Here is a 56,502-nt window from a genome sequence, read left to right on the forward strand (position 1 = left end):
CAGCACGTCGTCGAAGAGCAGCCGGTCCTTGTTGCCGGGGGTGAGCCGCTTCAGCTCGAGGCCGGGGCGGTGCAGGATCACCTGGCGGAGCCGTCCGACCTCGGAGTCGACGCGGAAGGGATCGGGGCGGGGCATGCGTGTCATCGTGGCACCCGGGGACGCCGACCGGCCCGACGAGCGGACCGCCCTCGTCGCCGACGGCCCGGCCCGCCGGGGGCGCGTACGGTCCTCAGCCCAGCGTGATCTCGAGGTTCGGCACGTTCGGGCTCTCCGCCGACTTGAGCCGCTTCCAGCCCAGGGGCGAGGTCTCGTCGGCGGCCCGCAGCATCATGGTCCCGGTCGGGGCGCCGGCCGCGGACCAGGCCCGGACCAGCTCGGTGACGTCGACCTGCGTCCAGCCCGCCGCGCAGGCCGGGGCGTTGCCGCGGGTCTCGGTGCTGGTCGACCACAGCCGCTCGGCGACGGGCTGGTTCGCGAAGCGCGTCGCCGGCCCGACGGCCGGGGTCGACCAGACCTCCCACGCGGCCGGGGTGCACGAGGACGACCAGTCCTGGTGCACGCGCAGCACGGCCGAGCCGATCGGGCGGCCGGTCACCTCGGCGAGGTCCCAGGACAGGAAGCTGCGGGCCACGGCCACGCCGTCGTAGCTGCCCAGGCGAAGGTCCGGGTCGCCGGAGGCGTCGCTGCGCAGGATCGTCGACTGCACGGTCGTGTCGAACGGGGCCGGGGTCGCGCCGTCGACCGGGGCGGAGGCGACGACGCGGCTGACGGCCGACTCGGTGGCGGTCCCCTCGACCACCCGCTCGGCCCCGGCGGTGGTCGAGGTCAGGGCCAGCACCGGGGCCGGGCCGACCGGGGTGCCGGCCTTCCGGATCGACGCGGCGAAGCCGGTGCGGGTGGCCTCGACGACGAGGTCGTAGCCCGGCGCCACCTGCGGGTAGGTGGCGCGGTGGCCGGCGAGCGCCGGCGCGGGGAGCGGGCCGGGGCCGACCGGGGCGAGGGCGGCGGAGCCGCCGCCGACCCAGCGCACGACCGGTCCGGTGGGGGTGAGCGTGAGGTCGTGGAGGGCGGCGGCGGGGCGGATGAGTCCGTCCGGACCTGATCCGAGGGTGAGGTCGACGGGGACCCACTCGGCCCCGCGGCGCAGCTGCACCGGTCCGGCGAAGAGCGTCACGGCGCGCGACCCGTCGACGCGGGCGACGCTCGTGCTGGTCTCGGTGCGGGTCTCGGGGGTGTCCGGTTCGTCCGCACCCGCCGTCCCCGGGACGGCCAGCGCGAGTGCGACACCCAGGATCACCGCGGTGCGTGCCGCGTACGTGTTCATGATCGTGATCAGACGGGGTGTGACGCAGAGCCGACAAGATCCACGGGCGCGTCGCACCCACACCGGTGACGGAGACCACCCCTTCGGGGACTCGTGTGACCGGCGGATCGCCGAGCGGTACCGCCGTCCGGCTCAGGAGCGACGGCGGAACGGGCGATCGTCGTAGGGGCCGTTCAGCAGCAGCTCGGGTCGCAGCGCGCCGAACAGCACGGTGAGCAACAGCTCGGCCCGGGCCTCGGCCGGCTCGTCGGGCCGGTTCATCGTGCGCGTGAGGAGCGTGTTGACGAGCATCGCGCTGATGTCGGCCGCGACCGGGTAGGCCCGCAGCTCCCCGGTGCGCTGACCGTGCTCGATCAGCACCCGGATCGAGTCGGGGACCGGGGCCAACAGGCGCGGGTCGATCTCGTCGGCCGGGTCGGCGGGACCCTCGACGCGGATCGTGTAGTCCTGCACCGCGGAGAAGAACGACGCGGTGAGCTCCCGGTGCCGCGAGGTGATCCGGGCCAGGGCCCTGACCTGGTCCTCCAGGGCGGCGACCGCCGCCCGGCCCGTGGACACGTCGCGCTCGGCCTGCACGAACAGCGGCCGCACCAGCGGCGCGTAGACGTGCCCGATCAGCGAGTGCTTGGACGGGAAGTGGTTGTACGCGGTGGCGGCGGACACCCCGGCCGCGGCCGCGATGTCCTCGATCCGGGTGCGCGCCCATCCCCGGGAGCCGAACGTGGCGTCGGCAGCGTCGAGCAGCGCGCGCCGCGTTCGGTCACGCTTCGTCTGGGCGGCCCGGGCCCGTGGATCGGCCGCTCGGGGTTCGTCGGCGGAGGACATCGAACGCAGAGTAACCAATCATCGGCCGAAGTGCTCTTGACTCCAACTTGGAGTGTCACCCAAAATGCGTACTTGAAGGGTGAACGAGTTCGTACCGCCGGGCACAGCGGGGCGGGTTCGGGAGGGTCGCGTACCGGGAGCGCTCGCGTATCTCACGGACGACGGATCCCTCCATCTGCAGGGCAGCACGAGACCCGCCCCCCGGGACCCCGGGGGCGGAGCGGTCCGCACGACGTCGGCGCCTCCGCGCGCCGATCCGGGAGGGGAACCCCATGAGCGAGAGCGTCCGATGAGCACCGCGACGGTGCTGCCGCCGTTCACCGCAGAGCCCACCGAGTCCACCGCGCCCACCGCGCCCACCGAGGTCGTCGAGGTCGTCGAGGTCGTCGAGGACCAGGCGCCCGGCCTGGAGTCGATGGTCGCCGCGGCCGTCGCCGGGGAGTACCGCGCACGGGAGCGACTCCTCGCCGAGATCCACCCGTTCGTGCTCCGCTACTGCCGCGGCCGGCTCGGCCGGCAGGAGACCGTCACGGGCTCGGCCGACGACGTCGCGCAGGAGGTCTGCCTCGCCGTCGTCAGCGCGCTGCCCGCGTACAAGATGCGGGGCCTGTCGTTCCGCGCGTTCGTCTACGGGATCGCGGCGCACAAGGTCACCGACGCGTTCCGCGTCATCGGTCGCAACCGCACCGAGCCCGTCCCGGAGCTGCCCGACGCCCCCGTGTCCGACGACGGCCCGGAGCACCACCTGCTCGCCTGCGAGCTCAGCGAGCGGCTCGGCGAGCTGCTGCACATCCTCACCCCGCGCCAGCGCGAGGTCCTGGTGCTGCGCATCGCGGTCGGGCTCAGCGCGGAGGAGACCGCCGCGGCGGTCCGCTCCACGCCGGGCGCGGTGCGGGTCACCCAGCACCGGGCGCTGAACCGCCTCCGGGCCGCGCTGGGCGAGGGCGCCGTCGAGCTGATGATCCCCGTGCCGCGCACGCCCGCCGACGACGACTGACGCCCGGTCCGCCGTCCGGCCCGGTGGATCATCGGCGGGCCGGGGCGGAGAGCGTGACCCCAGGTGGCGGGCCACCTCCCGCGCGGTAGCCTGACCGCCGATCACACTCTGTCGTCGGACGGTTCGAGGAGGCTTCGTGTCGGCTGGTCAGATCGCCGCGCTCATCGCCGCGGGGGCGTTCGTCGTCCTCGTGCTGCTGCTGGCGGTCCCGCTGCTCAAGCTGGGTCGCACCCTCGACGAGGCGACCGTCGCGATCCGCAAGGCGCACGAGGGCAGCGCCCCGCTGCTCGACAACGCCCAGACCACGCTGCACCAGGTCAACACGCAGCTGGAGCGCGTCGACGGCATCACCTCCAGCGCCCGCACCGTCACCAGCAACGTCTCGGTGCTCACGTCGCTGTTCACCGCCACCCTGGGCGGACCGCTGGTCCGGGCCGCCGCGTTCTCCTACGGGCTGAACAAGGCCGTGAAGGCCCGTCGCGCGGGCCGGGACGCCGGCGCCCATTCGCTGCGGACCCGTCCGGGCCGTCTCCGTCGCCGGGGGAAGAAGTGAAGCGCCTGTTCTGGATCGGGGTCGGGGCGGTGGCCGGCTCCTACGTCACCCGCCGCGCCACCCGGGCCGCGCACAACGTCACCCCCTCCGGCATCGGCGAGAACATCGCCGACGGCCTGCGCGAGCTGGGGGCCGGGCTGGGCGCGTTCGGCGCCGAGGTCCGCGCCGGGATGGACGCGCGCGAGCGCGAGCTGACCGAGCTGGTCGAGCGCCGCACCGGCGGGCACGTCCCGACCTGGTCCGAGGCCGTCGCCGAGCCCGCTCCTGTACGAGCGCCGCGGGCAGGGGACTAGCCCTTCCCTGCCGTCCCGCGTCCCGTCACCCCTCCTTTGCAGAGAGCCCTGCCGTGCAGACCCACGAGATCGTCCGCCGCTTCACCGACCACTTCGTCGCCGCCGGTCACACCCGCGTGCCCAGCGCGTCGCTCATCCTCGACGACCCCAACCTGCTGTTCGTCAACGCCGGGATGGTGCAGTTCAAGCCGTACTTCCTCGGGGAGGTGCCCGCGCCGTACCCGACCGCCACGTCGATCCAGAAGTGCGTGCGCACCGGGGACATCGACGAGGTCGGCCGCACCACCCGGCACAACACGTTCTTCCAGATGGCGGGCAACTTCTCCTTCGGCGACTACTTCAAGGCCGGGGCGATCGCGCACGCCTGGAAGCTGATCACCGGCTCGCAGGACGAGGGCGGCTACGGCTTCGACCCGGAGCGGCTGTGGGTCACCGTCTACCTCGACGACGACGAGGCCATCGAGCTGTGGCGCGACATCGCGGGGCTCCCGCCCGAGCGCATCCAGCGCCGCGACGGCAAGGACAACTACTGGGACATGGGCGTGCCCGGTCCCGGCGGGCCGTGCTCGGAGATCTACTACGACCGCGGGCCGGAGTTCGGCGCCGAGGGCGGTCCGGTCGCGGACGAGAACCGCTACCTGGAGATCTGGAACCTCGTCTTCATGCAGGACGTGCGCGGTGACCTGAGCCCGAAGGCCGGTCACCCGCCGATCGGCAAGCTGCCGCGGCCCAACATCGACACGGGCATGGGCGTCGAGCGCGTCGCGACCCTGCTGCAGGGCGTCGACAACGTCTACGAGACCGACCTGGTGCGCCCGGTGATCGCGCGGGCCGAGGAGTTCTCCGGCCGCCGCTACGGGGCCGACGCCGAGGACGACGTGCGGTTCCGCGTCATCGCCGACCACGCCCGCTCCGGCGTCATGATCATCGGTGACGGGGTGACGCCGTCGAACGAGGGCCGCGGCTACGTCCTGCGCCGCCTGCTCCGCCGGATCGTCCGCTCGGCGCGGCTGCTCGGGGTCACCGAGCCGGTGCTCGGGGCGTTCGCCGAGGTCGTCCGCGACGCGATGGCGCCGTCCTACCCGGAGCTCGTCACCGACTTCGAGCGGATCTCCGCCGTCGTGCGCGCCGAGGAGGAGGCCTTCCTCCAGACGCTCACCGCGGGCGAGCGGATCTTCGACACCGCGGTGGCCGAGACTCGGCGCAGCGGCGCCGCGGTGCTGCCCGGCGACCGCGCGTTCCAGCTGCACGACACTTACGGCTTCCCGATCGACCTGACCCTGGAGATGGCGGCCGAGGCCGGGCTCGAGGTCGACCGCGACCGCTTCACCGCGCTCATGCAGGAGCAGCGCACCCGGGCCAAGGCCGACGCGGCCAAGCACAAGGTCGGCCACGGCGGCGACGGCTCGATCTACCGCGCCCTGCTCGACACCCACGGGGCCGTCGACTTCCTCGGCTACACCGAGCTCGCCGCCGAGGGCACCGTCATCGGGCTGCTCGTCGACGGCGTGCCGGTGCCGGCCGCCCGCGAGGGCGACGCGGTGGAGATCGTGCTCGACCGCACCCCGTTCTACGCCGAGGCGGGCGGCCAGCAGGCCGACACCGGCACGCTGCAGGGCGGTTCCTTCACCGTCCGGGTCGACGACGTGCAGTCGCCCGTCGCCGGGCTGCGCGTGCACCGCGGCACGGTCACGGCGGGAGAGGTCACGCTCGACGCGGCCGTCGTCGCCACGGTGGACGTCGCGCGGCGCACGTCGATCTCGCGCGCCCACACCGCCACGCACCTCGTGCACGCCGGCGTCCGCGGCGCGCTGGGCCCGTCGGCCGCCCAGGCCGGCTCGCTCAACGCCCCGGGCCGGATGCGGTTCGACTTCACCTCCCCGTCGGGGGGCGTGGCCCCGGCCGCGCTCGCCGAGATCGAGGACGAGGTGAACACGGTCCTGCAGGAGGACCGCGCCGTCGCGGCCTACGAGACCACGATGGACGAGGCCCGCGCGCTCGGCGCGATGATGCTGTTCGGCGAGAAGTACGGCGACCGCGTCCGCGTGGTCGACATGGGCGACTACTCCCGCGAGCTGTGCGGCGGCACGCACGTGGCCCGCACCGGCGAGATCGGCATGATCAAGGTGCTGTCCGAGGGGTCGATCGGCTCCGGTGTGCGTCGGGTCGACGCCCTCGTCGGCCTCGACGCCTTCCGGTTCCTCTCCCGCGAGCACCTGCTGCTGTCCAACCTCGCCGAGCAGCTCAAGGCGCGGCCCGAGGACGTCCCGGAGCGGGTCAACTCCCTGGTCGAGCGGCTGCGCACCGCCGAGCGCGACCTGGAGAAGGTCCGCGCCGACGCCGTGCTGTCCTCGGCGGGCGCACTGGCCGACGGGGCGGAGGACGTCGGCGGGATCGCCCTCGTCGCCGTCGCCGCGCCGGACGGGGTGGGCGGCAACGACCTGCGCGCGCTGGCCTCCGACGTCCGCGGCCGGCTGGGCTCGCGCCCGGGCGTCGTCGCGCTGTTCTCCGGCGACGGGGACAAGGTCGCGTTCGTCGTGGCCACCACCTCGGCGGCCCGCGACGCCGGGCTCGCCGCGGGGAAGCTGATCCCGGCGTTCGCGGCGGCGGTCGGCGGGCGCGGCGGCGGCAAGCCGGACCTCGCGCAGGGCGGCGGCACCGACCCGTCCGGGATCCCGGCCGCGGTCGACGCGCTGCGGGCGCACCTGCGTGCGCGCTAGCGGTGCAGCCCGGTAGGCGCGGTCGCCGGATCGGCATCGACGTCGGGTCCGTCCGGGTCGGGGTGGCGCTCTCCGACCCGGACGGGCTGATCGCGACGCCGCTGGTCACCGTGGCGCGCGACGTCGACGGCGGCACCGACGTGGCCGCCATCGCGGCGCTCGTCGCCGAGCACGAGGCGGTCGGTCTCGTGGTGGGGCTGCCGCGCACGCTCGCCGGGCGGGAAGGCCCGGCGGCCGAGGCGGCGCGCGCGTTCGTGGCGTCGCTGGAGCCGGCGGTGGACGTCCCGATCGAGCTGACCGACGAGCGGCTCACCACCGTCGTGGCCACCCGTCAGATGCGGGAGAGCGGGCGCAAGGGGCGCCGGCAACGCGCCGTCGTCGACCAGGTGGCCGCGGTCGGCATCCTGCAGGGCTGGCTCGACCGTCATCGCTGATCACCGCGGGTCCGCCGACGAACCGGATGAATCGGACAGGGTGAGTGTTCAACCCCCGTCGGGTCCGGGGGAGACCCGATCGTTACCCTCCGGCGTTGTGGACATCGACGGCCCGACGACCCGCTTGCGTGCCGTCGGCGGTTCGGCCGCCGATCCCACGAGCGAGGCCGCGACCGCCCCGATCCCGGTGGTCCGCGACGGCCGTCCCGCGGCCTCCCCGGCCGACCGGGCCGACCGGGCCGACCGGGACGAGCGGGACGAGCGGGACGACCGGCCGGACGACGACGCCCGCTCCGGCTCCGCCGCCCCCTCGCGCGGCCGCCGCGGCCCGGGCCGGGCGCGCCGCAGCGGGGTCCTGCTGCTCGCCGTCGCGGTGCTGCTGGTCGCCGTCGTCGGCGGCGCCTACTACCTGTTCCGCTCGCTGACCTCCGCGGCCGACTTCGACGGCCCGGGGGAGGGCGACGTGATCATCCAGGTCGCCGACGGCGACTCCACCGCGGCGATCGGCCGCACCCTGGAGAGCACCGGGGTGGTCGCCAGCGTCGGGGCCTTCCTCGACGCCGCCGAGCAGGACGACCGGATCCTCGGCGTGCAGCCCGGCTCGTACCAGATGCGGTCGCGGATGTCGGGGGCCGCCGCGGTCGGGCGGCTGCTCGACCCCGCGGCCCGCGTGGGCCAGCTGGAGATCCGCGGCGGCGTCCAGCTCGACGACACCAGCGCCCCGGACGGCACGGTCGCGCCCGGCGTCCTCACCCTGATCTCGCGGGCCACCTGCGCCACCATCGACGGGGCCGACGCCTGCGTGAGCGTCGACGACCTGCGCGCGGCGATGGCGCAGACCGACCCGGCCGAGCTCGGGGTGCCGTCGTGGGCCCGGGAGGCCGTCTCGGCGGCCGACCCGGTGCGCCGCCTGGAGGGCCTGCTGGTGCCCGGCCTCTACGAGGTGGAGCCGGGGCAGGACGCGGTGCAGGTGCTGCAGGGCCTGCTGGCCACCTCGACCGCGCGGCTGGAGGCCGGGGGCATCGTCGCCGGGGCCGAGGCGATCGGCTCCTCCCCGTACGAGGTGCTGATCATCTCCTCGCTGGTGGAGAAGGAGGGCATCACGCCCGACATGCCCAAGGTGGCGCGCGTGGTCTACAACCGGCTCGCCGCCGGCCAGCGCCTGGAGCTCGACTCCACCGTCAACTACCCGCTCGACCTCCAAGCGCTGCGCACCACCGCCGAGGACCGCGGCACCCCGGGCCCGTACAACAGCTACGCCACCGCGGGCCTGCCGCCGACCCCGATCGCGGCCCCCGGCCGTGACGCGGTCGCCGCCGCGCTGGCCCCCGAGCCCGGCCCGTGGTTCTTCTTCGTGCGCTGCCAGACCGACGGCACCTCGTGCTTCGCGGAGACCTTCGCCGAGCACACCGCGAACGTGCAGCTGGCCCGCGACAACGGGGCGTTCTGACCGGGCCCGTCGCGGACGGGGTCAGGGACGGCCGAAGAAGCCGGAGGGCGGCATCGGCGACGGGACCGCCCCGCGGTCGCCGACCGCCGTCGTGGCCAGCTCGCGGACGTGCGCGTCGTCGAGGACGCGGGCGGGGAACGGGTCTCCCGCCGCGCGCCGGACCAGCCCCGCGACCGGGAGCCCGCCGTCGGAGGCCACCAGCACGAGGTTGCCGAACCGGCGTCCCTGCAGCACCGCCGGGGCGACGACGACGGCCAGCTCGGCGAACCGGGCCCCGGCCGCGGCGAACTGGGTGCGGGCGAACGGCAGCGCCCCGCCGTCGGCGACGTTGGCCGCGTAGACCCCGCCGGGGGCCAGCACGCGCGCGGCGTCGGCGACGAACTCGGCGGAGGTGAGGTGGGCGGGGGTGCGCGCGCCCGCGAAGACGTCGAGGACGAGCAGGTCGACCGAGCCCGTCGCGACCCCGGACAGCACCGCCCGCGCATCGCCGACGGTCACCTCGATCCCGTGCCCGTCGACGGGCAGCCGCGACCCGACCAGGTCGACGAGCCCACCGTCGATCTCGGCCACCTGCTGGGTCGAGCCGGGACGGGTGGCGGCGACGTAGCGCGGCAGCGTCCAGGCCCCGCCGCCGAGGTGCAGCACCCGCAGCGGGGCCGTGGGTGCGGCGATCAGGTCGACGACGTGCGCGAGGCGCCGCACGTACTCGAACTCGAGGTGGGTGGGATCGTCGAGGTCGACGTGGGACTGCGCCGTGCCGTCGACCAGCAGCGTCCAGCCCTGTGGCCGGTCCGGGTCGCCGACCAGCTCGGCGCTGCCGTGGTCGACCTCGGCCCGCACGACCGCCCGGGCGTCGCTCATCCGCCCATCCTGCCCCGGATCACGACGACGGGGGCACCCAGCCGTAGACGTGGTCGAGGACGACGGAGAGCAGGACGCGGCCCTCGGCGACCATCGCCGCCCGGTAGTCGTCCCAGTCGGGGTGCTCGCCGCGGACGTCGCGGTAGTAGGCGACCAGAGCCTCCACGGTGTCGTCGTGCGGGTCGGCCGCCGTGGCCGTGAGCCGGGCGGTGCCCTCGCCGACCGCGTAGGCGGAGAGGTCGGGCCGGGTGACCTGGTAGCTCACCCGCGGGTCGCGGCGCAGGTTCCGGGTCTTCGCGCGGCCCTCGGTGACGGAGATCCGCACCGTGCGCGTGGCCGGGTCGAACGCGTGGCTCACGACCGAGGACTGCGGGCGCCCGTCGCGCTTGAGCGTGATGAGGACACCACCGCCGATCTCGGTGAACAGGTCGAGCTGAGCGGGGTCGGGCGCCATGGGGACTCCTGTCGGTCGGGTCTCCCGGGCTTACCACATCGGGCCGACACCGGGCCGTCCCCGGCGGGGAGTCGTCCACCTCGCGGGTCGCCCGTCCACAGCGGGCGGAGGGGGTCTGGTGCGGAGGTGGCGGGGGTTCGACGCTGGGGGCCGGATCGGGACGGCGGTACGGGCGGGACGGGGGACGGACGTGGACCGGACGGTGGTGGTGCTGCGGGCGGGTCGGGGGCCGGCGTGCCGGGCGCGGGAGTAGCGGGGGCCGGGGCGGTGGCGGCCGTGCTGCTGGGCGCCGCGCTGCCGGGGGCGGCGGCCGGCGCGGCCGCCCGGGTGCTGCTGGGGCGGATGGCGCGGGGGACGCGGGTGCGCGCGCCGGTGTGCGAGGTCGCGGTGGCCGCGCTGTGGACCGCGGTCGCCGGGGCCTGGGCCGCGGGGGTGCTCCCCGGCCGATGGGTGCCGGTGCTGCTCGGGCTGGCCTGGTTCGGGACCGCGGCCGGGCTCGTCGACGTGCGGCACCGCCGGTTGCCCGACGCCCTCACCCTGCCCGCCGTCCCGGCCGCGGTGGGGCTGGTCACGCCCCTGGGGGCCGACGCCGTCGGGCGGGCGGTGCTCGGGGTGCTGGTCGCGGCCGCGGTGCACGCCGCGGTCCACCTCGCCGTGCCCGGGGCCCTCGGGGCGGGCGACGTGAAGCTCGCGGCGTCCCTGGGCGCGCCGCTGGCGGTGGTGTCCTGGCCCGCGCTCGTCCTCGCGGCGGTGCTCGCGTCGGCCCTGACGACGGCGGCCGCGCTGGCCCGCCGGCGCGACGCGGTGCCGCACGGCCCGTCGATGCTGCTGGGATCGGCGGTCGTGCTGGTGGCGGCCGCGGCCGGGGCGGGCGGTCCGTGGTGAGAGGATGGCGGCGTGCTGCGTTGGATCACCGCCGGGGAGTCCCACGGTCCCGCGCTGGTCGCCGTGCTGGAGGGCATGGTCGCCGGTGTCGAGATCACGACCAAGGAGCTGGGCGCCGAGCTGGCGCGCCGGAAGCTCGGCCACGGCCGCAGCCCCCGGATGGCGTTCGAGGCCGACGAGCTCGAGGTGATCGGCGGCCTGCGGCACGGCCGCACGCAGGGCGGTCCGGTCGCCGTGCGCATCGCCAACACCGAGTGGCCCAAGTGGGAGACCGTGATGGCGGCCGACCCGGTGGACCCCGAGCTGATCGCCGGTCGCGCGCGCAACGCCCCGCTCACCCGCCCGCGGCCCGGCCACGCCGATCTCGCCGGGATGACGAAGTTCGGCTTCGACGACGCCCGCCCGGTCCTGGAGCGGGCCAGTGCGCGCGAGACGGCGGCCAAGGTCGTCATGGGCACCGTGGCGAAGGCGTTCCTCGCGCAGGCGCTCGGGGTCTCCGTCGTGTCGCACGTCGTGGCCATCGGTGCCGTCGACGCCCCGGAGGACGACCCCGTCCCCGGCCCCGGCGACCTGGAGCGCGTCGACGCCAGCCCGGTCCGCGCGTTCTCCCCGGAGACGACCGAGCGCATGATCGCCGAGATCGACGCGGCCCACGAGGACGCCGACACGCTCGGCGGCGTCATCGAGGTGATCGCGTACGGGATGCCGGTGGGCGTGGGCTCCTACGTCCAGTCCGACCGCAGGCTCGACGGCCGGCTCGCCGGTGCGTTGATGAGCATCCAGGCGATGAAGGGCGTCGAGATCGGCGACGGCTTCCGCACCGCGCACCGCCGCGGCAGCGCGGCGCACGACGAGATGATCCCGGGCGACCCGGTGAAGCGGCTGTCCAACCGGGCGGGCGGCATCGAGGGCGGCATGACCAACGGCGAGCCGGTGCGCGTGCGCGTCGCGATGAAGCCCATCTCGACCGTGCCCCGTGCCCTGCGCACCATCGACACCGCCACCGGCGAGGAGGCCACCGCGATCCACCAGCGCTCCGACGCGTGCGCCGTCCCGCGGGCCGGTGTCGTCGCCGAGTCGATGGTGGCGCTCGTGCTGGCCGAGGCGGTCCTGGAGAAGTTCGGTGGCGACTCCCTCGCCGAGACCCGCCGCAACGTCGAGTCCTACCGGGCCGCGCACGCCTGATCCCGCGGCGCGTGCACCGGCGGGCGGCCGGGGGGCCCCTCGTGGCGGTAGCGGACCCGGCCGGTCGCCGGACGGGGCACCGCGAGAGGGGTGCTCGCCATCGCTGCGGTCGCAGCCGGTCCGACCGGCCCGCGCGCCCCGGCCGTACGGACGAGACCGACGTGGGAGGGGTTCGCCGGGCCGCAGACCACTCCCACGTCGATCTCGTGCGGGATCGCGGCCGGATGAGAGCAGGCGAGCCCGCGCGGTCCGGGCCCTCGTGCTGACCCGCCTCCGCGCGGCGCCGCGGCGGGTGCGTCAGCCGGTGCGGCGCGGCGGGCGGGCGGTGGCCCGGCGCACGGCGGCCCGGAAGGTCGCCGCGCGGCTCTGCGGCGTGGCCGGCGGGGCCTCTGCGGGATCGGTGCCGGTGGTCCCGGTGCTGGTGGTCTCGGCGCTGGTGGTCTCGGCGCTGATGGTCCCGGCCCGGGTGGACCCGGTGTCCGCCGACCCGGCGCCTGCCGACGTGGCGCCCGCCGCCGCGGTGCCCGCCGACCCGGCGGCATCCGGTTCGGGTCCGGCGGTCCCGGTGCCCGTGGACCCGGTGCCCGCGGGTTCGGCGGTGACGGAGCCGGTCGGCGAGTCCTGGGCCGATCCGTCGCCCGCGGCCGGGACGTCCGACGACCCGATCGACGGGCCGGGGGAGGCGTCGGACCCCGGCTCCGCGCCGAACGCCGCGAAGGGGGTGCCGGAGCCGGCGCCGCCCGGCTCGCGCAGCTGGGGCTCGAGGTGGGTCTGGCCGTCGCGGCGGGGGAGGGGGAGCTGCTCGCGCCGCGGGGGGAGCCGGAGGTCCGGTTCGCCGTCGTTCACGCCGGATCTCCGATCGCGATCACCCCGGGTGCGCCGGGGCGGGAGTCGTCACCGTGCGCCGCATCGACGCCCCGGGAGGCTATCGCGCCACCGGGTGGGGTGAGGGGAGGGGGCACGGCCCGTCACCGGGCGGTGCGGCGGCCCACCCGGCACGGCCCGGTCACTACGCTCGGACCGATGACCGCCCCACTCCGCCCGACGCTCGTGCTCGTCGGACCGCCCGGCGCCGGCAAGACCACCGTCGGCAAGGTGCTGGCCCGCCGCCTCGGCGTCGGCTTCACCGACGTCGACGCGCTGATCGTCGAGCGGGCCGGGAAGCCGATCGCCGACGTGTTCCTGCACGACGGCGAGGACGCGTTCCGTGCGCTGGAGCGCGAGGTCGTCGCCCACGCGCTCGGCACCGTCGACGGGGTGCTCGCGCTCGGCGGCGGGTCGGTGCTGGCGGCCGAGACGCGCGCGGCGCTGCGCGGCCACCGGGTCGTGCTGCTGACGGTCGGTCTCGCCGACGGCCTGCGCCGCACCGGCATGTCCAGCGCCCGCCCGCTGCTGGCCGGGGTCAACCCGCGGGCCACGTTCAAGGCCCTCCTCGACGCCCGGGCCCCGCTCTACCGCGAGGTCGCGACGGTGGAGGTCGACACGGGCCGCCGCAGCGCCAACCAGGTGGCCCGCGCGGTGCTGCTGGCGCTGGGCGAGATCCCGCCGGACACCCCCGAGGCCCCGGTCGACCCGTCGGACCCCCTCGACGTGCCCACCCCGCACGAGAGCACGCTGCTGCCGAACCCGGGCCTGCCCGACGCCTCGCGCCACTGACGGGCCCCGTCAGGGCGCCGCACTAGGCTGGCGCCGTGATCCGGATCGACGTCGCCACCGCAGCCCCGTACCCCGTGCTGATCGGACGGGGGGCGCGGGCCGAGGTGGCCGGCACCGTCACCGGGCTCGGGGCGTCGAAGGCGGTGGTCGTGCACCAGCCCCCGCTCGCGGCGCAGGCCGAGGAGCTGCGGGCGTCGCTGGTCGCGGCCGGGGTCGACGCGCACCGCGTGGAGGTGCCCGACGCCGAGGACGGCAAGACGCTCACCGTCGCCGGGTTCTGCTGGGAGGTCTGCGGCACGGTCGGCCTCACCCGCGGCGACGTCGTCGTGTCACTGGGCGGGGGCGCCGTCACCGACCTCGCCGGGTTCGTCGCGTCGGCGTGGATGCGCGGGGTGCGGGTCGTGCACGTCCCGACGACGCTGCTCGCGATGGTCGACGCCGCGGTCGGAGGCAAGACCGGCATCAACACCGCCGCGGGCAAGAACCTCGTCGGCGCCTTCCACGAGCCGTCCGCGGTGCTCGTCGACCTGGCGACGCTGGAGACCCTGCCCGCCGACGAGCTGGTCGCCGGCAGCGCGGAGATCCTCAAGACCGGCTTCATCGCCGACCCGGTGATCCTGGAGCTCGTCGAGCGCGACCCGGAGGCGGCCCTCGACCCCACCGGCGACGTCCTGCCCGAGCTGGTCCGCCGCTCGATCCAGGTCAAGGCCGACGTCGTCGCGGCCGACCTGCGCGAGTCGCACCTGCGCGAGATCCTCAACTACGGCCACACGCTGGGGCACGCCGTCGAGCGCCGCGAGGACTACCGCTGGCGCCACGGCAACGCGGTCAGCGTCGGGCTGGTGTTCGCCGCCGAGCTGGCCCGGGCGGCCGGCCGGCTCGACGACGCCACCGCCGACCGGCACCGCACGGTGCTCGAGTCCGTCGGCCTCCCCGTCCGCTACGAGCCGGGGGTGCTCCCGGAGCTGGTCGAGACGATGCGCGGGGACAAGAAGTCGCGCTCGGGGATGCTGCGGTTCGTCGTGCTCGACGGCCTCGCCCGCCCCGGACGGCTGGAGGGACCGGACCCGGAGCTCCTGGAGACGGCGTACGGGAGGATCTCGGCATGAACGTCCTCGTCCTCAACGGCCCCAACCTCGGCCGCCTCGGCACCCGCGAACCGGCCGTCTACGGGTCCACCACCCACGCCGACCTCGCCGACCTGTGCGTGCGCACGGGGGAGGAGCTGGGGCTCGCCGTCGAGGTCCGCCAGACCGACCACGAGGGCGAGCTGCTCGGCTGGCTGCACGCCGCCGCCGACGCCGGCACGCCGGTGGTGCTCAACGCCGGGGCGTGGACCCACACCTCGGTCGCGGTGCGCGACGCCTGCTCCCAGCTCACGGCCGCGCTGGTCGAGGTGCACATCTCCAACGTGCACAAGCGCGAGGAGTTCCGGCACCACTCCTACCTCTCCGCCGTGGCCGACGGCGTGATCGTCGGGCTCGGCGTCACCGGCTACGCCCTCGCGCTGCGGTGGATCGCCGAGAACCGCGCCTGATGCCCGCCCCCGACCGCCGGGCCGCCCTGCGCGCCCTGCTCGCAGACCGCGAGGTCGACGCGCTGCTGGTCACCGACCTGGTGAACGTCCGCTACCTCACCGGGTTCACCGGCTCGAACGCCGCGCTGCTCGTGCACGTCGACGGCGACGCCGCGAGCCGGTTCTGCACCGACGGCCGCTACCGCGCCCAGGCGGCGGTGCAGGTGCCCGACCTGGAGCGGGTCGAGGACCGCGCGAGCGCGCTCGCCCTGGCCGCCGCGGCGGCCGTCGACCGGCTGGGCTTCGAGTCCGACGCGGTCACCGTCGACGCCCACGCCGCGCTCGACGCGGCCGCGCAGGGCGTCGCGCTGGTGCGGACGCCCGGGCTGGTGCAGGGGCTGCGGGCGGTGAAGGACCCCGACGAGGTCGAGGCGCTGCGGGTCGCGTGCGCCGTCGCCGACACCGCGCTGGCCGGCCTGCTCGCCGACGGCGGGCTCGTGCCGGGGCGCACCGAGCGCGACGTCGCGCTCGACCTGGAGACCCGGATGCGCCGCCTCGGCGCGCAGGGCCCGGCGTTCGACACGATCGTCGCGGCCGGGCCGCACTCCGCGGTGCCCCACCACCGCCCCACCGACGCCGGGCTCCGCGCGGGCGACCTCGTGAAGATGGACTTCGGCGCGCTCGTCGACGGCTACCACTCCGACATCACCCGGACCGTCGTCCTGGGCCCCGCGGCGGACTGGCAGCGGGAGCTGCACGCGCTGGTCGCCGCCGCCCAGCGGGCCGGGCGGGCCGCACTGGCCCCCGGCGCCGACGTCGTCGCGGTCGACGCCGCCGCCCGCGACGTGTGCGTCGACGCCGGGCGGGGCGAGGAGTTCCTGCACGGCCTGGGGCACGGCATCGGCCTGCAGATCCACGAGGCCCCGGCGCTGGCCCGCACCGGCACCGGCACGCTCGCCGCGGGCATGGCCGTCACCGTCGAGCCCGGGGTGTACCTGGAGGGCCGGGGCGGCGTGCGCATCGAGGACACGCTCGTCGTCCGCGACGGGGAGCCCGAACTGCTGACCCGGACCACCAGGGAGCTGCTCGAGGTCTGACCCGGGTACCCTGACGCTCCGGACGACGGCGCCGAGCGCGCGCCGTCCGCGAGAACACCCGGCGCGCCTCCCACTGGGTCGATTCCCTTCTGGGACGAGCTGCGCGCCCCGAACCGACGCAGGAGACTTGCTCACGTGGCCACCACGAACGACCTGAAGAACGGCCTGGTGCTCAACCTGGAGGGCCAGCTCTGGGCGGTCACGGCGTTCCAGCACGTCAAGCCCGGCAAGGGCGGCGCCTTCGTGCGCACGACGCTGAAGAACGTCATGACCGGGAAGGTCGTCGACAAGACCTTCAACGCGGGCACGAAGGTGGAGACGGCCACCGTCGACCGCCGCGACATGACGTTCCTCTACCGCGACGGCTCCGACTTCGTCTTCATGGACGGCGACACGTTCGACCAGATCCCGATCCCGGAGAACACCGTCGGCACCGCCGCGGGGTACCTGCTGGAGAACCAGGTCGCGATGGTCGCGCTGCACGAGAGCGTGCCGCTGTTCGTCGAGCTGCCCACCTCGGTGGAGCTGGTCATCAGCCACACCGACCCCGGCCTGCAGGGCGACCGCTCCACCGGCGGCACCAAGCCCGCCACGCTGGAGACCGGCGCCGAGATCCAGGTGCCGCTGTTCGTCACCACCGGCGAGAAGGTCAAGGTGGACACCCGCGACGGGCGCTACCTCGGCCGCATCTCCTCCTGATGCTGCGCGCCCGGACGAAGGCACGCAAGCGCGCGCTGGACATCCTGTTCGAGTCCGAGGCCCGCGGCGACGACCCGCTCGCGGTGCTGGTGCAGCGCCGGGAGACCGACGACGCGCCGCCGGTCTCGGACTACGCCGGGATGCTCGTCGAGGGCGTCGTCGCGCACCGGGAGCGGATCGACCAGCTCCTCACCGAGCACGCCGAGGGCTGGACGGTGGCGCGGATGCCCGCCGTCGACCGCGCGCTGCTGCGGATCGGCGTGTTCGAGCTGCTCTGGGTCGACGAGATCGACGACCCGGTGGCGATCACGGAGGCCGTCGAGCTGGCCCGCACGCTGTCCACCGACGACAGCCCGCGCTTCCTCAACGGCGTGCTCGGCCGCATCGCCGACATCGCGGAGCAGCTGCGCGCCACCCGCTGACGCCCGTGCGCGGGAACGGCCGCCCCGGCCGCCGTCCCCGCTCACGAGGTGGTGGCGTCCGCGCGGGTGCTGTGCGTCGCATACCGTCGAATCGATTCGACGATCGGCGTAGCGTGTGGCTGGTCCTGCCGCGCCGAGGAGTACTGGAGTACCGCCGTGCCGGTCGCGATCGTCGTGATGGCGTTGGGGACGTTCGCCATCGGGCTCTCCGAGTTCGCCGTGATGGGCCTGCTGCCCCGCATCGCCGCCGACCTGGGGGTCTCCCTGCCCGTCGGGGGCAACCTCGTCACCGCCTACGCGGTCGGCGTCGTCGTGGGCGCGCCCCTGCTGACGGCCGCCGCGGTCCGGCTGCGCCGCCGCACGGCCCTGCTGCTGTTCATGGCGGTGTTCGCCGCGGGCAACGCGCTCGCCGCGCTGGCCCCGACCTTCGGGCTGCTCGTCGTCGCCCGGTTCCTCTCCGGGCTCCCGCACGGGGCGTTCTTCGGCGTGGGAGCGCTGGTCGCCGCGTCGCTGGTGGCGCCGGGGCGGCGGGCGTCCGCGGTGGCGTCGATGGTGCTGGGGCTGACGGTCGCGAACCTCGTCGGCGTGCCCGCGGCGACCGCGCTGGGCGGGCTGCTGGGCTGGCGGCTCGCGTTCGTCCTCATCACGGGGCTGGCGCTGCTGTGCGTGGCCGGGATGCTGGCCACGCTGACCCGCGACACCGTCACGGCCCGCCCGAGCATCGGCGCGGAGTTCGCCGCGCTGCGCCGGCCGGCGGTGCTGCTGGCGCTGGGCACGGTCGTCGTCGGCTGCGGCGGCCTGTTCGCCTTCTACACCTACATCGCGCCGATGATGACCGACCTCGCCGGGTTCGGGACGGCGACGGTCCCGGTGCTGCTCGGCGTGTTCGGGCTGGGCATGACCGTCGGCACGGTGGCCGGCGGGCGGCTGGCCGACCGGTTCGACCCGCGGCGCGTGGTGGTCGCGCTGCTCGCCGCCCAGGCCGGGCTGCTCGTGGTCGCGGTGGCCGCGGTGCACTCGCCGGTGACGGCCCCCGTGCTGGTGTTCGGGATCGGCGCGGTCGGCCTGGCGATCGTGCCCGCGGTGCAGACGCTCGTGCTGGACGCGGCGGGGGAGGCCCCGGCGCTCGCGTCGGCGTCGATCCAGTCGGCGTTCAACCTGGCCAACGCGATCGGGGCCGCCGCGGGCGGGCTGGTGCTGTCGGCCGGGCTGGGGCTGGCCGCCCCGCCCGCGGCCGGGGCCCTGCTGGCGGCGCTGGGGATCGTCCCGGCCGTCGCGGTGATCCGGTACGCGCGCCGCCGGACCGCGGTGCCGGCGTAGGCCCGGGGACGACGAAGCGGCCCTGCCGTCCGGTGGACGACAGGGCCGCTTCGTGCGTGTGGCGCCGGCACCCTTCCCCAGGTGCCGGTGCGTCACGGCGCGGGACGGGCCTCCGGGGGGAGCACTCCCCAGTCGATGAGCTGGTCGGTCAGCTCGCCGGGGCTCTTGTCGTAGATGATCGCGAGCGAGCGCAGGTCCTCGGCGCGGATGCTGAGCACCTTGCCGTTGTAGTCGCCGCGCTGGCTCTGGATGGCGGCGGCGTAGCGGGCCAGCGGGCCCACCTTGTCCGCCGGGAGCTGCTGCAGCCGCTCCAGGTTGATGACGATCTTCGTGGCGGGCTCGGATCCCGACGGCACGCGGCCCTCGGGGAGGAGCTCGGCCACCGGCACGCCGTAGAAGTCGGCCAGCTCGGCCAGCTTCTGCACCGTGACGGCGCGGTCGCCGCGCTCGTACGAGCCGACGACGACGGCCTTCCACCGCCCGCCCGACTTCTGCTCGACGCCGTGCAGCGACAGGCCCTGCTGCTGCCGGATGGCGCGGAGCTTCCCGCCGAGCGCCTTGGCGTAGTCGCCCATGCGGCGACCCCTTTCCGTGACTGGCGCCGGCCCGGTCGGGGCCGACGTCGGAGGAACTGATGTGCTCTCGGGGATCCGGCGTTCGGGGACGCCGGTGGTCGAGTCGAGTGGTGCCCCCCGCGGCCACCCGCCACACAGTGGATCAATACGGAGAGTAATCATGCGCTCGCCGTCGCTGTCTGGTCAAGTTGTCCGGCCCGTCGCGGTCCCGTTACGCCCCGGTTCCACCCTAATGGCTGATCGACACGCCGCCGCCTGGGCTTTGTGGCCGGTACGGGACGGGCCCCGCGCGGCCGCCGTGACCGGAGCGTGACCAGCGTGTGACGGGTGGGACTCCAGAGGGTGTCGTGACGGGCGGTGTGATGCTGGCGATGCCGGGGCGTTCGGAGACGGGTCGTGTCGGTACCCGCTGGTACGGTCGCCCGCGGAAACCGTTCCTTTAAGACCCGTCCGGTGAGGCGGGGAAGGAGAGCCTCGTGGCGAACGACCGCCGCGGGGACGTCCCAGGCGCGCCCGGAGACCGGGAACTGCTCAGCGCCGCCGACGTCACCCGCACCATCGCGCGCATCGCGCACCAGATCATCGAGAAGACCGCGGGCGACGAGGACGTCGTGCTCATCGGCATCCCGACGCGCGGCACGATCCTCGCCCGCCGGCTCTCGGCCGCGATCGGCGAGTTCGCCGGCACGGCCCCGGAGGTCGGCTCCGTCGACGTCACGCTGCACCGCGACGACCTGCGCCGCCGCCCCGCCCGCGCGCTCGGGGACACCGAGGTGCCCGAGGGCGGCCTCGACGACCGGCTCGTCGTCCTCGTCGACGACGTGCTGATGTCCGGGCGCACCGTCCGCGCCGCGCTCGACGCGCTCGCCGACCACGGCCGCCCGCGCGCCGTGCAGCTCGCGGTGCTGGTCGACCGCGGGCACCGCGAGCTCCCGATCCGCGCCGACTACGTCGGCAAGAACGTCCCCACCTCCCGCGACGAGCAGATCCTGCTGCTGCTGGCCGAGACCGACGGCGTCGACGGCGTGCGGCTGCAGCGGATGGCCACCGGCGGAGCCGGCTCCTCGGAGGCCGCGCCGTGAAGCACCTGCTCTCGGTCACCGACCTCGACGCCGCCACCGCCACCGCGCTGCTCGACACCGCCGACCGCCTCAAGCAGGCGCTGCTCGGCCGCGAGGTCCGCAAGCTCCCGACGCTGCGCGGCCGCACCGTCATCACGATGTTCTACGAGAACTCCACGCGCACCCGGGTGTCGTTCGAGATCGCCGGCAAGTGGATGAGCGCCGACACCGTCAACGTCAGCGCCTCGGGGTCCTCGGTGAGCAAGGGAGAGTCGCTGCGCGACACCTCCCTGACGCTGTCCGCGATGGGGGCCGACTGCGTGATCGTCCGGCACCCCGCCTCCGGCTCCGCGCACCGCATGGCGGCCTGGGCCGACCGCGACCGCGAGATGACCGGCACCCACACCTCGATCGTCAACGCCGGCGACGGCACCCACGAGCACCCCACGCAGGCCCTGCTCGACGCGGCCACGCTGCGGGACCGGCTCGGCTCGATCGCCGGGCGCCGCATCGGGATCGTCGGCGACGTCCTGCACAGCCGCGTCGCCCGCTCCAACGTCCTGCTGCTCGCCACCCTGGGCGCCGAGGTGGTGGTGATCGCGCCGCCGACGCTGCTGCCGGTCGGCGTCGCCGAGTGGCCGTGCCGGGTCAGCCCGTCGCTCGACGCCGAGCTGCCCGCCCTGGACGCGGTGATGATGCTGCGCGTGCAGGCCGAGCGGATGCACGGCTCGTTCTTCCCCTCGTCGCGCGAGTACGCGATCGGCTACGGCCTGTCCGAGGCCCGCGCCGCGCTGCTGCCCGAGCACGCCGTCGTGCTCCACCCCGGCCCGATGGTGCGGGGTATGGAGATCGCGCCCGCCGTGGCCGACTCCCCGTCGTCGGCCGTGCTGGCCCAGGTCGCCAACGGCGTCCACGTCCGCATGGCCGTGCTCTACCACCTCCTCGCGGGAGCTCCGGAATGACCGAACAGGGCACGACCGACCTGCTGATCACCGACGTCCGGCCCTACGGCGGGGACGCCGTCGACCTCCTCGTGCGCGACGGCGTCGTGACCGAGATGGGCGCCGGCCTCACCGCACCCGAGGGTGTCCCCGTGCTGGACGGCGGCGGGCACGTGCTGCTGCCCGGCTTCGTCGACCTGCACGTGCACCTGCGCGAGCCCGGTGGCGAGGAGTCCGAGGACGTCGCCACCGGGTCGGCCGCGGCCGCGCTCGGCGGGTTCACCGCGGTGTTCGCGATGCCCAACACCGATCCCGTGGCCGACACGGCGGTCGTCGTCGAGCACGTGTGGCGGCGCGGGCGGGAGGTCGGGCTCGTCGACGTCCACCCCGTCGGCGCGGTCACCGTCGGGCTCGACGGCGCGAAGATGGCCGAGCTCGGCACGATGGCCGCGAGCCGCGCCCAGGTCCGGATGTTCAGCGACGACGGCAGGTGCGTCAACGACCCGCTGATCATGCGCCGGGCCCTGGAGTACGCCTCCGCGCTGAACGTGGTGATCGCCCAGCACGCCGAGGACCACCGCCTCACCGGCGGCGCCCAGGCGCACGAGGGCGTCGTCGCCTCGCGGCTGGGGCTGGCCGGCTGGCCCGCCACCGCGGAGGAGACGATCGTCGCCCGCGACTGCGCGCTGGCCCGCGAGGCCGGGGCCGCGCTGCACGTCTGCCACATCTCCTCGGCCCGCACCGTCGACGTGCTGCGCGCGGCCAAGGCGGCCGGGGTGCGGGTGAGCGCCGAGGTCACCCCGCACCACCTGCTGCTCACCGACGGCAGGCTCACCAGCTACGACCCCGTCAACAAGGTCAACCCGCCGCTGCGCACCGCCGAGGACACCAAGGCGATGCGGGCGGCGCTGGCCGAGGGCGTGATCGACGTGGTCGCCACCGACCACGCGCCGCACGCCAGCCAGTACAAGGACACCGAGTGGCAGGCGGCGCGACCCGGGATGCTGGGGCTGCAGACGGCGTTCTCGGTGCTGGTGCACACCATGGTCGAGCCGGGGCTGCTCGACTGGCGCGGCGTCGCGCGCGTGCTGTCCGAGCGGCCCGCGGAGATCGGGAACCTGCCCGACCAGGGCCGCCCGATCGCGGTGGGGGAGCCGGCCACGTTCGCGCTGGTCGACCCGGAGGCCCAGTGGACCGTGCGCGGCGCGGCGCTGGCCAGCAGGGCGGCGAACACCCCGTACGAGGGGATGCGGCTGCCCGGAGCGGTGGTCGCCACCGTCCTGCGTGGACGGATCACGGCCCAGGACGGGAAGGTCGCCCGGTGAGCGGACGGAGCACGAGCGCGGTACTCGTCCTGGAGGACGGGCGGATCTTCCGCGGCGAGGCCTACGGGGCGCTCGGGACGGGGCTGGGCGAGGCGGTGTTCACCACCGGCATGACCGGCTACCAGGAGACGCTGACCGATCCGTCCTACCACCGCCAGATCGTCGTGCAGACCGCCCCGCAGATCGGCAACACCGGCTGGAACGACGAGGACGACGAGTCCGCCGGGATCCAGGTCGCCGGGTACGTGGTGCGCGACCCGTCGCGGTCGGCGTCGAACTGGCGGTCCACCGGATCGCTCGCGGACGCGTTGCGGGAGCAGGGGATCGTGTCGGTCTCGGGCATCGACACCCGGGCGCTGGTGCGCCACCTGCGCGAGCGCGGGGCGATGCGGGCCGGGGTCTTCTCCGGTGACGACCTGGCCGCCGACGACGTGCTGGTGCAGCGCGTCCTCGACAGCCCGCGGATGGAGGGCTCCGACCTCTTCGGCGCCGTCACGACCCGGGAGCCCTACGTGGTGCCCGCGGTCGGCGCGACGCGGTTCCGGGTCGCTGCGCTCGACGTCGGGATCAAGTCGAACACGCCGAGGATGCTGGCGCAGCGGGGCGTCGAGACGCACGTGCTGCCCGCGTCGAGCACGATCGAGCAGGTCGAGGGCTTCGACGGGTTCTTCCTGTCCAACGGCCCCGGCGACCCGGCGACGGCCGACGGCCCGGTGGCGCTGACGCGCGCGGTGCTGGAGCGGCGGATCCCGCTGTTCGGCATCTGCCTCGGCAACCAGATCCTCGGCCGGGCGCTGGGCCGCGGCACCTACAAGCTGCCCTACGGGCACCGGGGCATCAACATCCCGGTGATCGAGCACGCCACCGGCCGTGTCGCGATCACCTCGCAGAACCACGGGTTCGCCGTCGAGGGCGAGGCGGGGGAGGAGTTCGACACCCCGTTCGGCCGGGCGCGGATCACCCACACCTGCCCCAACGACGGCTGCGTCGAGGGCCTCGCCGCGCTCGACGCGCCCGCGTTCAGCGTGCAGTACCACCCGGAGGCCGCGGCCGGCCCGCACGACGCCGCCGACCTCTTCGACCGCTTCGTCTCGCTGATGGCAGGAGAGCGCTGATGCCCCGCCGTGAGGACATCCGGCACGTGCTGGTGATCGGCTCCGGGCCGATCGTCATCGGCCAGGCGTGCGAGTTCGACTACTCGGGCACCCAGGCCTGCCGCGTGCTGCGCGCCGAGGGCATCCGGGTCTCGCTGGTGAACTCGAACCCGGCCACGATCATGACCGACCCCGAGTTCGCCGACGCCACCTACATCGAGCCGATCACCCCCGAGTTCGTGGAGAAGGTGATCGAGGCCGAGCGCGACGCCGGGTTCCCGGTCACCGCGATCCTGGCCACGCTCGGCGGGCAGACCGCGCTGAACACCGCGATCGCCCTGCACGACAACGGGGCGCTGGAGCGGCACGGGATCGAGCTGATCGGCGCCGACGTCGAGTCGATCCAGCGCGGCGAGGACCGCCTGAAGTTCAAGGAGATCGTGCTGGGCGTGGGCGGCGAGGTGCCGCGCAGCGCCGTCTGCCACTCCATGGACGAGGTGCGCGCGGCCGTCGGCGAGCTGGGCCTGCCGGTCGTCATCCGGCCGTCGTTCACCATGGGCGGGCTCGGCTCGGGCATGGCCCACACCGAGGCCGACCTGGAGCGCCTGGCCGGGGGCGGGCTCGCCGCGTCGCCGGTCACCGAGGTCCTCATCGAGGAGTCGGTCCTGGGGTGGAAGGAGTACGAGCTGGAGCTCATGCGCGACCACCACGACAACGTGGTCGTCATCTGCTCCATCGAGAACATCGACCCGATGGGCGTGCACACCGGCGACTCGATCACCGTCGCGCCGGCCATGACGCTGACCGACCGCGAGTACCAGCACATGCGCGACGTCGGCATCGCGGTGCTGCGCGCGGTCGGCGTCGACACCGGCGGCTGCAACATCCAGTTCGCGGTCCAGCCGGAGACCGGGCGGCTCGTCGTCATCGAGATGAACCCGCGCGTGTCGCGGTCCTCCGCGCTGGCGTCGAAGGCGACCGGGTTCCCGATCGCGAAGATCGCCGCGCGGCTGGCCGTCGGCTACACCCTCGACGAGATCCGCAACGACATCACCGGCGAGACCCTGGCCGCGTTCGAGCCCACGCTCGACTACGTGGCGGTCAAGATCCCGCGGTTCGCGTTCGAGAAGTTCCCCGGCGCCGACCCCGAGCTGACGACGACGATGAAGAGCGTCGGCGAGGCGATGGCGCTCGGGCGCTCGTTCCCCGAGGCGCTGGGCAAGGCGCTGCGGTCGATGGAGACCACGGCGGCCGGGTTCTGGACCACGCCGGATCCCGTGGGGGACCCGGAGATCCGGGTCCCCGTCGACGGGCGGATCTACGAGGTGGAGCGCGCGCTGCGCAGCGGTGCGACCGTGGCCGAGGTGGCCGCGGAGACCGGCATCGACCCGTGGTTCCTCGACCAGATCCTCGCGCTCACCGAGCTGCGCACCGAGATCCTCGACGCGCCCGTGCTGGAGTCGGTGCTGCTGCGCCGGGCGAAGCGGGCCGGGATCTCCGACCGGCAGATCGCCGCGCTGCGCCCCGAGCTCGCCGGGGAGGACGGCGTGCGGACGCTGCGGCACCGCCTCGGCGTCCGCCCGGTCTACAAGACCGTCGACACCTGCGCGGCGGAGTTCCGGGCGCTGACGCCGTACCACTACAGCGCCTACGAGACCGACCCCGGCGCCGAGTCGGAGATCGCGGCCCAGCCCGACCGGCCCAAGGTGCTGATCCTGGGGTCCGGCCCGAACCGGATCGGCCAGGGCATCGAGTTCGACTACTCCTGCGTGCACGCCGTCATGGCGCTGCGCGAGGCGGGCTTCGAGACCGTGATGGTCAACTGCAACCCCGAGACGGTCTCCACCGACTACGACACCGCCGACCGCCTCTACTTCGAGCCCCTCACCTTCGAGGACGTGCTGGAGGTGGTGCACGCCGAGCAGGAGAGCGGCACCGTCGTCGGCGTGATCGTGCAGCTCGGGGGGCAGACCCCGCTGGGGCTCGCCGCCCGTCTCACGGCCGCGGGGGTGCCGGTCGTGGGGACGAGCGCCGCCGCGATCGACCTGGCCGAGGACCGCGGCGCGTTCGGCGAGGTGCTCCGCAGGGCGGGGCTGCCCGCGCCGTCGTTCGGCATGGCCACCACCTTCGACTCCGCGCGCGAGATCGCCGCCCGCATCGGCTACCCGGTGCTGGTCCGGCCGTCCTACGTGCTGGGCGGGCGCGGCATGGAGATCGTCTACGACGACGAGACCCTGGCCGGCTACATCGCCCGCGCCACGACCATCAGCGACGAGCGCCCGGTCCTGGTCGACCGGTTCCTCGACGACGCGGTCGAGATCGACGTCGACGCGCTGTGCGACGGCGTCGAGGTGTTCGTCGGCGGCGTCATGGAGCACATCGAGGAGGCCGGCATCCACTCCGGCGACTCCTCGTGCACCCTGCCCCCGGTCACGCTGGGGCGCAGCGTGATCGAGGCCGTGCGCCGCTCCACGGAGGCGATCGCGCACGGCGTCGGGGTGCGGGGGCTGCTCAACGTCCAGTACGCCCTGCACGGCGAGACGCTCTACGTGCTGGAGGCCAACCCGCGCGCATCGCGGACGGTGCCGTTCGTCTCGAAGGCCACCGCGGTGCCGCTGGCCAAGGCCGCGGCCCGGATCATGCTGGGCGCCACCATCGCCGAGCTCCGCGGCGAGGGCCTGCTGCCCGCCGAGGGCGACGGCGGCGAGCTGCCGCCGGACGCGCCCGTCGCCGTCAAGGAGGCGGTGCTGCCGTTCAACCGCTTCCGCACGAAGGACGGCCGCGGGGTCGACCCGCTGCTCGGCCCGGAGATGAAGTCGACCGGCGAGGTCATGGGCATCGACGCCTCGTTCGGCCCGGCGTTCGCGAAGTCGCAGGCCGCCGCGTACGGGTCGCTGCCGGCGAACGGGAAGGTGTTCGTGTCGGTCGCCGACCGCGACAAGCGCGCGATGGTCTTCCCGGTCCGGCGCCTGGCCGACCTCGGCTTCGAGATCCTCGCCACCGACGGCACCGCCGACGTGCTGCGCCGCAACGGGATCACGACCACGCCGGTGCGCAAGCACTCCGAGGGCGGCGAGACGGTCGTGGAGCTGATCCTCGACGGTCGGGTCGACATGATCATCAACACCCCGTACGGCAACTCCGGGCCGCGCGTCGACGGCTACGAGATCCGCGCGGCCGCGGTCAGCCGGGGGGTGCCGTGCATCACGACGGTGCAGGGCGCGGCCGCCGCGGTGCAGGGCATCGAGGCGACGGCGGCGGGCCGGATCGGGGTGCGCTCCCTGCAGGAGACGCACGCGGCGCTGCAGAAGGCCCGGTCATGAGCACGGTCGTGGGCTTCGGGGAGCGACTGGCGGCCGCGGTCGACGCGCACGGCCCGCTGTGCGCCGGGATCGACCCGCACCCGCCGCTGCTGGCCGAGTGGGGCCTCACCGACGACGCCGAGGGCCTCGCGCGCTTCGCCGACGCCTGCGTCGAGGCGTTCGCGGGGCACGTGGCGGTGGTCAAGCCGCAGTCGGCGTTCTTCGAGCGGCACGGCTGGCGCGGGGTCCAGGTGCTGGAGCGGGTGCTCGCGGGGTTCGCGGGCACCGGCACGCTGACGCTGCTCGACGTCAAGCGCGGCGACATCGGCTCCACGATGGACGGCTACGCCGACGCCTACCTCGCGGTCGGTGCCCCGCTCGGCGCCGACGCCGTCACGCTCTCGCCCTACCTCGGCTTCAGCTCGCTCGCCCCGGCCCTGGACGCCGCGGCCGATGCGGGTCGCGGTGTGTTCGTCCTCGCCCGCACCTCCAACCCCGAGGGTGCGGAGGTGCAGCTGGCGACGTTCGGGGAGCGGACCGTCGGGCAGGTGATGGTCGACGGGGCCGCGGCCCGCAACGCCGCCGCTCCCGGCGGCGTCGGGGTGGTGGTGGGCGCGACGGCCGAGCACGGGCTCGACCTCTCCGCCCTCGACGGCCCGGTCCTCGCCCCCGGCCTCGGTGCCCAGGGCGCCGGCCCGGCCGACGTCGCGGCCCGCTTCGCCGGGGTGCGCGGGACGGTGCTGCCCGCGGCGTCGCGGTCGGTGCTGAGGGCGGGTCCGGACCCGGCGGCGGTCCGCGCCGCCGCGGAGCACCTGCGCGACGAGCTGGCGGTGGCGCGGGCCTGAGCGCGGGCGGGTCGGGCGGTGCGGGCCCGGCACCGGTGGGCCGGGTGCGGGCGCGTCAGGGGCGGGCGCCGAGTGCCTGCCCGGCCGCCGTCCACCCGCCCATGCCGTGGACGCCGCCGCCGGGCGGCGTGCTGGAGGAGCACAGGTACACCCCGGGCAGAGGGGTGCGCCACGGCGACCGGGCGAGCACGGGGCGGGAGACGAACTGCCGCCAGTCGCCGCTGCCGCCGTTGATGTCGCCGCCCACCTCGTTGGCGTTGTGGGCCTCGAGCGCGGCGGGGCCCATGACGTGCCGGGCGAGCACCCGGTCGCCGAACCCGGGGGCGAACCGCTCGATCTGGGCCTCGATCGCCGCCGTCCGGTCCTCCTCGCAGCCGTGCGGCACGTGGCAGTACGCCCAGAACGTGTGCCTGCCCTCCGGCGCGCGCGACGGGTCGGCGACGCACGCCTGCACCCCCAGCACGAACGGCCGTTCCGGGTTGCGCCCGCGGGCCACCGCCCGCTCCGCCGCGGCGACCTCGGCGAACGTGCCGCCCAGGTGCACGGTGCCGGCCGCCGCGACCGCCGGGTCGGTCCACGGGACGGGACCGTCGAGCGCGTAGTCGACCTTGAACACGCCCGGCCCGTACCGGTACCGCTCCAGCCTGCGCCGGTAGCCCGCGGGCAGCCGGTCCCCGGCGACGGCGAGGAGCTGGCGCGGGGTGAGGTCGAGCAGGGTGATGGGGGCGTCGGGCAGCTCGCCCAGGTCGCCCACCCGGCACCCGGTGACGATCTCCGCCCCGCGCCCCCGCAGCCGCCGTGCCAGCGCGTCGGCCAGTGCCTGGGTGCCCCCGCGCACCACCGGCCAGCCGACCGAGTGCGCGAGCGCGCCGAGCAGCATCCCGTAGCCCGCGGTGACGGGGGAGGCGAGGTCGAGGATCGCGTGTGCGGCCATCCCGCCGAACGCGGCGCGCGCGGGCTCGTCGCGGAAGATCCGCCCAGTGACGGTGGCCGGGAGCGCCCCCAGCGCCCCGTAGCGGACGGCGGCCAGCGGGGCCGTCGGCGGCAGGTCCAGCGGGGCGAGCAGCGTGTCGACCAGCGGGAACCCGGCCCGGGCCGTCGCACCCATCGACGCCCGCCAGGCCGCGCCGTCGCGCCCGAACCCGGCGGCGGTGGCCCCCTCGCTGCGCAGCACCAGCGCGGCGTCGCGCCCGTCGAGGGGGTGGGCGGCGGGGACCGGCGGGTGCCGGTACCCGACGTCGAGCGACAGCGCCCGGAACGCCGGCGACGCCAGCGCCAGCGGCACGACGGTGGCGCAGACGTCGTGGTGGAACCCGGGCAGCGTCAGCTCCTCGGTGCGCAGCCCGCCGCCGAGCCGGTCGTTCGCCTCCACCAGCAGCACCCGTGCCCCCGCCTCGGCGAGGCGCAGGGCGCCCACGAGCCCGTTCGGGCCGGACCCGACCACCACGGCGTCGAACCCGTCGGCCTGTGCGCTCATCCCGTCACCCTCCCACCGCGGCGGCCACCCCGCCGCTCGCCGCATCCGGGCGACGGCTCGCCGCGGACGGGGGCGGCGGCCCCCGGCGGGGCCGGGCGTCGCCGGTGGGTTCCGGCCGGGGGCCGCCGCCCGGAAGATCGCCTTCTCGGAGCAGTGCGGCGCCCGGATGTCCGCCCCGACCCGCCCCGCGCGGTGGCTCCCGGTGACCGGCCGGTCCGGATCGCACGGTGCGTCGCGGCACGGGCACCGCGTGTCATGGACGCGGTCCCGAGGGACGGTTGACGACGTGCGGTGAGCGGGCGCGTCGGGGCGCGTCGCGCGCGGGTCGGCGTGGTATCACCCGTACGGGTGGCGGGAGAGAGAACACACAGGTGGCACCCCCCGTTTCGCTTCCCGGACGGGTCGTGAGTACGTTCGGATCAGACCCCGCGGGCAGCCCCGCGGGGCGGTGATTCGACGAACGACGGAGGAGACCGTGGCCCTTCCCCAACTCACCGAGGAACAGCGTGCCGCCGCGCTGCTGAAGGCGGCCGCGGCGCGCCGGGCCCGGGCCGAGTGGAAGGAGCGTCTCAAGCGGGGCGGGACGACCCTCGACGAGGTCCTCAAGGAGGCCGACTCCGACGAGGTGCTCGGCAAGATGAAGGTCTCCGCGCTGCTGGAGTCGCTCCCCGGAGTCGGCAAGGTGCGCGCCGGCCAGATCATGGAGCGCCTGGAGATCGCGCCGAGCCGCCGTCTGCGCGGCCTGGGCGACCGCCAGCGCAAGGCGCTGCTCAGCGAATTCGCCTGACGGTGACCGCGCACGTCGGGAGGGGTCGGCTGATCGTCCTGGCCGGCCCCTCCGGCGTGGGCAAGAGCAGTGTCGTGCGCGAGCTGCGCACGGTGCTGCCCGAGCTGTTCTTCTCGGTCTCGGCCACCACCCGCGACCCGCGCGCGGGGGAGACCCACGGCGTCGACTACCTCTTCGTCGGCCCCGACGGGTTCGACGCCATGATCGCCCGTGGCGAGCTGCTGGAGTGGGCGGAGATCCACGGTGGCCTGCAGCGCTCGGGCACCCCGCGCCGCCCCGTCGAGGAGGCGCTCGCGGCCGGTCGCCCGGTGCTCGTCGAGGTGGACCTCGCCGGGGCCCGCGCGATGAAGGCCGCGATGCCCGAGTGCGTCAGCGTGTTCCTCGCCCCGCCCTCGATGGCGGAGCTGGAGCGCCGCCTCGCCGGCCGCGCCACCGAGACCGAGGCCGCGTTCGCCCGCCGGCTGGAGACCGCCCGCGAGGAGATGGCCGCCCGCCACGAGTTCGACGTCACCGTGATCAGCGACGAGCCGCGGGCCGTCGCGGCCCGGTTGGTAGAGTTGCTGGTTGCCACCCCCCACGGTGCGCACCCACTACATACGCAGGAGTCCTCTTCGTGAGCATGCCGCTGACCGCCCCCGTCGCCGGGGCCCTCCCCGAGGGCATCACCAACCCGCCGATCGACGACCTGCTGGGCCAGGTGAGCTCCAAGTACGCGCTGGTCATCTACGCGGCCAAGCGCGCGCGCCAGATCAACGACTACTACTCGCAGCTGGGCGAGGGCCTGCTGGAGTACGTCGGCCCGCTCGTCGAGCCGGGCCCGCGCGAGAAGCCGCTGTCGATCGCCATGCGCGAGATCCAGGCCCACATGCTGGAGCACACCGAGGGCGAGCAGTAGCGATGACGCCGTCACCCTCGGTCCTGCTGGGGGTGGCGGGAGGCATCGCCGCCTACAAGAGCGCCGAGCTGCTGCGCCGGCTCACCGAGACCGGCCACTCCGTGCGCGTGCTGCCCACGGCCTCCGCGCTGGAGTTCGTCGGCGCCGCCACGTTCGAGGCCCTGTCCGGGCAGCCGGTCCACACCGGCGTCTTCGCCGACGTCCCGTCGGTGCCGCACGTGAAGCTGGGTCAGCAGGCCGATCTCGTCGTCGTCGCCCCCGCCACCGCCGACCTCATGGCCCGTGCCGCGCACGGTCGCGCCGACGACCTGCTCACCGCGTCCCTGCTGACCGCCCGCTGCCCGGTGCTGTTCGCCCCGGCGATGCACACGGAGATGTGGGAGCACCCGGCGACGCGCGCCAACGTCGCGACGCTGCGCGAGCGCGGGGTCGTGGTGCTGGAGCCCGCGTCCGGCCGGCTGACCGGTGAGGACACCGGCCCCGGGCGGCTGCCCGACCCCGCCGAGATCGCCGAGCTCGCCCGCCTGCTGCTGGAGCGGCCCGACGCGCTGCCCCGCGACCTCGCCGGCCGCCGGATCGTGGTGAGCGCGGGCGGCACGCGGGAGGCGCTGGACCCCGTGCGGTTCCTGGGCAACCGGTCCTCGGGGCGGCAGGGCTACGCGCTCGCCCGGGTCGCGGCGCAGCGCGGCGCGCACGTCACGCTAGTCGCCGCGCACACCGCCGACCTGGCCGACCCGGCCGCCGTCGACGTGGTGCGCGCCGGGTCCGCCCGCGAGCTGCGCGAGGCGGTGCTCGCGGCCACCGCGGGCGCCGACGCGGTGGTGATGGCCGCGGCGGTCGCCGACTTCCGGCCGGTCGCGCTCGCCGAGCACAAGATCAAGAAGGGGTCCGCCGACCCGGACCCGCTGCACCTGACCACCAACCCCGACATCCTCGCCGAGCTGGTGCGGGTGCGGGAGCCGGGACAGCTGATCGTCGGGTTCGCGGCGGAGACCGGCGACGAGAGCGGTGACGTCCTGCAGCACGGCCGCGCGAAGCTGGCCCGCAAGGGCTGCGACCTGCTCGTCGTCAACGCGGTGGGCGACGGCCGGGCGTTCGAGGTGCCCGACAACGCGGGCTGGCTGCTCGGCGCCGACGGGTCCGAGACCGAGCTGCCGACGGGGTCGAAGGCGCTGCTGGCCTCACGGGTCTGGGACGTGGTCGCGCCGCGCCTGTCCTGACGGCCCCGGGGAGCGGAGGGGCGGTCGGGACGGGCGCGGCGCACCGGTCGCACCCGCGGGAGGGGCGCTCGGACGGGTGATCGGGGTCACCCGGAGCGGCCCGCCCCCGCGGGGGCGCGATCAGCCGAGCAGCCCGCCGCCGCGGCTCTCGGTCTCCTCCTCCTCGGGGGAGTCCGACGACGAGGAGCCGGTGGTCCCGGGGGTGTCGTCGGCGTCGTCGGACGACGTCGAGGGGGACGTGGTGCGCGGCGTCCGGGTGGCGCTCTCGTCGGCGGAGGACGAGCCGGAGCGGTCCGCGGTGCTGTCGGCGCGGTCGGCCGTGTCGGTGGTGCGCGGCGCGGAGCTGCTGCGCGGGGTGCTGCTGCCCGAGGTCGGGGCGGCGCCGTCGATGGAGACGTAGTCGGTCGACGCCCAGCCGCCCAGGTCGGTGAGCTGGACGAACCCGTTGCTGGTGCGTCCGGTCTCCACCGCGGTGCCCGCCTCGCACAGCGCCACGATCCGCGCCGTGCTGCTCGGCTCCGCGCGGACGTTGACGTTCTCGGTGCAGCGGCCGGGGGCCATGGCGGCCGCGCTCCCGGCCAGCATCCCCATGAGGGTGATCGCGCCGAACGCGACCAGCCCGCCGACAACTGCGGCCGTACGGCCCGGTCGTGCCATCATCGTGGATCCTCTGCTCGGTGGAAGGTGTACACCAGGCCCAACGAGCGTCTCCGTTACCGATTCGCTACCCGGCGTGACACCACCGGAAGCGGTGACGTGTCGCTCGTAACGTCACCGTGCGTGATGGCGACTGTCACGTGGCCGGGGATCCGCACTCGACTACGCTCGGCCCCCAGGATCAGGCACGACGGATCAAGTGCAGACGGACGGAGCAGGGCGTGGTGGCAGTGGGTCGACGGTTGTTCACGAGCGAGTCGGTGACCGAGGGGCACCCGGACAAGATGTGCGACGCCATCAGCGACACGATCCTCGACGCGCTGCTGGCCGACGACCCCCGCAGCCGGGTGGCCGTGGAGACGATGGTGACCACCGGGCAGGTGCACGTGGCCGGGGAGGTCACGACGAACACCTACGCCGACATCCCGACGCTGGTGCGGGAGAAGATCCTGGAGATCGGCTACGACTCGTCGTCGAAGGGCTTCGACGGCGCGTCCTGCGGGGTCAACGTCGCGATCGGTGCGCAGAGCGCCGACATCGCGCAGGGCGTCGACTCCGCCTACGAGAGCCGGGTCGAGCTCTCCGAGGACGAGATCGCGAAGCAGGGCGCGGGCGACCAGGGCCTGATGTTCGGCTACGCCAACACCGACACCGACGAGCTCATGCCGCTGCCGATCGCGCTCGCGCACCGGCTCGCGCGGCGGCTCACCGAGGTCCGCAAGACCGGCGTGCTGCCCTACCTGCGCCCGGACGGCAAGACCCAGGTCACCATCGAGTACGACGGCGACAAGGCCGTGCGGGTCGACACGGTGGTCGTGTCCAGCCAGCACGCCGCCGACATCGACCTCGACGGCATGCTGGCCCCCGACATCCGCGAGCACGTCGTGGGCCCCGAGCTCGCCGAGCTCGGCCTCGACGTCTCCGACGTGCGGCTGCTGGTCAACCCGACCGGCCGGTTCGTCGTCGGCGGCCCGATGGGCGACGCGGGCCTGACCGGCCGGAAGATCATCGTCGACACCTACGGCGGCTTCGCCCGCCACGGCGGCGGCGCGTTCTCCGGCAAGGACCCGTCGAAGGTCGACCGCTCGGCCGCGTACGCCATGCGCTGGGTCGCGAAGAACGCCATCGCGGCCGGCCTGGCCGAGCGCATCGAGGTGCAGGTCGCCTACGCCATCGGCAAGGCGGCGCCCGTCGGCCTGTTCGTCGAGACCTTCGGCACCGAGCACGTCGACCCGGCGAAGATCCAGGCCGCGATCTCCGAGGTCTTCGACCTCCGCCCGGCCGCGATCATCCGCGACCTCGACCTGCTGCGCCCCATCTACGCCCCGACCGCCGCGTACGGCCACTTCGGCCGCCGCGACATCGAGCTGCCGTGGGAGAGCACCTCCCGCGCCGACGCGCTGAAGGCCGCCGTGGGCTCCTGAGCGGAGACGGTCGGTGAGCTACCACGTCCACCGCGCGGCGGGCCCGTCCGACCTGACGGGCCCGCCCGCGGTGCGCTTCGTGGCGCCCGGCTCGACCACGGCCGGGCGCTACGGCCTGTTCGAGTACACGACCCCGCCCGGCCCCGGGGCCCGGCCGCACCTGCACCACACGTTCTCCGAGGCGTTCTACGTGCTCGGCGGCGAGCTGACGATCTTCGACGGCAGCACGTGGTCGGCGTACGGCGCTGGCGACTACGCCTACGTGCCCGAGCAGGGCGTGCACGCCTTCCGCAACGACGGTGACGTCGACGCGCGGTTCCTCATCCTGTTCTCCCCGGGCATCGCGCGGGAGCGGTTCTTCTCCGAGATGGCGGAGATCCGCACGAGCGGCCGCGTGCTGACCGAGGAGGAGTGGGTGGACTTCTACGCCCGCCACGACCAGGTCAACCTCTGACCCTCACGAGGTGAGGGCGGGGTCGGCCTTCAGGGTCACCCCTGACACCCCCAGGCGCCTCGCCTCCGCCATCAGCATCGCCGCCGTCGTCGCGGCCGCCTCGTAGCCGGTGCCGTGCGGCGGGCGGATGTTGGACAGGCAGTTGCGCTCGGAGTCCCGGCGCCCGCGCCGCGCGTCGAAGGTGAAGTAGATCCCGAGGCTGTCGGTGGAGCTCATCCCCGGCCGCTCGCCGATGAGCACCACCACGCTGCGCGCGCCCAGCCCCGCCGCGATCTCGTCGCCCAGCGCCACCCGGGCCTGCGTGGCGATCACGACCGGCGCGATCCGCCAGCCGTCGAGGCGTTCGACGAGGGCCCGGAGCATGGGGACGCCGTGGGCGTGCACCGCCTGCGGCGAGAGCCCGTCGGCCAGGACGAGCACGACGTCGTGCCCGCCCGCCTCCAGCTCCGTGCCGTCGGCGAGGCGCCGCCCGAGGTCGGGTCGCTGCAGGTACTCCGCGCGCGACGTCGCGGCGCTCGTCACGCGCAGGACCGTTCCGTCCAGGTCGGTGGCCAGCGCGTCGACGTCGAGGGGTGCGTGCACCGCGTCACGGGCGGCGGCGTGGGCGGCGCGGAGCTCCAGCAGCCGGGCGGTGGGCAGGGCGTCGCCGGCGCGGCCCAGCGCGACGCGGGCGCGGGTCGCGGCGCGGAGGGCGTCCAGGGGGTCGCTCATGCCAGCCCCGCCGTCAGCGCGCGCACGGCGGGGGAGTCGATCTCCCGGATCCGCCCCGAGCCGTCGAGCAGCTCCATCCGCTCCAGCCACGCCGCGAACTCCGGGGCCGGGGACAGGCCGAGCACCTGCCGGGCGTAGAGCGCGTCGTGGAACGACAGCGACTGGTAGTGCAGCATCACGTCGTCGCCGCCGGGCACGCAGATCACGAACGAGCAGCCGGCCACGCCGAGCAGCGTGAGCAGGGCGTCGGTGTCGTCGGCGTCGGCCTCGGCGTGGTTGGTGTAGCAGACGTCGACGCCCATCGGGACGCCGAGCAGCTTGCCGCAGAAGTGGTCCTCCAGCCCGGCGCGGGTGATCTGCTTGCCGTCGTAGAGGTACTCCGGCCCGATGAACCCGACGACGGTGTTGACCAGCAGCGGGTCGAACTCGCGCGCCACGGCGTAGGCCCGGACCTCCAGGGTCTGCTGGTCGACGCCGTGGTGCGCGTCGGCCGACAGCGCGCTGCCCTGCCCCGTCTCGAAGTACATGCAGTGCGTGCCGACGGTGCCGCGGCCCAGCCCGAGCGCGCCCTGGTGGGCCTCGCGGAGCAGGTCGAGCGTGACGCCGAACCCGGAGTTGGCCGCCTGCGTGCCGGCGATCGACTGGAACACCAGGTCGACCGGCGCCCCGCGCTCCATGACCTCGATCGACGTCGTGACGTGCGCGAGCACGCAGCTCTGGGTCGGGATGTCGTAGCGCAGCCGCACGTCGTCGACGAGGCGGAGCAGGTCGATCGTGCGCTGCGGGCTGTCGGTGGCCGGGTTGATCCCGATGACGGCGTCGCCGCTGCCCAGCAGCAGCCCGTCGACGATGGTCGCGGTGACGCCGACCGGGTCGTCGGTGGGGTGGTTGGGCTGCAGGCGGGTGGCCATCGTGCCGGGCAGCCCGAGCGTCGAGCGGAACGCGGTGACGACGGGCGTGCGCCGGGCGACCGCGACGAGGTCCTGCAGCCGCATGAGCTTGGACACCGCGGCCACCATCTCCGGGGTGAGGCCCGGGGCCAGCGCGGTGGTGTCGGTGGACGGCGCGAGCAGGTGGTCGCGGAACTCGCCGACGGTCATCGACGCGACCGGTGCGAACGCCGCCGCGTCGTGGGAGTCGACGATCAGCCGCGTCACCTCGTCGTCCTCGTAGGGGATCACGAGCTCGTCGAGGAACGTGGCGAGCGGCAGGTCGGCGAGCAGCGCCTGCGCGGCCACCCGCTCCTGCTCGGAGCGCGCCGCGACCCCGGCCAGCACGTCGCCGGAGCGCTCCGGGGTGGCCGCGGCGAGCAGGGCCCTGAGGTCGGCGAACCGGTGGCCGTGCCCGCCGAGGGTGATCTGCCGGACGGTCACCGCAGCTCGTCCTCCGCCGCGGCCAGCGCGGCGAACTCCTCGTCGGGGGCGCTCGCGACGAGGTGGTGGCGGCTGTAGAGGCCGAAGTAGGCCATGAACAGCGCGAACGCGCCGAGCGCGCACAGCGCCGCGACGCTGTCGACGAGGAAGGTGGCGATCACCGAGATCACGGCCACGACCAGCGCGAACCCGGTGGTGGCCACGCCGCCCGGGGTGCGGTAGGGCCGCGGCATGTCCGGCTCGCGGCGGCGCAGCACGATGTGGCTGACCATCATCAGCACGTAGCTCAGCGCCGCCCCGAACACGGCCATGTTGAGCAGCACCGCGCCCTGGCCGGTCAGCGAGAGCAGGAAGCCGATGACGCCCGGCACGATCAGCGCCAGCGTCGGGGCCTTGCGGCCGTTGGTCAGCGAGAGCACCCGGGGCAGGTAGCCGGCGCGCGAGAGCGCGAACGTCTGGCGCGAGTACGCATAGATGATCGAGAAGAAGCTGGCGACGAGCCCGGCCAGGCCGATGTAGTTGACGACGGTGGCCATCGTGCCGGTGCCCAGCGCCTCGACGAGCGGGTTGCCCGACTCCGACAGCGCCGCCGCCCCGATCGCGCCGGTGGCCAGCACGAGCACCGCAGCGCCCGTGACGAGCAGTACGGCCATCGCGGCGATGATCCCGCGCGGGACGTCCTTGGCCGGGTCGCGGGCCTCCTCGGCGCCCAGGGGCACGCCCTCGATCGCGAGGAAGAACCAGATCGCGAACGGCACGGCGGCCCAGATGCCGAGGTAGCCGTAGGGCAGGAACGGCGAGGAGCCCGTGGCGTCGGTCGGCGGGATGTCGGTGAGGTTGGCGGTGTCGAACAGCGGCACGGCGGCGATCGCGAAGACCACCAGCCCGATCACCGCGATCGCGGTGATGCCGAACATCACCTTCAACGCCTCGCCGACGCCCATCAGGTGCACGCCGACGAACAGCACGTAGGCGGCGAGGTAGACCCACCAGCCGTCGGTGATGCCGAACAGGCCCAGCGACTCGACGTAGGCGCCGATGAACGTGGCGATCGCGGCCGGGGCGATCGCGTACTCGATGAGGATGGCGGTGCCGGTGGCGAACCCGCCCCACGGCCCGAGCGCGCGGCGGGCGAAGGTGTAGCCGCCCCCGGCCGTCGGCAGGGCGGAGGACAGCTCGGCCATGCCCAGCACCATCGCGGTGTACATCGCGGCGATGAGGACACCGGCGATCAGCAGGCCGCCGAACCCGCCCTGGCCGAGGCCGAAGTTCCAGCCCGAGTAGTCGCCGGAGATGACGTAGCTGACGCCCAGGCCCGCGAGCAGGACCCAGCCCGCCGCGCCCTTCTTCAGCTGACGCCGGGCGAGGTAGTCGTCGGCGGCGCCGGTGCGGGTGGAGGGGGTGGTCGGTGGGGTGCTCACGGCGTCCTCCGGTCGGTCGGGGTGCCGACACGGTAGGTGGGTGATGTTGCCCGCGTCTCACGTCCGCGTTTCCCGGTGCGCGGATCCACCCGGTCGGCGCGCGGCCATCCGGACCAGTGCGGGGATCGTCGGGGGTGTCCTGCACGATGCAGCGGACCGCGGCCGGAGGTCCTCCCGGTCACCGCAGCTCGTCCTCCGCCGCCGCGCGGGCCGGGAGCACCACGGCGTGCGCGGCCAGGACGATCGGGCGGTCCCTGACCCGCCCGGGGTCGGCGATGACGCCGCGATCGCACGTCCGGGGACGGGGGACGGCCCGCTCGCGCGCAGAGGCGTCGAGCGGGCCGTTCGGTCGCGCCAGGTCGCCTCAGCCGTCGCGGCCGGGGCTCCCGTCGCTCCCGCGGGGGCCCTCGCCGCGCGTGCCGCCCGCACCGCCCTCGCCCCCGGGACTGCCCCCGTCGCCGCCGGGGCCGCCCGAGGAGATGCCGTCGCCCTCGGTGGTCGTGATCGGGCCCGAGTCCCTGCCGTCGCCGCCGTCGCCGCCCCGCCCGGTCGACCCCACCTCGGTGGTGGTGCCGCCGTCGGTGCTGGTGGTGCGGGTGCCGCCGGCACCGCCGCTGCCCCCGTCCCCGCCGTCGCCGCCCCGGGCGACCGGGTAGGGGCTGGTCGACCCCCCGCCGAACCCGCCGTCACCGCCGTTCCCGCCGGCCCCGCCCCCGCCCCCGCCGGTCGAGGTCCCCGCGCCGCCGGTGGCCGTGGCGTCGCCGCCGCTCCCACCGCTGCCACCGGGCCCACCGGCCCCTCCGGTGGTGCTGGTGGTGGTGGTGTCGTCCGGGTCGTCGACGACTCCGGTGGTGGATCCGCCGTCGCCACCTGCACCGCCGGCGCCCCCTCGTCCGGCCGTGGCGGTCGCCGGCGCGCCGCCGCCGCCCACGGCGGTCGCCGACCCGCCCTGGCCACCGGCCCCGCCCGCGGCCCCGGTCCCGCCGTCGGTGAGCGTGCCGGACTCGACGGGCCCGCCGTCGCCACCGGCCCCGCCGGTCCCGCCGTCGCCGCCGGTGGCGCTCGCGGCGCCGCCGGCCCCTTGCGCGCCGGAGGGCGCCGCCGCGCCGTCGACGGTGCCGGTGCCCCCGGCACCGCCCGTGCCACCGGTGGCACCGGCGTTCTGACCGGCGCCGCCCGCGGCCCCCGGGCTGCCGCCCTCCCCGGTCCTGTCGTACCCGGAGGACGGCGCCCCCGCGGGGCCGGCCGTCCCGGTCGCCCCGTTGGCGCCCTGCGCGGTCGCGCCCCCGGCGACGGCGCCACCCCGAGGGCCAGTGCCAGCGCCGCCGGCGCCCCCACGATCGCTCCGGCGACCACCCGACGTCGGACCTTGCGATGGCGACCCGCCACGGCGACTACCCCTCGTCAGAACCCGGCGACGGGTTCACCCCGTCGCGACAGTGATCAAGCTTCTGGATCCGAACGGACCAGGACAAGCGACCTGGGTCGCCGCCGCACTAGCCCGGACGGGTGATCATCAGGTCGGGTGCCGCACCACGGCGTGGACGCGTCGGCGACCGCGGCCACGACGTCGAAGCCCGGCCGATCACGTCCCCCGCCCGTCAGGGCGGTCCACCGCTGACCGCACGCGGAGCGCAGGGCGGCTCAGCCAGTCCGGCACCGTCGTCCGACACGGCGGGTGGTCGGCGCGCGGCCGTCCGGACCAGTGCGGGGACCGTCGGGGGTGTCCTGCACGATGCGGGCATGACCGCGACCCGCCCCGTGCCCGCGCGCGGGCAGTGGACCGCGGCCGAGGTCCTCCCGGTCGCGCGCGTCGCCGTCGACGTCCCGCTCGCCCACCTGGACCGCCCCTTCGACTACCGCGTGCCGGCCCACCTCGACGCCGACGCGCAGCCCGGCGTGCGCGTGCGCGTCCGCTTCGCCGGGCGCGCGCTCGACGGCTGGGTGCTGGAACGGGCGGCCACGACCGAGCACGACGGCCGGCTGGGGTGGATCGACAAGGTGGTGTCGCCGGAGCCCGCGCTCACCCCCGAGGTCGCGGCGCTGTGCCGCACCGTGGCCGACCGCTACGCCGGGGTGTTCGCCGACGTCGTCCGGCTCGCGGTGCCGCCGCGGCACGCCCGCGTGGAGAAGGAGGTGCGCGAACCCGCCCCGGACCCCGCGGCCCCGGTGGCCGACCCGGCCGGGTGGTCGCGCTACCGGCACGGCACCGCCCTGCTCGACGCGCTGGGCGGCAGCCGGGCCGCGCACGCGGTGTGGCAGGCGCTGCCGGGGGAGTCGTGGACGGCCCGGCTCGCCGAGGCCGCCGCCGCCACCGCCGCCGCGGGGCGGGGGGCCCTGCTCGTCGTGCCCGACCAGCGCGACGTCGACGCGCTGCACGCGGCGCTGGCCGAGCGGGTCGGGGCCGGGGCGGTCGTCGCGCTCACGGCCGAGCTGGGCCCCGCCGAGCGCTACCGCCGGTGGCTCGCGGTGCGCCGCGGGCAGGTGCGGGTCGTCGTCGGCACGCGGGCGGCGGCGTTCGCCCCGATCGCCCGGCCGGGCCTGCTGGCCGTCTGGGACGACGGCGACGACCTGCACGCCGACCCCCGCGCGCCCTACCCGCACGTCCGCGACGTCCTGGTGGCCCGGGCCCACGCGGCCGGGGCGGCGCTGCTCGTCGCCGGGTTCGCGCGCACGGCCGAGGCGCAGCTGCTGGTGGAGTCGGGCTGGGCGCGGGAGGTCGTCGCGGAGCGGGCGGTGGTGCGGGCGGCGATGCCGCGGATCGAGGCGCTGGGCGAGGGCGACGGGGCGCTGCTCGCCCGCGACCCCGACGCCCGGGCCGCCCGCCTGCCGCACGTCGCGTTCGAGGCCGCCCGGGCCGCGCTCGCCGGCGGGCGGCCGGTGCTCGTGCAGGTGCCGCGCTCGGGGTACGTGCCCTGGCTGTCGTGCGGGCAGTGCCGGGAGACCGCGCGGTGCCGGCACTGCGCGGGCCCGCTCGGCCTGCGCCGGGGAGCCGATCCCGACTCCCCGGCCCTGCCGCACTGCCGCTGGTGCGGGCGGCCGGACCCGGCGTTCCGCTGCCCGGCGTGCGGGTCGCGGCGGCTCCGCGCCGGGGTCGTCGGGGCCGGGCGCACCGCTGAGGAGCTGGGGCGGGCGTTCCCCGGGGTCGCCGTGCGGGCGTCGGGGGGCGGGGCCGCGGTGCTGGCGTCGGTGCCGTCCGGGCCGTCGCTCGTCGTCGCGACGCCGGGGGCCGAGCCGCCCGCCGACGGCGGCTACGGCGCCGCGCTGCTGCTCGACGGCTGGGCCATGCTCTCGCGCCCGGACCTGCGGGTGGCCGAGGAGACGCTGCGCCGCTGGCTGGCCGCCGCCGCGCTGGTCGTCCCGCACACCGACGGGGGGCGGGTCGTCAGCACCGCCGACGCGGCGCTGCCGGGCGTGCAGGCCCTGGTGCGCTGGGACCCGGCCCACCACGCGGCCGCCGAGCTCGCGGCGCGCACCGAGGTGGGCTTCCCGCCCGCCGTGCGGATGGCGGCGGTGGAGGGCGTGCCGACGGCGGTGGCCGAGATCGTCGAGGAGGTGCGGGCGGCCCTGGAGGTCGAGGAGCTGGGACCCGTCGAGATCGAGCCTCCCGCCCCCGACGGCGTCGAGCGGGAGCGCAGCCTGCTCCGGGTGCCGCGGGCGCGGGGCCGGGAACTGGCCGCCGCCCTGCACGCGGCCCAGGCCGCGCGCACCGCCCGCAAGGCCCCCGATCCGGTGCGCGTGCGGCTGGATCCCGTCGCGATCGAGTGAGGTGGCAGAATCGAAGGTCGCCCCCGCCACCCGTCTCGTACAGGAGAGCCGTGCCCGTCCAGCCCGTCCGCCTCTTCGGTGACCCCGTGCTGCGCACGCCCGCCGCGCCCGTCACCACGTTCGACGCGGAGCTGCGCAAGCTGGTCACCGACCTCACCGACACGATGCACGACGAGGGCGGCGCCGGCCTGGCCGCGCCGCAGCTGGGCGTGAGCCTGCGCGTGTTCACCTACGACTGCGACACCTTCGCCGGGCACCTGGTCAACCCGACCTTCGAGGTCGTCGGCGACGAGGAGCAGGTCGGCCCCGAGGGCTGCCTGTCCATCCCCGGGCTGGGCTGGGAGTGCCGCCGCCACCTGCACGTCGTCGCCCGCGGGTTCGACGTGCACGGCGAGCCGCTGGTCGTCGAGGGCAGCGAGCTGCTGGCCCGCTGCATCCAGCACGAGACCGACCACCTCGACGGCGTGCTGTTCGTCGACCGCCTCGACGCCGAGACCCGCAAGCTCGCGATGGCCGAGATCCGGGCGGCGGAGTGGTTCGGCGAGCCGGCCCCGGTCGTCCGGGAGAGCCCGCACCCGCTGTTCGGGAAGGTCCGGTGAGGCTGGTCTTCGCCGGTACCCCGGCCCCCGCGGTCCCCGCGCTGCGGGCGCTGCTGGCCTCGGCCGCCCACGAGGTCGTCGCCGTCGTCACCCGGCCCGACGCCCCCGCCGGCCGTGGCCGCAGGGTCGCGCGCTCGGCCGTCGGGCTCGTCGCCGACGAGGCCGGGATCCCGGTGCTGACGCCCGCGCGCCCGTCGGACCCGGAGTTCCTCGACGCCCTGCGCGCGCTCGAGCCCGACTGCTGCCCGGTCGTCGCCTACGGCGCGCTGGTGCCCCGCGCGGCCCTCGACATCCCCCGGCACGGCTGGGTCAACCTGCACTTCTCGCTGCTGCCGTCCTGGCGCGGCGCGGCACCCGTGCAGTCGGCGATCCGGCACGGCGACGACATCACCGGCGCCAGCACGTTCCTGCTGGAGGAGGGGCTCGACACCGGGCCCGTGTTCGGCGTCGTCACCGAGGCGGTGCGCCCGACCGACACCGCGGGCGACCTGCTGGGCCGGCTCGCCGAGTCCGGGGCGGCGCTGCTCGTCGCCACGATGGACGGCATCGCCGACGGCTCGCTCGTGCCGCGCGCCCAGCCGGCCGAGGGCGTCACCCACGCGCCCAAGGTGCTCACCGCCGACGCGCGCGTCGACTGGACCCACACCGCCGACGTCGTCGACCGCACGGTCCGCTCGGTCACCCCGGACCCCGGCGCGTGGGCGGTGTTCCGCGACGAGCGGCTCGGGCTGGGCCCGGTGCGGCCCGTCAGGCACGACGTCGTGCTGCAGCCGGGGGAGCTGGCGCCGGAGAAGAAGCGGGTGCTGGTGGGCACGGCATCCGGGGTGCTGGAGCTGGGTGAGGTGCGCCCGGTCGGGAAGCGCGCGATGCCTGCCGCCGACTGGGCGCGCGGGGTCCGCATCGAGGCCGGGGAGCTGCTCACATGACGTCCGAGGACCGCAGGCGCGCCGGGAACCGGGGCGGGGGCGACCGCCGCGCCGGGGTCCGCCGCGCGTCCGGGCCGCCGCGCGGCCGCCAGGGCCCCGCGCGCCCGCCCGAGCCCGACCTGCCGCGGCGCGCCGCGCTCGAGCTGCTGACGTCGGTGCGGGTCCGCGACTCCTACGCCAACCTCGCGCTGCCCGCGATCCTGCGCCGCCACCGGCTGCACGACCGCGACGCCGGCCTCGCCACCGAGCTGGGCTACGGCACGCTGCGCGCCCAGGGCCTGCTCGACGCCGTCATCGCGCACTGCACCGACCGGCCGCTGGTCAAGGTGGAGTCCGCGCTGCTCGACGCCCTGCGCCTGGGCGCCTACCAGCTGCTGCGGATGCGGGTGCCCGCGCACGCGGCCGTGCACGCCACCGTCGAGCTGGTCCGCGCCGACGCGGGGTCGCGCTCGGCCGGGTTCGTCAACGCGGTGCTGCGCCGCGTCGGGGAGTACGACGAGGCCGCCTGGGTGGCCCGGCTCGCGCCCGACGCGGGCGAGGACCCGCTCGGGCACGCCGCCTTCGCCCACGCCCACCCGCGCTGGATCGCGCAGGCCTTCGCCGACGCCCTCGGCGACCTCGACCAGCTCGACGCGGCACTGGCCGCCGACGACGCCCGCCCGGTGGTGCACCTGCTCGCCCGCCCCGGCGAGATCACCGCCGAGGAGCTGGCCCTGGCCACCGGCGGCACCGAGGGCCCGTACTCGCCCTACGCCGTGCACCTCGACGCCGGCTCCGGCGCCATCGGCGACCTCGACGCCGTCTCCCAGGGCCTCGCCGTCGTGCAGGACGAGGGCAGCCAGCTCGTGGCGCTCGCCCTGACCCGGGCCGCCGTGCTCGGCGACGACACCGGCCGGTGGCTCGACCTGTGCGCCGGGCCCGGCGGCAAGGCCGTGCTGCTCGGCGGGCTCGCGCAGATGGACGGCGTCGCCGTCGACGCCGTCGAGCTGGGGGAGCACCGCGCCGAGCTGGTGCGCAAGGCCGTCGACGGGCTGCCGGTCACCGTGCACCACGCCGACGGCCGCGAGGCCCCGCTGCCCGACGCCGCGTTCGACCGCGTGCTCGTCGACGCCCCGTGCACCGGCCTGGGGGCCCTGCGCCGCCGACCGGAGGCCCGCTGGCGCCGCACCCCCGAGGACGTGCCGGGCCTGGCCAAGCTGCAGCGCGAGCTGCTCACCGCCGCCCTGCGCCACGTCCGGCCCGGGGGAGTGGTCGCCTACGTCACCTGCTCGCCGCACCTGTCCGAGACCGTCGGCGTCGTCACCGGGGTGGCGCGGCGGGCGCAGGCGGAGCTGCTCGACGCCCGCGACCTCCTGCCCGGCGTCGACGACCTGGGCGCGGGCCCCACCGTCCAGCTCTGGCCGCACCGCCACGGCACCGACGCGATGTTCCTGGCCGTGCTGCGCCGCCCGCTCGACACCTGAGCGCCGCGGTCCCCGTAACCTGCTGCGGTGCACCCCCTGATCGCCCCGAGCATCCTGTCGGCCGACTTCGCCCGCCTCGCCGACGAGGCCGCGGCCGTCGCGGGGGAGCCCGGTGCCGGGGCCGACTGGCTGCACGTCGACGTCATGGACGCGCACTTCGTGCCCAATCTCACACTGGGCCTCCCGGTGGTCGAGTCGCTGCTCCGCGCGACCGCGATCCCGCTCGACTGCCACCTCATGATCGAGGACCCGGACCGGTGGGCGCCGGGCTACGCGGAGGCGGGGGCGCACAACGTCACCGTCCACGCCGAGGCCGCGGCCGACCCCGTCATGCTGGCGAAGAATCTGCGCGCGGCCGGGGCGCGGGCGGGACTGTCGATCAAGCCCGACACCCCGCTGGAGCCGTGGGTGCAGGTGCTGCGCCACTACGACACGCTGCTGGTGATGAGCGTGGAACCCGGTTTCGGCGGCCAGAGCTTCCGGCCGGAGGTGCTCGACAAGGTGCGCACCGCGCGGCGGCTCGTCGACACCGGCCACCTGACTGTGCTCGTCGAGATCGACGGCGGCATCAACACCGACACCGTCGAGGCCGCGGCCGAGGCGGGCGTCGACTGCTTCGTGGCCGGGTCGGCGGTCTACGGGGCCGACGACCCGGCCCGCGCCGTCGCCGCGCTGCGCGACCAGGTGCGCGCCGCGTCACCCCATCGGACCTGGACCGCCTGACGCCGACGGCACCGCCCGGGGGATGATCCGGGTGGGCCCGCAGGTTGCACGGGCAGGATCGAGGAAGGGCGGCGGGATGTTTACCGGCATCGTCGAGGAGATGGGCGAGGTCCTCGCCGTGCGCGAGAGCGCCGAGGTCGTGGTGTTCACCGTGAAGGGGCCGCTGGTCACGAGCGACGCGGGGCACGGCGACTCGATCGCGGTCAACGGCGTCTGCCTCACGGTGATCGACCCCCGGGGCAGCACCGACGGCACGTTCAGCGTCGAGCTGGTCCCCGAGACCCTCAAGCGGTCGAGCCTCGCGGCCGTGACGGCGGGCACGCCGGTCAACCTGGAGCGCGCGGTCCCGGTGTCCGGGCGCCTGGGCGGGCACATCGTGCAGGGCCACGTCGACGGCGTCGCCACGCTGATCTCGCGCACCCCGGCCGAGCGCAGCGACGAGCTGCGGTTCAGCCTGGCCCCCGACCTCGCGCGCTACGTCGTCGAGAAGGGCTCGATCACCGTCGACGGGGTGTCGCTGACGGTCGCGGGCGTGGGTCCCGACTCGTTCTCGGTGGCGCTGATCCCGACGACCCTGGCGCACACCACACTCGGGATCAGGCGCGCGGGGGATACCGTCAACATCGAGGTGGACGTCCTCGCGAAGTACGTGGAACGGCTGGTCGGCGGATACGGCGGAGCAGCCCGGTGAACGACCCGGGCCCGATGAACGGTGGAGATGTGGACAGCGGCACGGACGGTACGGACGGCGGGTCGCCGCTGAGCGGCATGGAGGCCATCGAGCAGGCCCTCACCGACCTCAAGGCCGGAAAGGCCGTGGTCGTGATCGACGACGAGGACCGCGAGAACGAGGGCGACCTCATCTTCGCCGCCGAGATGGCGACACCCGAGCTGGTGTCGTTCATGGTGCGCTACACCTCGGGGTACATCTGCGTGGCGCTGACCGAGACCGAGTGCGACCGCCTCGACCTCCCGCCCATGCACCACACCAACTCCGACAGCTTCCGCACCGCGTTCACCGTGACGGTCGACGCGCGGCTGGGCATCACCACCGGCATCTCGGCCGCCGACCGCGCGCACACGATCCGGCTGCTCGCCGACCCGGCCGCCGGCGCCAACGACCTGGTGCGCCCCGGCCACGTGCTGCCGCTGCGGGCCCGCGAGGGCGGGGTGCTGCGCCGCCCCGGCCACACCGAGGCCGCCGTCGACCTGGCCCGCCTCGCCGGGCTCGCGCCCGCCGGTGCCCTGTGCGAGATCGTGTCGCAGAAGAACGAGGGCGAGATGGCGCGCGGCGAGGAGCTGCGCATCTTCGCCGACGAGCACGACCTGACGCTCATCACCATCGCCGACCTCATCTCGCACCGGCGCCGCTTCGAGAAGCACGTCGTGCGCGTGGCGCAGGCGCGCATCCCCACCGCCCACGGCGACTTCACCGCCTACGGCTACGACTCCGTGCTCGACGGGATCGAGCACATCGCGATGGTCCGCGGCGAGATCGGCACCGAGCAGGACACCGGCGAGGACGTGCTGGTGCGCGTGCACTCCGAGTGCCTCACCGGCGACGTCATGGGCTCGCTGCGCTGCGACTGCGGCCCGCAGCTCGACGCCGCGCTCGAGGCCGTGGCCGCCGAGGGCCGGGGTGTCGTGCTCTACATGCGCGGCCACGAGGGCCGCGGCATCGGCCTGCTGCACAAGCTGCAGGCCTACCAGCTGCAGGAGGCCGGGGCCGACACCGTCGACGCCAACCTGGCACTGGGCCTGCCCGCCGACGCCCGCGACTACGGGATGGGCGCGCAGATCCTCGCCGATCTCGGCGTGCGCTCGATGCGGCTGCTCACCAACAACCCCGACAAGCGCGCGGGGCTCGAGGGCTACGGCCTGACGGTCAACGGCCGCGTCGCGCTGCCGGTGCGCGCGGTCCCGGAGAACCTCGCCTACCTGCGCACCAAGCGCGACCGGATGGGCCACGACCTGCCCGACCTGGAGGGCCCGGACGCCACGGGGGTGCCCTCGTGAGCGGCGAGGGCCGTCCCGTGGTCGGGACGCTGCCCGACGCCACCGGCCTGTCCGTGGCCGTGGCCGCGACGAGCTGGCACACCGACATCGTCGACGTGCTGCTGGAGCGCGCCGTGGCGACGGCGCGCGAGTCCGGGGCGCCCGAGCCCACCGTGGTGCGGGTCTCGGGCACCGTGGAGCTGCCGGTGGTCTGCCAGGAGCTCGCCCGCACCCACGACGCCGTGGTGGCGCTCGGCGCCGTGATCCGCGGCGGCACCCCGCACTTCGAGTACGTCTGCGACGCCGTGACCGCCGGGCTCACGCGCGTGGCGCTCGACGAGCACACCCCCGTGGGCAACGGGGTGCTCACCTGCGACACCCACGGCCAGGCCGTCGACCGCTCGGGCGGGCCGGGGGCGACGGAGGACAAGGGCGCCGAGGCCTGCCTCGCCGCCCTGCACACCGCGGTGCTGCTGCGCGACCTGCGGAAGGAGTCGTGAGCGTGACCCAGCAGGAGACGGTGACGCTCCGCCCGCTGCGGGCGCTGGTGATCTCCTGGGTGTCGGCGGTCGTGATCGTCGTGCTGTTCGTGGCGATCGCGCTGGTGCTGCGCAACAGCGACACCGGCGTGTTCTTCCGGGAGGCCGACCAGGTGGCGCTGGTGCTGATCGGGCTGTTCATCGCCGGCGGCTGCCTGCTGATGGCCCGGCCCCGGGTGCGCGCCGACGCCGCGGGCATCGAGGTGCGCAACGTGATCGCGACCAAGCACTTCGCGTGGACCGACGTGGAGCGCATCGCGTTCCCCGACGGGGCGTCCTGGGCGCGGATCGACCTCCCCGACTACGAGTACGTGCCGGTGATGGCCGTGCAGGCCGTCGACGGGCAGCGGTCGGTGGAGGCGATGCGGAGCCTGCGGGCCCTGCACGCCGCGGCCCGCGCCTGAGCGGTGGAGTTCGAGCAGATCCGCTACGCCGTCGCCGACGGCGTGCTCACCCTGACCCTGGACCGGCCCGACCGGCTCAACGCGTTCACCGCCCGCATGGGCGACGAGCTCCGCGAGGCGTTCGACCGCTCCGACGCCGACGACGACGTGCGCGCGGTGGTGGTGACCGGGTCCGGTCGCGGCTTCTGCGCGGGCGCCGACCTCGCCGCGGGCGGTGCCGTGTTCGCCCACGAGGACGGCGGCAGGGGCGACGTGCACCGCGACGCCGGCGGGCGGCTCACCCTGCGGATCTTCGAGAGCACGAAGCCGGTGATCGGGGCGGTCAACGGCCCGGCCGTCGGCGTCGGCGCCACGATGACGCTGCCGATGGACGTCCGCCTCGCCGCCGACACCGCCCGGTTCGGGTTCGTGTTCGCCCGGCGCGGGATCGTGCCGGAGGCCGCGTCGAGCTGGTTCCTGCCGCGGGTCGTCGGGATCAGCCGGGCGCTGGAGTGGACGATGACCGGCCGCGTGTTCGCCGCGGCGGAGGCCCTCGACGGCGGGCTGGTGCGGTCCGTGCACCCGGCCGCGGCCCTGCTGCCCGCCGCCTACGCGCTCGCGGCCGAGATCGCCGAGAACGCCGCCCCGGTGTCGGTGGCCCTGACGCGGCAGATGATGTGGCGGATGCTCGGCGCCGACCACCCGATGGAGGCCCACCGGCTGGACTCCTGGGCGGTGACGCGGCGCGGCCGCTCCGCCGACGCCGCGGAGGGGGTGGGCGCGTTCCTGGGCAAGCGCCCGGCCCGGTTCCCCGACCGCGTGTCCGCCGACCTCCCCGAGGGCTACCCCTGGTGGCCCGACCGGCCGTACACCCCGCTGGGGGACGGGCCCGCCACGTAGCATCGGGGCGTGTTGCGAGCGAAGCAGGTCCAGGACCGGGGCGAGGTGCGGCTGGGCGACATCGTCCTGCGCAACCGGCTGGTCACCTCCTCGAGCCTCCTCGGGTACGGCGTGGCGAACGCGCCGCTGGTGCCCTACGGGATGAGCCCGGTGTCGATGTTCGTGCCGCTCGCGGAGTTCGGCGCGGTGACCACCCGCACGCTCACGGTGGAGCCGCGCGAGGGCCACTTCAGCACCCGTGACGACTACTCCCTCGGCGAGCTGCCGGGGCTGCTCCGGCGCTACGGCCGCGTGCTGCGCAGCACCGACGGCGGCTGGGTCAACGCGTTCGGCTGGTGCAACGTCGGGATCGACGCCTACCTGCGCGACTACTTCCCGCGCACCCGCGACCAGCGCACGATCATCTCCCTCGGCGGCTTCTCCGCCGAGGAGTTCGTGACGCTGATCGACCGGGTGAACGCCGCGGTGCCGGCCGGTGAGATCGCCGCGGTCGAGCTGAACGTGAGCTGCCACAACGTCAACTTCGACTTCTCCACGATCCTGCAGGACGTGCTCGACGAGGCCGTGCCCCGCAGCGCCCACCCGGTGATCCTCAAGCTCTCGCCCGACTACGACTACCTGCGCAACGCCCGGCAGGCCGCCGCGGCCGGGGTCTCGGCGCTCACGGCGATCAACACCGTCAAGGCGCTGCGGCTGGACCCGCGCACCGGCGAGCCGTTCCTGAGCAACCGCTACGGCGGCCTGTCCGGGCGGGCGATCAAGCCGATCGGGCTGCGCGTGGTGTCGGAGCTGCGCGAGGGCGGCGTGACGCTGCCGATCATCGCGACCGGCGGGGTGCGCACCGTCGACGACTGCCGCGAGTACTTCTGGGCGGGCGCCGACGCGGTGAGCCTCGGCAGCGCCGTGTGGCTGGCCAGCTACCCGGGGTACGCGCTCGCCCCGCTGCGGGCCCTGCACGTTCGGCGCGTCCTCAAGGCCGTTCGGCGCTGGGACGCACTGCCGGAGCGCCCGGCTCCGGTCACCTGAGCCAGGATCCGCCGCGTGAGCAGCGGGCTGCTCCGAAAGGAGTAACGGCGATGACGACGTCCTCGGAGGCGGGCCGCCGACCGCGGGCCGCCGACCGCCGGCCCCGGGTCGTGCTGTTCGACGTGTTCGAGACGATGCTGCAGGTCGACGCGCTGGGGGCCCGGTTCGTCGACGTCGGCCGGCCCGCGCACGAGTGGGAGCTGTTCTTCACCCGCACCCTGCGCGACGGCATGGCGCTGACCCTGGCCGGGGCGGCGCCGCCGTTCGGCGAGGTGGCCCGTGCGGCGCTGCGCACGACGACCGGGCACACGCTGTCGGACGAGGCGCTCGACCACGTGCTCGCCGGCTTCGCGCACCTGCCCCCGCACCCCGACGTGGAACCGGCGCTGGTGGCGCTGGCCCACGCGCGCGTGCCCACCTACGCCTTCACCCACGGCAGCGCGAAGACCGCGTGCGACGCCCTGGACCGCGCCGGGCTGCGCACCTACCTGCGCGGCGTGCACTCGGCCGAGGCGATCGGGTCGTTCAAGCCGCCCGCCCGCGTGTACGACTGGGTCTGCGGCCAGGTGGACTCCCCGCTCGACCGCACCGGGCTGGTGGCCGTGCACTCCTGGGACGTGCACGGGGCCGTGCGGGCCGGCCTGGTCGGCGCCCTCGCCACGCGCCTGGAGGGCCGGGTGCCCGCGGTGGTGGAGCCGCCGCACGTGAGCGCGACCCGCGTCGACACCGCGGTGGAGCGCCTGCTCGCCCTCCCCGCCTGAGGCCCGGCCCGGGGCCGGTTCCGCCGCCCGGCCCGCCTCACCGGCCCAGTGCCGGCGCGCGGGCCGGGGCGACGCGGTGGTGGCCCAGGTCCGCCCGCGCCCCGGCCCGCATCCCCGCGTGCAGTCCCGATCCGCTCAGCACCGTGCGCCGGGCCCGGCCCAGGTCCGGGAACGCCTCGGCCCACGCCCGCTCGACGCGGTCGTGCCGGTCGGCCAGCACGAGGGCCACCGACGGGCCGGGGTCGCCCCGGCCGGCCGCGTCGTGCTCGGCGTCGTGGCGGGCCTGCTCCCGGGCCGCGGTGATCCGCCGGTGCACCTCGACCGCGAACCCGTGCAGCCACGACCGCCGGTAGGCCGCCACCGACTCGCCGGTGCGGGGCGGGCGCAGCCGCACCAGCTGCGCCGTGGCCTGCAGCAGCAACGAGGTGTGCAGCACCTCCACCCGCGCGCGGTCGGACGCGTGCCCGAACACCGTGACGCCCGTGACCCGGCCGCCGCCCACGCCGTGCAGGACGCACCGGCAGCCGAGCGCGTGCCCGACCCAGCCGAGCAGCCGCGCCTTCCCCGCGCTGTAGGGGTCGTCCACCGCGATCCGGGTGGCCCCGATCTCGTCGTGGCCCGGATCGGCCGCGCCGAGCAGCGCGTCGTCGATGCCGTGGCGGGCCATGAGCTGCACGGCCTTGGCCGTGTAGGCGTCGGCCTCCTGCACCGTGGCGGCGCCGTCGGCCTTGGCGAGCAGCTTGCGGATCGTGTCGAGCTTGTCGGCGCCCATCCGGACCTCCCTCGAACGCGCGTTCGTGTCGGGGACAGGGATAGCACGGGGGTCCGACAGGACCGGCTCAGCCGTTGACGGTGATGTCCCAGCCGTCCAGGGTCCCGGTGTCGATGACGACCGTGTCGTAGACGCGCAGCTGCCACGGTCCGGCCACCGGCTCGCCGACGAGCGCGGCCAGCGGCGACCCCGGCGCGGACGAGTCCAGGTTCAGCGCGATCCGCCCTGCGGTGGCCAGTCCGGCCTCGGCGTCGGACAGCACCACCGTCCGGCCCAGCGGGGACCGCAGCTCGATCCGCAGGTCGCTGCTGACCTGGTGGGTCAGGGCGACGTCGACGACCATCCGGTCGACCGTGCCGTAGCCGCCGAGGTCGACCACGTCGGTGACCCCGAAGAACTCGTCGTCGTCGGGGATCGCCAGCGCCGGGTCCGACGTGCCCTGCGCGGGCTGCGCGGAGGGGGCCGGGGCGTCGGAGGCGGCGGGGTAGACGGTGATGTCCCAGCTGTTCAGGGTGCCCGCGTCGGCCGAGACCTCGTCGGAGAAGGTCAGCGCCCACGCCCCGGCGACCGGGCCGCCGAGCAGGTTGGCCAGCGGGGACGACGCCTCGGTCGTGGAGAGGGTGACCCGGCCGCCGGTCCCCGCGCGCGCGAACACCACGGCCTGGCGCCCCTCGGGCGAGGTGAGGACGCCGGTGAGCTCGCCGGGGTAGGGGTGCGTGAGGTCCATCGCGACGTCGATGCGGCCGACGCGGGCGTCGCCGTCGAGGGTGATCGTGCTGGTGGCGCCGCCCGGGGTGTTGTCCGGGATCTGCAGCGCGGTGGTGGACGCGCCCTGCGCGAACGGCGCGTTCGGGTCGGGGGAGCGGTTCAGCAGCACGACCACCACGACCGCCGCCACGATCGCGACCGACGCCACGACCGCGGCCACGACGATCCCGGTGCGCCTCCCGCGGCCCGGTGCGGGCGACGGGGCGGCGTACGCGGCGTTCCAGCCGCCCTGGCCCGGGTACGGGCCACCGGGCTGCTGCGGGCCGCCGTAGGGCCCGTACGGCCCCGCCTGCTGCCCGCCCTGGTCGCCGTACGGCCCGCCGGGGTGCTGCCCTCCCGGGTACGGGGAGCCCGGGTAGGGGGCGCCGGACGGGTAGTGCGCCGTCTCGGGGTACCGGTCCGGGTCCACGGAGGGGCGGTGGTGCGGGTCGGACGGGTGCTGGGCCGCCCCGGGGTACTGGCCCGCCCCGGGGTGCTGGGCCGTCTCGGGGTGTCCACCGGCGTCCTGGCCGCCCCCGGGAACCGGGCCCGCGGTGGACCAGCCGCCCTGGTTCCAGCCGGGCGGGGGAGGTCCGGTCGGATCGGTCATGGTGGGGGGCCTCCCGAGCTCGTCGTCTGCGTGTCGGATCGTCGTCGGGCCACGCGTCGTTAGCAGTACACCCGTTCCGGGCGCAGCGTGCCCGGCCCGTCCGGGACCGGTCCCCGGCCCGGTGCCGCGGACCGTCGGGGGGCCGTCCTACCCTGGAGCGGCCATGCCTGATCCCGCCAGTTACCGCCCGGCCACCGGTTCGATCCCCGAGGCCCCGGGGGTCTACCGGTTCTCCGACGTGCACGGCCGCGTCATCTACGTCGGCAAGGCGAAGAGCCTGCGCCAGCGCCTCAACTCCTACTTCGCCGACCTCTCCGGGCTGCACCCCCGCACCCGGCAGATGGTCACCACGGCCGCGGGCGTCCAGTGGACGGTCGTCGGCACCGAGGTCGAGGCGCTCCAGCTCGAGTACAACTGGATCAAGGAGTTCGATCCGCGGTTCAACGTCCGCTACCGCGACGACAAGACCTACCCGGTCCTCGCGGTCACCGTGGGTGAGGAGTTCCCGCGGCTGCACGTCTACCGCGGCCCGCGCCGCAAGGGCGTCCGCTACTTCGGGCCCTACGCCCACGCCTGGGCCATCCGCGAGACCCTCGACCTGCTGCTGCGGGTGTTCCCGGCCCGCACCTGCTCCGCCGGGGTGTTCAAGCGGCACGCGCAGATCGGGCGGCCGTGCCTGCTCGGCTACATCGACAAGTGCTCGGCGCCGTGCGTCGGCCGGGTCGACGCCCAGCAGCACCGCGACATCGTCGACGACTTCTGCGACTTCCTGTCCGGCCGCACCGACCACCTCGTCCGCCAGATGGAGCGGCGGATGGCCGAGGCGTCCGAGGGGCTGGAGTTCGAGCGCGCCGCCCGGCTGCGCGACGACATCGGCGCGCTCAAGCGGGCCATGGAGAAGCAGGCCGTCGTGCTCGGCGACGGCACCGACGCCGACGTCGTCGCGTTCGCCGACGACGAGCTGGAGGCCGCGGTCCAGGTCTTCCACGTCCGCGGCGGGCGGGTCCGCGGCCAGCGCGGCTGGGTGATCGACAAGGTCGAGCCCACCGACACCGCGCAGCTCGTCGAGCGGTTCCTGGTGCAGTTCTACGGCGAGCAGGCGTCGCTGGCGGAGTCCAGCGACGACGCCGCGCAGCCGGTGCCCCGCGAGATCCTCGTGCCCGAGCTGCCCGCCGAGGTCGACGCGCTCGCCGAGTGGCTCTCGGACCTGCGGGGCTCCCGCGTCGGCATCCGGGTGCCGCAGCGCGGCGACAAGCGGGCGCTGGCCGAGACCGTCGCCCGCAACGCCGCCGAGGCGTTCACCCAGCACAAGCTGCGCCGGGCGGGCGACCTCACGGCCCGGTCGGCGGCGCTGCAGGAGATCCAGGACGGGCTCGGTCTCGACACCGCGCCGCTGCGCATCGAGTGCATCGACGTCTCCCACGTGCAGGGCACCGACGTCGTGGCCTCGCTCGTGGTGTTCGAGGACGGGCTGGCGAAGAAGTCCGACTACCGCCGCTTCGAGGTCAAGGACGCCGCCGAGCAGGGCGACGTCGCCTCGATCGCCGAGGTCGTGCGCCGCCGGTTCCGCCGCTATCTCAGCGAGACCGGTAACGGCTCGGTCGATACGGGCGAAAACCTCGACGTCGGATCCCGTCCCGGGATCGACCCGGAGACCGGGCGCCCGCGCCGGTTCGCGTACCCGCCGAACCTGCTCGTGGTCGACGGAGCGGCCCCGCAGGCCCAGGCGGCCGCCGACGTCCTCGCCGAGCTGGGGATCACCGACGTCGCCGTGTGCGGCCTGGCCAAGCGACTGGAGGAGGTGTGGATGCCCGGCGAGCCCGACCCCGTCATCCTCTCCCGCACCTCCGAGGGCCTCTACCTGCTCCAACGGCTCCGCGACGAGGCGCACCGCTTCGCCATCACCTACCACCGCCAGCGGCGGTCGAAGGGGATGACCAGCTCCGAGCTCGACGGCGTGCCCGGCCTCGGCCCGGCCCGGCGGGGCGCGCTGCTGCGGCACTTCGGGTCGGTCCGCAAGCTCCGGGCCGCCGACGTCGACGAGATCGCCGCGCTGCCCGGATTCGGGCCGCGCACGGCGGCGGCCGTGCTGGCCGCACTGCAGGGGGAGGGTTCGTGACCACCGACGACGTGGCGACCCCGACGGGGTCCGGGATCGAGGTCGCGCTGGTCAGCGGCCTGTCCGGGGCCGGGCGCAGCACCGCGGCCAAGGTGCTCGAGGACCTGGGGTGGTTCGTCGTCGACAACCTGCCGCCCGAGCTGATCGCCACGATGGTCGACCTCGGGGCGCGGGCGCGCGGCGAGGTGGCGCGGATCGCGGTGGTCATGGACGTGCGCAGCCGCGCGTTCTCCGCCGACCTCGGGGCCGTCATCAAGGACCTCGACGCCCGCGGCTACCGCCCGCGCCTGCTGTTCCTGGAGGCCTCCGACGCCGTGCTGGTGCGCCGGTTCGAGCAGGTCCGCCGCAGCCACCCGCTGCAGGGCGACGGCCGCCTCGTCGACGGCATCGCGGCCGAGCGGGAGCTGCTGCGCCCGCTGCGCGAGAGCGCCGACCTCGTCGTCGACACCTCGACGGTCTCGGTGCCCACGCTGCGCGCCACCCTGGAGCGCACGTTCGGCGCGGAGTTCGAGCAGCTCACCCGCGTCACGCTGGTGTCGTTCGGCTACAAGTACGGGCTGCCGATGGACTCCGACCTCGTCGTCGACGTCCGGTTCCTGCCCAACCCGTTCTGGATCCCGGAGCTGCGCGAGCACACCGGCCGCGACGTCGACGTGCGCGACTACGTGCTGAGCCAGGAGGGGGCGATGGAGTTCATCGACCGCTACCTGGAGCTGCTGCGCCTGGTCGGGGCCGGGTACCGGCGCGAGGGCAAGAGCTACCTGACGGTCTCCGTCGGCTGCACCGGGGGCAAGCACCGCAGCGTCGCGATCAGCGAGGAGATCGCGCGGCGGCTCGCGGGCGACCAGGGCGTCACGGTGAACGTGGCGCACCGCGACCTGGGGCGGGAGTGACGCGGCCGGTGCGGCCCCTGCGCGC

The 56,502-nt window shown here is 75.4% G+C and carries 57 protein-coding genes (2 of these 57 running past the window's edge); 42 read left to right on the plus strand and 15 right to left on the minus strand.

The window, feature by feature from the left end:
* The 3 genes from H6H00_RS22545 to H6H00_RS22555 all read right to left on the minus strand — a co-directional run.
* Positions 1-135: the beginning of an arginine deiminase gene (locus H6H00_RS22545; protein WP_185717710.1), read on the minus strand. 1,101 nt of this gene lie to the left of the window's left edge; 135 of the gene's 1,236 nt are visible here — the first part of the coding sequence; its start codon is at positions 133-135; the stop codon falls past the left edge of the window.
* Positions 136-229: 94 nt separating this feature from the next.
* A complete protein-coding gene (locus tag H6H00_RS22550; protein ID WP_185717711.1) occupies positions 230-1,324 on the minus strand; it encodes a DNRLRE domain-containing protein in 1,095 nt (364 codons plus the stop codon).
* 132 nt (positions 1,325-1,456) lie between these two features.
* Positions 1,457-2,149 carry a TetR family transcriptional regulator gene (locus H6H00_RS22555; RefSeq protein ID WP_185717712.1) on the minus strand — a complete coding sequence of 231 codons (693 nt, stop codon included), beginning with the start codon at positions 2,147-2,149 and terminating at the stop codon, positions 1,457-1,459.
* A 289-nt stretch (positions 2,150-2,438) separates the two neighbouring features.
* Between H6H00_RS22555 and shbA the strand changes: the two genes are divergently transcribed.
* The 6 genes from shbA to H6H00_RS22585 all read left to right on the plus strand — a co-directional run bounded on the left by shbA (position 2,439) and on the right by H6H00_RS22585 (position 8,596).
* Positions 2,439-3,146: an RNA polymerase sigma factor ShbA gene (gene shbA / locus H6H00_RS22560; RefSeq protein ID WP_185717713.1), complete on the plus strand. Its 708-nt coding sequence runs from the start codon at positions 2,439-2,441 to the stop codon at positions 3,144-3,146.
* 136 nt (positions 3,147-3,282) lie between these two features.
* Positions 3,283-3,699, plus strand: coding sequence for a DUF948 domain-containing protein (locus H6H00_RS22565; RefSeq protein ID WP_185717714.1), 417 nt, complete (start codon positions 3,283-3,285; stop codon positions 3,697-3,699).
* A complete protein-coding gene (locus H6H00_RS22570) occupies positions 3,696-3,992 on the plus strand; it encodes a hypothetical protein (RefSeq protein WP_185717715.1) in 297 nt (98 codons plus the stop codon). The genes H6H00_RS22565 and H6H00_RS22570 overlap by 4 nt, the downstream gene beginning before the upstream one ends.
* Positions 3,993-4,045: 53 nt before the next feature.
* Complete coding sequence (alaS, locus tag H6H00_RS22575) at positions 4,046-6,712, plus strand: alanine--tRNA ligase (protein ID WP_185717716.1); 2,667 nt, start codon at positions 4,046-4,048, stop codon at positions 6,710-6,712.
* 2 nt (positions 6,713-6,714) lie between these two features.
* On the plus strand, positions 6,715-7,146 hold the full coding sequence (gene ruvX, locus H6H00_RS22580; protein ID WP_185717717.1) for a Holliday junction resolvase RuvX: 432 nt from the start codon (positions 6,715-6,717) through the stop codon (positions 7,144-7,146).
* A gap of 97 nt (positions 7,147-7,243) precedes the next feature.
* A complete protein-coding gene (locus H6H00_RS22585; protein ID WP_185717718.1) occupies positions 7,244-8,596 on the plus strand; it encodes an endolytic transglycosylase MltG in 1,353 nt (450 codons plus the stop codon).
* A 21-nt stretch (positions 8,597-8,617) separates the two neighbouring features.
* Here H6H00_RS22585 and H6H00_RS22590 read toward each other — a convergent pair whose 3' ends face one another.
* On the minus strand, positions 8,618-9,457 hold the full coding sequence (locus H6H00_RS22590; protein WP_185717719.1) for a spermidine synthase: 840 nt from the start codon (positions 9,455-9,457) through the stop codon (positions 8,618-8,620).
* 19 nt (positions 9,458-9,476) lie between these two features.
* Positions 9,477-9,911, minus strand: coding sequence for a PPOX class F420-dependent oxidoreductase (locus H6H00_RS22595; protein ID WP_185717720.1), 435 nt, complete (start codon positions 9,909-9,911; stop codon positions 9,477-9,479).
* A 234-nt stretch (positions 9,912-10,145) separates the two neighbouring features.
* On the opposite strand from H6H00_RS22595, the gene H6H00_RS22600 reads away from it, so the two are divergent.
* Together H6H00_RS22600 and aroC are read left to right on the plus strand one after the other, a co-directional pair.
* Positions 10,146-10,796 (plus strand): prepilin peptidase, encoded by a 651-nt coding sequence (locus tag H6H00_RS22600; RefSeq protein ID WP_185717721.1) that lies wholly within the window; start codon positions 10,146-10,148, stop codon positions 10,794-10,796.
* 12 nt (positions 10,797-10,808) lie between these two features.
* Positions 10,809-11,981 (plus strand): chorismate synthase, encoded by a 1,173-nt coding sequence (gene aroC / locus H6H00_RS22605; RefSeq protein WP_185717722.1) that lies wholly within the window; start codon positions 10,809-10,811, stop codon positions 11,979-11,981.
* 297 nt (positions 11,982-12,278) lie between these two features.
* Here aroC and H6H00_RS22610 read toward each other — a convergent pair whose 3' ends face one another.
* On the minus strand, positions 12,279-12,827 hold the full coding sequence (locus H6H00_RS22610; protein ID WP_185717723.1) for a hypothetical protein: 549 nt from the start codon (positions 12,825-12,827) through the stop codon (positions 12,279-12,281).
* A gap of 177 nt (positions 12,828-13,004) precedes the next feature.
* On the opposite strand from H6H00_RS22610, the gene H6H00_RS22615 reads away from it, so the two are divergent.
* From H6H00_RS22615 to H6H00_RS22645, 7 genes are all read left to right on the plus strand, one after another.
* Positions 13,005-13,637 (plus strand): shikimate kinase, encoded by a 633-nt coding sequence (locus tag H6H00_RS22615; RefSeq protein ID WP_185717724.1) that lies wholly within the window; start codon positions 13,005-13,007, stop codon positions 13,635-13,637.
* A 35-nt stretch (positions 13,638-13,672) separates the two neighbouring features.
* Positions 13,673-14,746, plus strand: coding sequence for a 3-dehydroquinate synthase (gene aroB, locus H6H00_RS22620; protein WP_185717725.1), 1,074 nt, complete (start codon positions 13,673-13,675; stop codon positions 14,744-14,746).
* The gene (gene aroQ / locus H6H00_RS22625; RefSeq protein WP_185717726.1) at positions 14,743-15,174 is read left to right on the plus strand and encodes a type II 3-dehydroquinate dehydratase; all 432 of its coding nucleotides are present in this window, start codon (positions 14,743-14,745) and stop codon (positions 15,172-15,174) included. The genes aroB and aroQ overlap by 4 nt, the downstream gene beginning before the upstream one ends.
* Positions 15,174-16,250 (plus strand): M24 family metallopeptidase, encoded by a 1,077-nt coding sequence (locus H6H00_RS22630; RefSeq protein ID WP_185717727.1) that lies wholly within the window; start codon positions 15,174-15,176, stop codon positions 16,248-16,250. The genes aroQ and H6H00_RS22630 overlap by 1 nt, the downstream gene beginning before the upstream one ends.
* 135 nt (positions 16,251-16,385) lie before the next feature.
* Complete coding sequence (gene efp, locus H6H00_RS22635; protein ID WP_185717728.1) at positions 16,386-16,949, plus strand: elongation factor P; 564 nt, start codon at positions 16,386-16,388, stop codon at positions 16,947-16,949.
* A 2-nt stretch (positions 16,950-16,951) separates the two neighbouring features.
* A complete protein-coding gene (gene nusB, locus H6H00_RS22640) occupies positions 16,952-17,371 on the plus strand; it encodes a transcription antitermination factor NusB (protein WP_185722670.1) in 420 nt (139 codons plus the stop codon).
* Positions 17,372-17,527: 156 nt separating this feature from the next.
* A complete protein-coding gene (locus H6H00_RS22645) occupies positions 17,528-18,691 on the plus strand; it encodes an MFS transporter (protein WP_185717729.1) in 1,164 nt (387 codons plus the stop codon).
* Positions 18,692-18,783: 92 nt separating this feature from the next.
* Here H6H00_RS22645 and bldD read toward each other — a convergent pair whose 3' ends face one another.
* Positions 18,784-19,266, minus strand: coding sequence for a transcriptional regulator BldD (gene bldD / locus H6H00_RS22650; protein ID WP_185717730.1), 483 nt, complete (start codon positions 19,264-19,266; stop codon positions 18,784-18,786).
* A gap of 476 nt (positions 19,267-19,742) precedes the next feature.
* Here bldD and pyrR point away from each other — a divergent pair, with 476 nt between their 5' ends.
* From pyrR to pyrF, 6 genes are read left to right on the plus strand one after another with little or no spacing between them, the layout of a single operon-like run.
* A complete protein-coding gene (pyrR, locus tag H6H00_RS22655; protein WP_185717731.1) occupies positions 19,743-20,348 on the plus strand; it encodes a bifunctional pyr operon transcriptional regulator/uracil phosphoribosyltransferase PyrR in 606 nt (201 codons plus the stop codon).
* Positions 20,345-21,289, plus strand: coding sequence for an aspartate carbamoyltransferase catalytic subunit (locus H6H00_RS22660; RefSeq protein ID WP_185717732.1), 945 nt, complete (start codon positions 20,345-20,347; stop codon positions 21,287-21,289). The genes pyrR and H6H00_RS22660 overlap by 4 nt, the downstream gene beginning before the upstream one ends.
* Complete coding sequence (locus H6H00_RS22665) at positions 21,286-22,593, plus strand: dihydroorotase (RefSeq protein WP_185717733.1); 1,308 nt, start codon at positions 21,286-21,288, stop codon at positions 22,591-22,593. Before H6H00_RS22660 ends, H6H00_RS22665 begins: the two co-directional genes overlap by 4 nt.
* On the plus strand, positions 22,590-23,708 hold the full coding sequence (carA, locus tag H6H00_RS22670; protein ID WP_185717734.1) for a glutamine-hydrolyzing carbamoyl-phosphate synthase small subunit: 1,119 nt from the start codon (positions 22,590-22,592) through the stop codon (positions 23,706-23,708). The genes H6H00_RS22665 and carA overlap by 4 nt, the downstream gene beginning before the upstream one ends.
* Entirely contained in the window at positions 23,708-27,010 is a 3,303-nt protein-coding gene (carB, locus tag H6H00_RS22675) for a carbamoyl-phosphate synthase large subunit (protein ID WP_185717735.1), read from the plus strand. The genes carA and carB overlap by 1 nt, the downstream gene beginning before the upstream one ends.
* Entirely contained in the window at positions 27,007-27,834 is an 828-nt protein-coding gene (gene pyrF, locus H6H00_RS22680; RefSeq protein WP_185717736.1) for an orotidine-5'-phosphate decarboxylase, read from the plus strand. Before carB ends, pyrF begins: the two co-directional genes overlap by 4 nt.
* 55 nt (positions 27,835-27,889) lie before the next feature.
* Here the strand turns inward: pyrF and H6H00_RS22685 are convergent, their stop codons facing one another.
* Positions 27,890-29,311, minus strand: a complete 1,422-nt coding sequence (locus H6H00_RS22685) for a phytoene desaturase family protein (RefSeq protein ID WP_185717737.1) — start codon at positions 29,309-29,311, stop codon at positions 27,890-27,892.
* A gap of 475 nt (positions 29,312-29,786) precedes the next feature.
* On the opposite strand from H6H00_RS22685, the gene mihF reads away from it, so the two are divergent.
* From mihF to coaBC, 4 genes are read left to right on the plus strand one after another with little or no spacing between them, the layout of a single operon-like run.
* The gene (gene mihF / locus H6H00_RS22690; RefSeq protein WP_185717738.1) at positions 29,787-30,098 is read left to right on the plus strand and encodes an integration host factor, actinobacterial type; all 312 of its coding nucleotides are present in this window, start codon (positions 29,787-29,789) and stop codon (positions 30,096-30,098) included.
* Positions 30,099-30,100: 2 nt separating this feature from the next.
* Positions 30,101-30,715 (plus strand): guanylate kinase, encoded by a 615-nt coding sequence (gmk, locus tag H6H00_RS22695; RefSeq protein ID WP_255425322.1) that lies wholly within the window; start codon positions 30,101-30,103, stop codon positions 30,713-30,715.
* 2 nt (positions 30,716-30,717) lie between these two features.
* Complete coding sequence (gene rpoZ, locus H6H00_RS22700) at positions 30,718-30,993, plus strand: DNA-directed RNA polymerase subunit omega (protein ID WP_141276300.1); 276 nt, start codon at positions 30,718-30,720, stop codon at positions 30,991-30,993.
* A gap of 2 nt (positions 30,994-30,995) precedes the next feature.
* Positions 30,996-32,213 (plus strand): bifunctional phosphopantothenoylcysteine decarboxylase/phosphopantothenate--cysteine ligase CoaBC, encoded by a 1,218-nt coding sequence (coaBC, locus tag H6H00_RS22705; RefSeq protein WP_185717739.1) that lies wholly within the window; start codon positions 30,996-30,998, stop codon positions 32,211-32,213.
* Positions 32,214-32,333: 120 nt separating this feature from the next.
* Here coaBC and H6H00_RS22710 read toward each other — a convergent pair whose 3' ends face one another.
* Entirely contained in the window at positions 32,334-32,873 is a 540-nt protein-coding gene (locus tag H6H00_RS22710; protein ID WP_185717740.1) for an SH3 domain-containing protein, read from the minus strand.
* 221 nt (positions 32,874-33,094) lie between these two features.
* Here H6H00_RS22710 and metK point away from each other — a divergent pair, with 221 nt between their 5' ends.
* Together metK and H6H00_RS22720 are read left to right on the plus strand one after the other, a co-directional pair.
* Complete coding sequence (gene metK / locus H6H00_RS22715; RefSeq protein WP_185722673.1) at positions 33,095-34,294, plus strand: methionine adenosyltransferase; 1,200 nt, start codon at positions 33,095-33,097, stop codon at positions 34,292-34,294.
* A 13-nt stretch (positions 34,295-34,307) separates the two neighbouring features.
* Positions 34,308-34,748 carry a cupin domain-containing protein gene (locus H6H00_RS22720; RefSeq protein WP_185717741.1) on the plus strand — a complete coding sequence of 147 codons (441 nt, stop codon included), beginning with the start codon at positions 34,308-34,310 and terminating at the stop codon, positions 34,746-34,748.
* 3 nt (positions 34,749-34,751) lie between these two features.
* Here the strand turns inward: H6H00_RS22720 and eutC are convergent, their stop codons facing one another.
* From eutC to H6H00_RS22740, 4 genes are all read right to left on the minus strand, one after another.
* Positions 34,752-35,459, minus strand: a complete 708-nt coding sequence (eutC, locus tag H6H00_RS22725; RefSeq protein ID WP_185717742.1) for an ethanolamine ammonia-lyase subunit EutC — start codon at positions 35,457-35,459, stop codon at positions 34,752-34,754.
* Positions 35,456-36,832, minus strand: coding sequence for an ethanolamine ammonia-lyase subunit EutB (locus H6H00_RS22730; protein ID WP_185717743.1), 1,377 nt, complete (start codon positions 36,830-36,832; stop codon positions 35,456-35,458). The genes eutC and H6H00_RS22730 overlap by 4 nt, the downstream gene beginning before the upstream one ends.
* Positions 36,829-38,253 carry an ethanolamine permease gene (gene eat / locus H6H00_RS22735; protein ID WP_185717744.1) on the minus strand — a complete coding sequence of 475 codons (1,425 nt, stop codon included), beginning with the start codon at positions 38,251-38,253 and terminating at the stop codon, positions 36,829-36,831. The genes H6H00_RS22730 and eat overlap by 4 nt, the downstream gene beginning before the upstream one ends.
* Before the next feature lie 364 nt (positions 38,254-38,617).
* Entirely contained in the window at positions 38,618-39,184 is a 567-nt protein-coding gene (locus tag H6H00_RS22740; RefSeq protein ID WP_185717745.1) for a hypothetical protein, read from the minus strand.
* An 812-nt stretch (positions 39,185-39,996) separates the two neighbouring features.
* On the opposite strand from H6H00_RS22740, the gene H6H00_RS22745 reads away from it, so the two are divergent.
* From H6H00_RS22745 to H6H00_RS22800, 12 genes are all read left to right on the plus strand, one after another.
* The gene (locus H6H00_RS22745; protein WP_185717746.1) at positions 39,997-42,021 is read left to right on the plus strand and encodes a primosomal protein N'; all 2,025 of its coding nucleotides are present in this window, start codon (positions 39,997-39,999) and stop codon (positions 42,019-42,021) included.
* Positions 42,022-42,071: 50 nt separating this feature from the next.
* Positions 42,072-42,620 (plus strand): peptide deformylase, encoded by a 549-nt coding sequence (gene def / locus H6H00_RS22750; RefSeq protein WP_185717747.1) that lies wholly within the window; start codon positions 42,072-42,074, stop codon positions 42,618-42,620.
* Positions 42,617-43,546: a methionyl-tRNA formyltransferase gene (gene fmt, locus H6H00_RS22755; protein WP_185717748.1), complete on the plus strand. Its 930-nt coding sequence runs from the start codon at positions 42,617-42,619 to the stop codon at positions 43,544-43,546. Before def ends, fmt begins: the two co-directional genes overlap by 4 nt.
* On the plus strand, positions 43,543-45,009 hold the full coding sequence (locus H6H00_RS22760; protein ID WP_185717749.1) for an RsmB/NOP family class I SAM-dependent RNA methyltransferase: 1,467 nt from the start codon (positions 43,543-43,545) through the stop codon (positions 45,007-45,009). Before fmt ends, H6H00_RS22760 begins: the two co-directional genes overlap by 4 nt.
* Positions 45,010-45,045: 36 nt before the next feature.
* Positions 45,046-45,732, plus strand: coding sequence for a ribulose-phosphate 3-epimerase (gene rpe, locus H6H00_RS22765; protein ID WP_185722675.1), 687 nt, complete (start codon positions 45,046-45,048; stop codon positions 45,730-45,732).
* 76 nt (positions 45,733-45,808) lie between these two features.
* Complete coding sequence (locus H6H00_RS22770; RefSeq protein ID WP_185717750.1) at positions 45,809-46,423, plus strand: riboflavin synthase; 615 nt, start codon at positions 45,809-45,811, stop codon at positions 46,421-46,423.
* A 77-nt stretch (positions 46,424-46,500) separates the two neighbouring features.
* The gene (locus tag H6H00_RS22775; protein WP_185722676.1) at positions 46,501-47,748 is read left to right on the plus strand and encodes a bifunctional 3,4-dihydroxy-2-butanone-4-phosphate synthase/GTP cyclohydrolase II; all 1,248 of its coding nucleotides are present in this window, start codon (positions 46,501-46,503) and stop codon (positions 47,746-47,748) included.
* Complete coding sequence (gene ribH / locus H6H00_RS22780) at positions 47,745-48,227, plus strand: 6,7-dimethyl-8-ribityllumazine synthase (RefSeq protein ID WP_185717751.1); 483 nt, start codon at positions 47,745-47,747, stop codon at positions 48,225-48,227. Before H6H00_RS22775 ends, ribH begins: the two co-directional genes overlap by 4 nt.
* Before the next feature lie 2 nt (positions 48,228-48,229).
* Positions 48,230-48,670: a PH domain-containing protein gene (locus tag H6H00_RS22785; RefSeq protein WP_185717752.1), complete on the plus strand. Its 441-nt coding sequence runs from the start codon at positions 48,230-48,232 to the stop codon at positions 48,668-48,670.
* A gap of 3 nt (positions 48,671-48,673) precedes the next feature.
* On the plus strand, positions 48,674-49,549 hold the full coding sequence (locus H6H00_RS22790; RefSeq protein WP_185717753.1) for a crotonase/enoyl-CoA hydratase family protein: 876 nt from the start codon (positions 48,674-48,676) through the stop codon (positions 49,547-49,549).
* A 9-nt stretch (positions 49,550-49,558) separates the two neighbouring features.
* Entirely contained in the window at positions 49,559-50,575 is a 1,017-nt protein-coding gene (locus H6H00_RS22795; RefSeq protein ID WP_185717754.1) for a beta/alpha barrel domain-containing protein, read from the plus strand.
* Between the two features lie 50 nt (positions 50,576-50,625).
* On the plus strand, positions 50,626-51,336 hold the full coding sequence (locus tag H6H00_RS22800) for an HAD family hydrolase (RefSeq protein ID WP_185717755.1): 711 nt from the start codon (positions 50,626-50,628) through the stop codon (positions 51,334-51,336).
* Between the two features lie 37 nt (positions 51,337-51,373).
* On the opposite strand, the gene H6H00_RS22805 is transcribed toward H6H00_RS22800, so the two are convergent.
* Complete coding sequence (locus tag H6H00_RS22805; RefSeq protein WP_185717756.1) at positions 51,374-52,108, minus strand: DUF2786 domain-containing protein; 735 nt, start codon at positions 52,106-52,108, stop codon at positions 51,374-51,376.
* A gap of 67 nt (positions 52,109-52,175) precedes the next feature.
* Positions 52,176-53,465, minus strand: a complete 1,290-nt coding sequence (locus H6H00_RS22810; RefSeq protein WP_185717757.1) for a proprotein convertase P-domain-containing protein — start codon at positions 53,463-53,465, stop codon at positions 52,176-52,178.
* 163 nt (positions 53,466-53,628) lie between these two features.
* Here H6H00_RS22810 and uvrC point away from each other — a divergent pair, with 163 nt between their 5' ends.
* The 3 genes in view from uvrC to H6H00_RS22825 are tightly spaced (at most 17 nt apart) and all read left to right on the plus strand, a layout consistent with a single transcriptional unit that may run on beyond the window.
* Entirely contained in the window at positions 53,629-55,584 is a 1,956-nt protein-coding gene (gene uvrC / locus H6H00_RS22815; protein ID WP_185717758.1) for an excinuclease ABC subunit UvrC, read from the plus strand.
* Positions 55,581-56,477 (plus strand): RNase adapter RapZ, encoded by an 897-nt coding sequence (gene rapZ / locus H6H00_RS22820; RefSeq protein WP_255425323.1) that lies wholly within the window; start codon positions 55,581-55,583, stop codon positions 56,475-56,477. Before uvrC ends, rapZ begins: the two co-directional genes overlap by 4 nt.
* A 17-nt stretch (positions 56,478-56,494) precedes the next feature.
* Positions 56,495-56,502, plus strand: the 5' portion of a protein-coding gene (locus H6H00_RS22825; RefSeq protein WP_185722679.1) for a gluconeogenesis factor YvcK family protein. The gene runs 1,015 nt beyond the window's last position; 8 of the gene's 1,023 nt are visible here — the first part of the coding sequence; its start codon is at positions 56,495-56,497; its stop codon lies beyond the right edge, outside the window.

It is taken from the genome of Pseudonocardia petroleophila, assembly GCF_014235185.1.
In the GTDB taxonomy this organism is placed as follows: domain Bacteria; phylum Actinomycetota; class Actinomycetes; order Mycobacteriales; family Pseudonocardiaceae; genus Pseudonocardia; species Pseudonocardia petroleophila.

Coding starts and splice junctions, on each gene's coding strand:
- rpoZ (WP_141276300.1), top strand. CDS start 30,718: ATGCCGCTGACCGCCCCCGTCGCCGGGGCCCTCCCCGAGGGCATCACC.
- H6H00_RS22745 (WP_185717746.1), top strand. CDS start 39,997: ATGACCGCGACCCGCCCCGTGCCCGCGCGCGGGCAGTGGACCGCGGCC.
- H6H00_RS22595 (WP_185717720.1), bottom strand. CDS start 9,911: ATGGCGCCCGACCCCGCTCAGCTCGACCTGTTCACCGAGATCGGCGGT.
- H6H00_RS22775 (WP_185722676.1), top strand. CDS start 46,501: ATGGAGGCCATCGAGCAGGCCCTCACCGACCTCAAGGCCGGAAAGGCC.
- H6H00_RS22760 (WP_185717749.1), top strand. CDS start 43,543: ATGACGTCCGAGGACCGCAGGCGCGCCGGGAACCGGGGCGGGGGCGAC.
- H6H00_RS22810 (WP_185717757.1), bottom strand. CDS start 53,465: ATGACCGATCCGACCGGACCTCCCCCGCCCGGCTGGAACCAGGGCGGC.
- H6H00_RS22630 (WP_185717727.1), top strand. CDS start 15,174: ATGCCCGCCCCCGACCGCCGGGCCGCCCTGCGCGCCCTGCTCGCAGAC.
- H6H00_RS22805 (WP_185717756.1), bottom strand. CDS start 52,108: ATGGGCGCCGACAAGCTCGACACGATCCGCAAGCTGCTCGCCAAGGCC.
- H6H00_RS22770 (WP_185717750.1), top strand. CDS start 45,809: ATGTTTACCGGCATCGTCGAGGAGATGGGCGAGGTCCTCGCCGTGCGC.
- bldD (WP_185717730.1), bottom strand. CDS start 19,266: ATGGGCGACTACGCCAAGGCGCTCGGCGGGAAGCTCCGCGCCATCCGG.
- shbA (WP_185717713.1), top strand. CDS start 2,439: ATGAGCACCGCGACGGTGCTGCCGCCGTTCACCGCAGAGCCCACCGAG.
- H6H00_RS22550 (WP_185717711.1), bottom strand. CDS start 1,324: ATGAACACGTACGCGGCACGCACCGCGGTGATCCTGGGTGTCGCACTC.
- coaBC (WP_185717739.1), top strand. CDS start 30,996: ATGACGCCGTCACCCTCGGTCCTGCTGGGGGTGGCGGGAGGCATCGCC.
- H6H00_RS22800 (WP_185717755.1), top strand. CDS start 50,626: ATGACGACGTCCTCGGAGGCGGGCCGCCGACCGCGGGCCGCCGACCGC.
- H6H00_RS22590 (WP_185717719.1), bottom strand. CDS start 9,457: ATGAGCGACGCCCGGGCGGTCGTGCGGGCCGAGGTCGACCACGGCAGC.
- H6H00_RS22615 (WP_185717724.1), top strand. CDS start 13,005: ATGACCGCCCCACTCCGCCCGACGCTCGTGCTCGTCGGACCGCCCGGC.
- uvrC (WP_185717758.1), top strand. CDS start 53,629: ATGCCTGATCCCGCCAGTTACCGCCCGGCCACCGGTTCGATCCCCGAG.
- H6H00_RS22710 (WP_185717740.1), bottom strand. CDS start 32,873: ATGATGGCACGACCGGGCCGTACGGCCGCAGTTGTCGGCGGGCTGGTC.
- H6H00_RS22665 (WP_185717733.1), top strand. CDS start 21,286: ATGACCGAACAGGGCACGACCGACCTGCTGATCACCGACGTCCGGCCC.
- H6H00_RS22555 (WP_185717712.1), bottom strand. CDS start 2,149: ATGTCCTCCGCCGACGAACCCCGAGCGGCCGATCCACGGGCCCGGGCC.
- H6H00_RS22685 (WP_185717737.1), bottom strand. CDS start 29,311: ATGAGCGCACAGGCCGACGGGTTCGACGCCGTGGTGGTCGGGTCCGGC.
- aroQ (WP_185717726.1), top strand. CDS start 14,743: ATGAACGTCCTCGTCCTCAACGGCCCCAACCTCGGCCGCCTCGGCACC.
- pyrF (WP_185717736.1), top strand. CDS start 27,007: ATGAGCACGGTCGTGGGCTTCGGGGAGCGACTGGCGGCCGCGGTCGAC.
- eutC (WP_185717742.1), bottom strand. CDS start 35,459: ATGAGCGACCCCCTGGACGCCCTCCGCGCCGCGACCCGCGCCCGCGTC.
- carB (WP_185717735.1), top strand. CDS start 23,708: ATGCCCCGCCGTGAGGACATCCGGCACGTGCTGGTGATCGGCTCCGGG.